The organism is Terasakiella pusilla DSM 6293 (assembly GCF_000688235.1).
Lineage (GTDB): Bacteria > Pseudomonadota > Alphaproteobacteria > Rhodospirillales > Terasakiellaceae > Terasakiella > Terasakiella pusilla.
Genome location: NZ_JHYO01000032.1, coordinates 1 through 41210, shown reverse-complemented (window position 1 = coordinate 41210; position 41210 = coordinate 1). Strand labels below are relative to the sequence as shown.

The following is a 41210-nucleotide window of genomic DNA, read 5'->3' as shown; positions in this document are numbered from 1 at the left end:
GGGTCACCTTGGGAAAATGGCTATAACGAAAGCTTTAACGGCAAGCTTCGCAATGAACTTTTAAACGGAGAAATATTCTATACCTTGCAGGAGGCAAAGGTTCTGATTGAACGCTGGCGGCAGTTTTACAATGAAGTTCGTCCGCACAGTTCACTGGGCTACAAGCCTCCGGCACCAAAAACACTCTTGCCTCGTCCTGATGTTCTGACTTACGCTACGCTCCAGTCGCCACATCAGGACGACAATAATAGCCAGAAACTAACATAGCGGTTGGACCACCAAAGTGGGGCACGTCACATTTGCACGCCAAATAAAATCAATCTATCTGACTTTTTTACAAAGCATCATATCGCTCATACAGGATCAGGTGACGCGACCCTTGAATATGACTCTAACAAAGGCAAAGCCAAAACGATTTTGTTGGAGAATGGCATAGCCACGGCTAAATTCTTTTTAACGCAGCCTGATGGCATAAAGAGTGAGACGCAACTACCTTTGCCACTCCCCCTATTTGTTAAACCCTTAAATGCCGCCAACGGAAATGGGGTGGATGAGAACTCCATTGTTCATGATTGGCCCAGCTATACTCAAAAGGTTGAAGAATTATTCAATCAATATGGAGGAAGTTCAATTGTTGAAGAAATTCTGCCCGGAAGAGAATTCACTGTCGCTGTACTCGAAGACCTTAGTACAAACACCCGACACGCATATCCTGTAGAGATTATTGCACAGAAAAACTCAAAGGGAGATCGAGTTCTGGGTGCCTTTGAGAAATCAAGCAACCAAGAACGTGTTTTGGCTGTTGAAAACTCTGTTTCGGACTCTGTATCGGAACTGGCAAAGAAAGTGTTTTCAATTCTAAAAGTAAAAGACTTTGGTCGCATTGATGTAAAAATGGACGCAAAAGGCATCCCGCATTTTATTGAGGCTAACCTTGTCCCCGGCCTGACGCCTTCATCCAGTTATTTTCCGCGTTGCTGTAACATGGATGGGGCCATGCCATATGAAGCATTAATTCTAAACATCATTGATTTTGCTCTGAAACGTAGCAGACAACATACTTGTATTGAACAGAGCAGAATAAGCTCTCCTCTTACCGATTTAAAAGCAGCTGTTTAACTTTAAATTTGCAATCTAGATTGGATTGACACTTGTCCCCAGTAGAAGTTCCCCTTCCTCAAGCTGAATGGCTAAAAACGGTTGGTTCTGCAATGTTCGCAACAAACGATGTATTCTCTATCGCTGAATGCGATCAAATTATCCAGTTTTCTAAAAATGATATGCAAGATATGGGATTGATAAATAACCAAAATGTAAGTGATGTTCGCCAAAGTAGTGTTCATTGGATTGATGAGGAAAAAGATGGTGATTGGGTTTTACGCAAAATAATGCGTGAGGTGTCTGATATTAATAATAACCATTTCAATTTTAACCTGACTGACTTTTCTGAGTTGATCCAAATCGCAAATTATCAAGAGATAACGGGCGGGCATTATGATTGGCATACGGATTTAGGTGGCTCAGCAATCGCATCAAGAAGAAAACTCACATTGGTCATACAGCTCTCTGACCCTGATGATTATGAGGGAGGGGTGCTTGAAGTGAATATTGGTGGGAACATTCATAAAGCCTCCCTAAGGCAGGGCTCTGCTGTTATATTTCCTTCATTTATTTTGCATCGAGTTTCACCTGTTACAAAAGGAAACAGGTATTCACTTGCTTGCTGGATACATGGACCAACTTTTAGGTGATCAATGAATTATAGTGCAGATGTTTTCGCGTAGAAATTCAGTAATCACATGAGTTTGTTGTGGGTCAAACTCAGCCGAACTGCAGTCGCTTGTGAGCAGGTCTGAACTATGCCAAAAAGGAGTTGTTCAAATACATAAATGGATTTTATAACGCAAAGAAACGCCATTCATATCTGAATGGCCTCAGCCCCATCAAGTATGAAAAACGGGCTGGCTGAATGAGTGAGACACTCCACTTTTTCCGTACAGGTCTAAACAATAACGGGTCAACTAAAAAGCTATACGCTCTGGCAGCAAAACTTGACAAAAGTAACTACAATAGGCCCAATCTCAACAAACTAAATATTGGTCCTGACTTTATGACTCTTCGGCTTTTGTACATTGCTCCTTTCTTTCCCCCTTTGGCGCGGGCGGCTTCCTACACTTCGATTAAATTCGTCCGTGGTCTGGCCAATCTGGGATGTCAAATAGATGTGCTCAGCGACCTGTGGCCCAGCGCACCCAAAGACCCGGCGACCTTAGACTTCATCCCAAAGAATGTCAGGGTATTTCGAGACTTTAGCTCTAGAGGCAAAGGCGTGAATATCACCCAATCAACACGCCTAAAAGCCTCGCCTTCCTCCCCCACAAAAAAGGCAAGCGTCGAATGGCTGCCCATGGGGGAAATGGGCTTTTTCATGGGACACGGCGCGCGCGCTGCCCAAAATCTTGCAAAAAAGACCCCCTATGATGCCATCATTGCCCAAGCCTCACCGGTTGCCTCGCTTGAATCTGCACGACGGGTTGCAAAAAAGACAGGGCTCCCTTTGTTTGGTCTCCTTGATGACCCATGGGGTCCCTGTGACTTGCGCGCAGGACGTCGCCCCTGGCACACTCGCTTGATTGAAGGATGGTTTGAACGCCGTTTTTTACAACAAGCCAGCCACTGCTTCCTTGTTACAGAAACGACATGTAATGACTACCGGATAGCTTTTCCACAATTGCCTGCTGATTTTTTCAGCTATATCCATTGTGGGATCGACGCGGCCTTACTGGGGGACATGGGAGTGGGAACCGCCACGCTAAATCCTAATGGACCTTTCACCATCTTATTCCTTGGGACATTTTCTAACTTCGTCCGTCCACAGCATTTCTTTGCACTCCTCAAAGAGTTGGCAAAACGGGGCTGGACGCCTGATAAAATCCGCTTTTCACCAACCACTCAGCTAGATCAAGATAGTTTGAAGGAAGCAAAAGCCCACGGAATTACCGATTATATTGTCCCCATACCACCCGTTCCTCATAATCAGGTTGCAGCACTAATGTCGCAGGCCGACCTCTTGGCCCTTTCGGTCATGACGCCCCAGCGCATCGCGGCAAAGACATATGACTATCTTGCCGTAGACCGTCCCATTCTAGCCCTATCCAAGCATCACCCTGAACTTCAGCGCCTTTTATCTGAGACAGGGGCTGGACAGCTTTTTCATCCTGAAGAAGGGGGAAAATCTGCGGACTATGTGGAGAGTCTTCTCACCGGCTCACGGCCTCCAACCACCCACCGCTCCTCTGTAGCGCTTGAGGCACTGGAGATAGCGACCAGCGCGCAAACAATGCTTTATCAGATAAACAAGACCCTTCAAAATTCTTGTTAAGTAACTTTGCTAGTCTTCCAACAACTCCCCAAACAAGAAAAACAGCATTTCTATTTACTTTGAGGAAGAACATTTTATGGAGTGTGTTGTTTTAGATATTTTTTAGTGATACGTTTTTTTTCTAACATATTGATTTATAATTGCTCTGCGAAAGGGGGGGGGTATTGTGTCTCGAACGAAGGCCCTAAAAATCATAGATGACTTTATGGAGAAGTTTAGGGCTGTTCAATGCAATCCGGATCGAACACTTGCTCAAGAAATCACAATTGTCATCAAGACCTTTGAACGGCCTGTCTGTGTTGCATGGTCACTCACATCCATAAGAAGCTATTTCCCAACGATCAAAGTCTTAGTATGTGATGATAGTCAGCATCCGCTTTATGAAGATGGGCACGAACCCCTTCCGGGTGTAGTCTGGCTCGTTAAACCTTTTGAAGACGGGCACACCGCCGGGGCAGGACGGAACTTTCTGATCGACCGAGTGGAAACTGACTTTTATTTCCTCACCGATGATGATGTTCAATTTACGGCCAAAAGTGAATTGGCAGGTATGCTAAAATTCCTCAAAGACTATGATTACGATCTGGTTGGCGGCACGCAATCGTCGTGGGATTATGGCACTGCGACCTTTGAACTTGAGGACGATATTTTAATTGAAAAACATTATGCTCATCATGGCCTTATTGCCCCAGGCTTTGTTAAATGTGACCGTGTTGCCAATGCCTTTCTTGCCCGTCATAAAACAGTTTCTGACGTGCGTTGGGAAGAAGCAATCAATAAAAACACCCATGCGGATTTCTTTTATCGCGCAAGCCGTGCGGGGTTAAAAATTGCCCAAATGGGCCGTTTTTCCATGACGCATAAAAGGCGTTGTGAAGGATGTGAAAGTTTACGTGAATTTGTGTTTGGCCTCTGGGATGGGCACTTCAACAAACGCTATCGTATTGCCCAGTATGGAGGTGGCGTTAATGAAGAAGAAGCGCACAAAAAACATAAAGAAATTTATCAAAAAGTCATTTTGGAGAAAAACGCAATCTCTCGTATAGAAGATGACAGAAGCTTGACCAGATTCATAAACCTTTGCCTTACCATTGGGCATCCTTTTATGAACTTTAAATCTAAAATGAGAAAAGTTGTGTAAGCTTGTTTCTCAAGTACTGGACAATAAGCCTCAGACGGAGCCGGAACAAATAAATGAAGCCAACGGTTTATATAGGAATGACAGCAGATATTGTTCATCACGGACATATCAATGTTATCGAGAAAGGGCGCGAATTTGGCGATGTGGTCATTGGCTTATTAACCGATGGTGCTGCAACCCAGTTTAAGCAGTTGCCGTATCTTATGTATGAACAACGTAAGCGAATTATTGAAAATATTTCCGGTGTGACACAGGTCGTTGAACAAAATGAATGGGATTACGCCCCGAATTTGCGCAAGTACAAACCCGATTTTATGATTCACGGGGATGACTGGTGCGAAGGTGTTCAAAAAAAATTCCGGGACAATGCCTTTGAAGCGATGGCCGAATGGGGGGGAACTATTATTGAAATTCCTTATACCAAAGGCATCCTATCCCAACGATATAGCCAACAAGAAAACAGACTTGCTGCAACACCAGATGTAAGACGCAGCAGCCTGAAAAGACTGATTGCCACAGGTAAACTAATTAGAACCATCGAAGTTCATAGCCCCTTAAGCGGCTGTCTCGTAGACCAGTTAAAGATCCAAGATGAAAATGGGGTGCATCAATTTGATGCCATGTGGTCTTCCAGCCTGACAGATTCAACCGTGCGCGGTAAGCCCGATATCGAGATTGTCGATCTCAGCGCGCGAATTTCCAGTATTGATTCTTTGTTTGATGTGACAAGCAAACCCCTTATTTATGATGGCGATACTGGCGGTCGGCTTGAACATTTTGGCTATAATGTGCGTACACTTGAACGTTTGGGTGTTTCTGCAATTATTATTGAAGATAAAACAGGCAATAAAAGAAATTCCCTTTACGGAACGGATGTCGTGCAAACACAAGAAGAATGCGAAGCCTTCTGCGATAAAATCCGTGCCGGTGTGCTTGCCAGAACAACAAAAGATTTTATGATCATCGCGCGTATTGAAAGCTTGATTCTGGAAGCTGGCATGCAAGATGCCCTTGAAAGAGCGTTTGCCTATGTCGACGCGGGCGCTGATGGGATTATGATCCATAGCCGGGCAAAAACCGTGGGTGAAATTGCCACCTTCTGTCAAAAATTCAGGGCAGAAAATGAAAATACGCCCTTAATTGTCGTGCCGACAAGTTACAGCGATGTTTATGAAAAAGACCTTCACTCTTATGGTGTTAACCTCGTTATTTACGCCAATCACTTACTGCGCGCTTCTTATCCAGCGATGGAAAAAGTCGCCCGGTCTATTCTTGAACATGGTCGTGCGCGCGAAGCAGATGAATTTTGTATGAGCATCAAAGACATCCTGAAACTCATCCCCGGAGGCGAAGGGTGATTGATACTCTAGGCTTTATTAATTTTTTAAAGGATCATGGCGTTGATTTTTATTGCGGGGTACCAGACTCATTATTATCCCCTGTGTCTGCGGCACTTGAAACTATGTCAGCGCAAAAAGCTCTATCCCATTATGTGTGTGCCAATGAAGGTAATGCGATCGGCCTAGCTTGTGGGCATTATCTGGGAAGTCAGACAATTCCTTGCGTTTACATGCAAAATTCAGGTCTCGGAAACGCCGTAAACCCACTGGTTTCATTGGCCGCACCTGAGGTTTATGGCATTCCCCTGCTGATGATCATAGGATGGCGCGGTGAAGGTAAAGATGAACCCCAACATGTGATGCAAGGCCGTATCAACGAAGGATTGCTCAACGTTTTGGAGATCCCTTACAAAATATTGGATCAAGATTGCCAAGATTGGTCCGTGATGATTGCCGATTTACTTTCTATCGCTAAAGAACATGAAAAACCAGTTGCTCTGTTGGTGCGCTCAAACACTTTTTCATCATACAAATGTGCACAAACCAGTGAACACAAGCCATACATGAGCCGAGAAAGAGCGATTGAGCTTGTGATAAGTTCTGTATCAGGGGAGGAAACCCTTGTGGCAACAACAGGCAAGACAAGCCGCGAACTTTATGAACTGCGTAAGTCACGTAACGAGAGTGGGGCTTCTGACTTTTTAACAGTCGGATCCATGGGGCATGCCTCACAAATCGCGGCTGGAATAGCCATAAATCACTCTCGAAAAAATGTGCTCTGTCTTGATGGTGATGGGGCGTGCTTAATGCATATGGGGGGCTTGTTAGTAACAGCACCCCTCTCAAATTTCAAACATATTTTGCTTAATAACGGCGTTCATGATTCCGTGGGTGGACAGCAAACCGTTGCAGGTTCTTTCGATCTAGGCCCTATTGCAAAAGCTTGCGGCTATAAAAATGTGCAACAGGTTGCAAGCGAAGAAGAGCTTTTAAAAGCCATGGAGAATTATAAAAACGTTGAAGGAAGTGTGTTTTTGGAAATTATGATTAAACCCGGTTCACGTACTGATTTGGGACGCCCCAAAGAAAGCCCTCAAATAAATAAAAAGCGTTTTATGATGCAACTCTCAAATTCACAAAGCGAAGGATAATCAACATGCGTATCATGGTTGATATGTCTGCAACCTTGTTGCATTACGGCCATATCCGGTTGCTTAAACAGGCCAAGAAAATTGGACATGTTGTAGTCGGATTAACGCGAGATGAAGAGATTCTCTCCAAAAAAGGCTATAAGCCGGAAATGGCTTATGAATATCGAAAAGAACTGTTGGAAGCCCTGTCAGATGTTGATGAAGTCGTGGAAACCCCGTGGTTAATCAGTGAGGACGTTTTGGATCAATATAACATCGACTTATTGTTACATGGCGACGACAACTGTAATGAAATCTCGCCGGATCGGTTGAAAGTAGTTTCACGCACCCAAAGGATCTCCAGTATGGACCTTCGCCATGGTGCTTTGAACAGTCTCGTTTCCATTGCAAATAAAAAGAAATTGCTTACCCCGGGGCCAGGCCGTTTACTCGGTGCCAATCTTGAAGGTTTGATGCCCTGTTTTGGACGCGGAGATGACTCTTACGATGTGGTTGAAGATCGCGTTCTAGGCCATTTAAAAGAAATGACAGGTCATTCCCATATTGCACGTATGCAAGGTTCTGCCAGCCTTGCAATCGAAGTTGCTATCACGAACTTTGTGTATGGAAAGTGCCTAGTGATTGACAGCGGCTACTATTCCCAAAGAATGGTCCAGATGGCACAGGCGCTCGCTCAAACCGACTTGATTGGGGTGGTCGAGGTTGTTTCACTACAAGAATTAGATGCTGTATCGGGTTCTTATGACTGGATCTTAAGCACCTATACGGAAACCGCCTCTGCCTTAAAAAATGATGTGTTAGCTTTTAGCAAACTTGCAAAACAGGTTGGAGCACGTTTTCTTTTGGATGCGACAGGCAGTATTGGACTGGAAGATCATCATAATGTCGCAGATGTGGTTTGCTATAGTTCCTGTAAAGGCCTGTTAGGGCTAACGGGCGCTGCTTTCGTTGCTTTTAACGAATTTCCAAAAAATGAAGTTTCATCATTTAGTTTGTCCCTTCATACCTATTTAGAGAAAAAATGTACGGGCCCGTATCACGCGATTTCGTCCCTTGATCATGTTCTTCACAACCATGACAAAGTAAGGCAATCGATCATTGAAGCTAAAAACAACATGATGGACCGTCTTAAAGATCGTGTCGTGCGCCCGATGGTGGACCAACCTGTTTTATGTACCTTAGTAGAGGGCAAGGTTATCTCTAAAGAAAATGATGTTGTTCTTTATCAACCTCGTGATGTGGCCGCAGGGACTTCCGTGATTTGTCATCTTGGTGAGGCTGACATCACTGGTCAGCCGACCAATGACATTTGGGATAAAATTATAATTGAATAGATCAAACCACAAACACAATAACTTGCCAGTTATTGTAAAATTTGATTGTATGATGTGTTATGGCGGGCTAATCCGTTGGTGAGAATAAAGAATTTGAGGGGCAAACATGTTTTTCTCTAAAGGGCGGGTCCCAGCAGGCCTTCTTCTGCTATTTCTATTTGTAGCATCTATCGCGCACGCCCAAAGCAATGAAAAACCGGACATTGGTGCCCTAGGAACATTAATGCCTGAAAGTGGTTTGATCCGGCTGACAGGGGCAAGTGGGATAACGATTTCCAAATTATTTGTCCATCAAGGCGACCAAGTTAAACAAGGGGCACCTGTAGCCCAGCTGAGTAATTATGATTTGCTGGAAGCGGAATTAAAGTCTCTGCAGCTTGAATATCAAATTTTCCTGACCACACATGAACATAATACCAAAATACTTGAACTTGATACGGCAAATGCCCGCCTCAAATTAAGCCGCGCCAACACGGCATTAAAAAAATATCTAGCTTTAAGCAAGAATGCACAGGTGAATTCTGTACGAGATCAACGCTATAACGATGTGGCAGATGCAAAGCATATTCTTAGAACAAAAGAAACAGAACTGCTCAAGGAAAAACAAAGTTTCGATCTAGATAAAAAGAAAATGGAACTTCAGATCGAAAAAGCCGAAATCAATCTAAGAAGTGCCGATATTCGCGCCCCACTATCAGGTGTGGTGCTGGATGTGCCAGGCCGTGTCGGGGCGGCAAGTTCTTTCGGCATCGCTGTTATCGCAGATGTTTCTAAAATGATGGTAAAAAGCGAAGTTTATGAAGGGGACTTAGGCTCGGTTAAACTTGGACAGACTGCGTCCGTTTCAGGAAAGGCCCTCAGCGAGAAATACACAGGTAAAGTGGTCCGCGTTGGGCGTGAAATTGATGTCGCGCGTAAAGTGGCTATTGTCTGGATTGAACTTGATAACAACGAGGAAGCAAGCAAGTTTATCGGTATGGAAGTCAATGTCAGCATTAAGCAGTGAAGACAGGGCAGACATTGATTCATGCAAACCGTGTTTAAAATAGCCTGGGGAAATACATTTCAAAATATGAAGCGCACGCTGACAGCATTGGGCGGTATTTCCTTTTCTATTTTGCTGATCTTTCTGCAGCTCGGTTTTTTAAATGGGGCCAAAAAAGAAGTAACCCTTCTGTTTGACTATTTCGATTTTGATCTGGCCCTTTCTAGTGACCGTTATCAGTTTATGGCGACGGCCCCACCTTTTGATCGTATCCGCATTATTCAAGCAAGAGTCGATGAAGCGATTGGCGACAGCTTTTTATTAAATGTAAGAAGTGGACGCTGGGTTGATGAAGAAACCGAACTAGAATCATCCCTTCTCATCATTGGCATGGACAGTAAAGAAGAATTCATTAAAAACCCTGACTTTATCACTGGGCTTGAAAGTATCACAAACGGGCAGTCTATCTTTCTAGATCGCTTTTCCCACGCCGATTTCGGCCCCCTTGAAGTTGGACGACAAGGTTATGTAAATGGCACTCAAGTTAATGTGACATCGCTTTTCGATCTCGGTCTTTTCTTTTTTGCAGAAGGCTCTGTGGCCACGTCAAATGGCAACTTCGTCAACCTGTCCGGACGCACAGCTGATGATGTCACGCTTGGATTTTTAAAAGTAAAAGAAGGCTTTGATCATAACGAAACCGTCGACAGGATGCGTACACTTTTACCCGATGATGTCTTAATCGTGACCCGTGAAGAATTTTACGAGCGCGAACAGGACTATTTCATCGAAGTCAAACCAATCGGGATTATGTTTCGATCAGCTGTCTTTATTGCTTTTGCTGTGGGACTTGTCATTCTATTCCAAGTGCTTTCAACAGAGCTTAGTAACCGTCTTGATGAATTTGCGACCATGAAAGCAATGGGGTTTAGCGTGCCGTTTATTTACGGGATCGGCATCATGCAAAATCTCATCATTACCTTTATGAGCTTTTTCCCGGCCTGGATCATCTGCGTTTTGCTGTTCAAATTGATCTACGGACTGAGCAAGCTCCCCATGGAAATGACCTTCTCTCTTTTTGCAACTGTGTTGGGTTTAACCCTGTTGATGAGCATCACCGCAGGTGTACTGGCACTGCGTAAAGTTAAAAATGCTGATCCTGCGGAGTTGTTTTAATGAAGAAGGGAGCCGTTCATATTGGTTTAAGCATGCTTTTACATGATAAAAAGCGGCTCTTTCTGTCTATTTGCGGCATCGGTTTTGCCGTCATCATTATGTTCATGCAGCTTGGTTTCTTTAATGGCATCAATGACAGTCAGGCCAATATCGCACGGTTGATGAACGCGGACCTTGTGCTGATCCATAGCAAACGCACACATTTAAATAAATGGAACCGTTTTGCCCCCATCCATGTGCAACAGGTGCTTTCAACCCCCGGGGTCAGTGAAGCTATTCCCATCTACAAAGATGGGGTCGGGTTAAAAAACCCTGATACCAAACAGGTAAAACGGACCATTATGTATGCCTTCCCCCCTGATAGCCGCCCTTTCCGCTTAAAGGGGATGGACCCTGAAATGTGGGATTTGCTGAAAGTACAAGGCAATTGCTTTTATGATGTGCGTTCACGTGAAATTTTCGGTGAATTTAAAGTCGGCGATAGCCTGACGGTGGACGATCGCCCCATGCGCCTTGCTGGATTTGTCGAAGTCGGGCCGAACATCATTAATGATGGTACCCTATTCTGTGGGGAAGGAAGCTGGCGACAACCCGGTTCCTTCTTAATTATGGCGCTGTTTCGTTTTCAGGATAATGTGGATCATGAAGCCGTTACGGAAAAAATAAAAGCTAATCTGGATGATGACCTTGTTATCATGACGCCTCAGGAACTGGCACAGCGTGAGATTATGTACACGGTTATCAATGCCCCGATTGGTGCCATCTTCGGGGTTGGTTTGATTGTCAGCCTTTTTATCGGGACAGTGATCTGTTATCAGATTTTGTTTAATGAGATCACGGATAACCTCGCACAATATGCCACATTAAAAGCCATGGGGTTCAGCAGTCGTTTTCTCTATGGTGTTATTCTGGAAGAAGCCTCTTTGTTGGCTGTGTTAGGCTTCATACCCGGTTTTCTGATTTCTACGCTCATATATCAAATTACGTCAGATGCAACACGATTGATTATGGATTTCAACGTTTATAGAGTTTCCTTTATCTTTTTTCTGACGTTGATTATGTGTCTGGTTGCTGGCTTTTTGGCCATGCGTAAAGTACTGACCGTCGACCCTGCCGATCTCTATTAATGGAAGTGATAGACAATGGAACTTGATAGATTAAGTATTGATAACGAAGGGCTTATCCCGTCAATCAAGTCGGTGGATGTTGAATATTCATTCGGTAAGGGCGAAAGTGAAAAGCAGGTTCTCTTTGATAATAACCTCACGATTTATCCCGGTGAAATCGTGATTATGACCGGCCCGTCCGGTTCAGGGAAGACAACACTACTGACTCTTATTGGAGCGTTACGCAGTATGCAAAAAGGGAGCATCCAGTTTTTGGGACGCGAACTTTTAAATTTATCAGATAACGGCAAACATGACTTGCGAAAAGAAATAGGCTTCATTTTCCAACATCACAATCTGTTTGAATCCTTAAGTGCGCTTGATACCCTTAAAGTCGCCATGCAACTACAAATCCCCAAACCATCGCCCGAACAAGCTGAAAAAGAAGCCACAGAACTTTTGCAAAGATTGGGGCTTGGTGAAAGAATGACCTATAAACCAAGTCGACTTTCCGGAGGACAAAAGCAACGCGTTGCAATTGCCAGAGCCTTAATCAATCATCCCAAACTGATTTTGGCAGATGAACCCACAGCTGCCCTTGATCAGGAGTCAGGGCAGATGGTCATTGAACTTTTTAAGGAACGTGCGCAAGAAGAAAAAGCAACGGTATTGATTGTTACCCACGATAACCGAATTTTGGATGCGGCAGACCGGATTGTGAATATGGTTGATGGACATATCCACAGCAATATTTTGATTAAAGAACATCTGCGTATTTGTGAATATCTCAACCACTGTCATGTTTTTAAAGACGTGAAAGCCAGTATCCTGAATAATGTTGCCCACCAGTTAAAACGCAAAAGCTATAAACCTGGTGAGATCATCATCAAACAAGGCGATCATGGGGAGCATTTTTATCTAATCGATACGGGTCGTGCCGTCGCTTCGCTTGAAAAAAACGGTATCAGTCAAGAGGTTGCCGTTCTGGGGGGAGGGCAATCCTTTGGAGAACTTGCCTTGTTGAATGACGAGCCCCGCGCGGCAACTATTACCGCGCAATCCGATGTAGAAGCGTATCTTTTGAACAAAAACGATTTCTTATCCGTTATTGAAAACCCACCCGCTTTGGGTGATGAAATCCGAAATATTTATATGCAGGCAGGGTAAAGACATTGAGCAGTGCCAAACCATATTCTGTCAAAGCGATAAAAGCTTCCTTTGGCGAAGAAAAGATTCAGGATGAAAAACATAATCAGTGGATCAATTATGTTTTTATTCGCCCCGTTTCTTTTCACCTTGCCGCCTTGTTACTAAATCTAAATCGAACATCTAACCAGATCGGCGTCTTTTCATTAATAATTTGCTTGTTTTTACCCTTCATTGCACTTCTACCCTTTGTCTGGGCTTTTATTTTCCTGTCTGTACTCACCTTTATTCTTTATCTGCTGGATGATGTAGATGGTGATATGGCAAGAGCCAGCAATCAGGTGAGCCTTAAAGGCCATTACCTTGATTTCATCACAGATGTTTTTTTCCGGTTTTCCCTTTATCTGACAGTGGCGCTTATCTTCTACAATACGACAGAAGGCAGTGAAGGCATCTCTGAAATGATATTTTGTCTCGCCGGAGCGTGGCTTACAACGGCAGCACGGCTGTCGCGGGTTTATGCAAAATCGTTGCAAAAAGCAGATCGCGAGGTTTATAGCCGTACGGAAAAAAAAGTATATGGTCTCATGGACTATGTCTTTTTTGTTGTCAGTAGTCTCGACCATATTTATCCGCTGTTTTTCCTACTGGTTGGTTTTTTGGGTTATGGTGACATTCTGGTCGGCTGGATTTTTATCTATGCCTTGATCGATTTTATTTTTACCCAGATCAGTATTGCAAAGGGCCTTTCATGAAAATTGCTATTGTATGTCCCTATGATATTGAACGCGCCGGCGGGGTGCAGGTCCATATTCTTGATCTCGCAAATAGTCTTCGAAAACGCGGGCATAACGTTTGGGTCATCGCACCGAAAACAAATAATGCAGAAAGCTGTTTGGAAGGCATCGCCCTTTTCGGCAAAAGCACATCTTTTGTTTTCAATGAAACCCAGATTGATGCCTCCCTCGTTTGGGGAAAAGAAAAGAAAAGACTGAAACAGTGGTTGGCAGACCAACAGTTTGATGTCATCCATTTCCACACCATCTGGGATCCCTTTCTGTCCTTTCAAATATTGTCTATGTGTAAAAATACGGCACGGGTGGCGACTTTCCATGATACACCACCTGAAACTTTAAGCGGTAATCTAACCCGCAAGGTTTTTTACAGACTCAGCCAGTTGCTCTATCGCTGGCTTGATGGCGTGAGCGCCGTTTCTGTCTCCCCTGCTGCCCATTTATACAAAAGCCCAACCCACCCGATCCGCTTGATGCCACCTAGTATTAACTATTCAAGTTTTTTGAAAGTTAAACGCAACCTTGATCCATCAGGACCACAGACGATTTTTTTTGTAAGCCGACTGGATCCACGCAAAGGCGTTCTTACCCTTCTCAAAGCCTATGAAAAGATCAAAACTCAAGTAGGTAACATTCGTCTGGTCATCGCCGGTGATGGTGAAGACAAAAAGGCTTTGGAAAAGACGATTAAAGGGCGCAACATTCAAGACGTTCATGTCTTGGGCTATATCAATGAAGACGAAAAAATAGATTGGCTGGCAAAGTCCGATGTCTTTTGCTCCCCCGCTCATTACGGGGAAAGTTTCGGTATTGTGCTTGTGGAAGCAATGGCAACAGGTGTTCCCGTCATCGCAGCAGCCAATAGTGGCTATAAAACAATCCTTCATGAAAAAGTAGAGCATTGCCTTTTTACACCCACTGATGAAGATCAGTTGGCAGAGCGTTTGTTAACCCTGTTAGGTGATGAAAAACTTCGTACGGAGCTTTCTGTATGGGGAAGAGAGCAAGCTATAAAATACGATATTGAAAGCTGGGTTGGGAAATGGGAAGACGTTTATAAGGAAGCTATAAAAAGGCGTGGTAAAATAGTTTCTAAAAATAAATGATTTTTCTCTTTTAGACAGATTGCCCGACATTGTATGTTTACCCCCTTAATAGATATGGATTTGGATTTTTCTATGACTTTTGCCGACAAAACGATATCGCATCTGTTTTTGAGTGCTTCTTTATGTAGCGTGTTAGCAACATCAGGGGCCTATGCTGAAGATATTTCCATCGATGAAGCGATTAGCCGGACAATCAATCAGCATAGTGAAGTTGAAATCAAAAAATCAGAGGTGCGCGGCGCGCGTGCTGATGTACAAGCATCAGAAGGCGATTTTGATATTGGTCTCAGCGGGAGTGTGGGTGGTTCCAAAACCGATGAAGCTGTCATCAGCACCACAACCGGCGTTGAAAGTGAAAAGACCACCCGTTCACAAAGCTATGAAATGGGTTTGAGCAAAAAATTCGAAAGCAGTGTTGAAGTTGCCCTTTCCAACACCATCGCAACATCGCGTCTTGCACATAGCCCTGCCCGCACAATTGGGACAAGTGATTGGTCCTTGTCGATCACACTACCTTTATTACAAGGCGGTGGTTATGATGCGGTCACATCAACCAAAAGAGCAGCCCAGAGCACTTTTGAAGCCACGCGCTATGCCTCTGGACATGATATCTCCGAACAGGCCTACGCGGCAATTATTGCGTATTGGTCTTCTTTAGAAGCCAAAGAAAATTTCACCAACCTCCAAATCACTATGCAAAGAGCGAGCGATACCGCAAATACACTTGAAGAAAGACAGCTCGGCGGTGAACTTGCAGGAGTCGAATATCAACGTTCACTTGCAGAATTACGCTTGCGAGAAGTCGACCTTGAATCTGGACGCCAAGCCAAATATGAAAGTCAGGAAAGCCTCGCGCTGGCAATGGGTAACCGTGAAGATCAGGAATTGCCAGAAGTGGTCGGCACTTTTCCCCTTCCGGCTGACATGGCAACCTTAGATAAATTAGATGCAAATAAGCTTCTATCTCTCGCTCTGCTGCGCCGTCTTGATATAAAAGCCCAGGAAAAACTTATTGAGGCTGCACAGATATCTTTAAATAAATCCAAAGATGATACCTTGCCCTCGTTAGATTTGGGGATGAGTGGAGGCTATACCTCGGCTATTCCCGGTTTTGACAGTGGAAAAACAAGCAACCTTTACGAACATAAAGAACGCAATGGTCCCGATTATTCGATGTCCCTAACCCTTAGCTATCCGCTGGGCAATAATGCGGCGAATGGGGCGATGTATGGCGAGATGGAAAATCTTAATCAGAAAGAAATTACGCTCATACAGCTGAAACGGTCCATCCGGAATGAAATCAATGTCACTATCGATAAGTTAAAATCCGCTGTCAGAAGTTATGAGCTATCTGCCCAGTCACTCGCACTTATGGAAGAAGTGGCTATCGAGACAAAACGGAAATTGAATTTCGGCGAAGCCAGCATGACAGACATGATCAGTGTCGAAGACCGACTGACAGAAGGCCGCCTAAGCATGATCAAAGCCCAAAGTGATTATGCACAGGCTTTGGCCGAGTTACGTTTTGTCACAGGTACTATGACAACTGATAAGGATGAAAATCTTATCATCAACGCTGAACAAATCCAATCCTTGCCGCTTGCTGAGCTAAGCACAGTTGATGGCTAAGCAAATGGGGCATGTGATTATTAGCGGGGGCAGCAGTGGCATTGGTTTGGCGATTGCCGAACTGGTGGTTCTTCAGGGTCATCATGTCACACTGTTAGCAAGACAGGAAAACCACCTAAAAGCAGCCCAAGCCCTGTTACAGAAGAAGGCTGTCAGCGAAAGCCAGCAGATTTCATATTTTACTTGCGACGTGTCGCAACAAGGAGCTGTAGAAAAAGCCGTTGCCCAAGCGGTTGAAAACGCCGGTCCACCATCATGTTTATATTTATCCGCCGGCATTGTAGAGCCCGGTCATTTCATGGATTTAACCATTGAGCAATTCAAACGCACTATGGATGTAAATTACATGGGGTCTGTTCATGTGATTAAGTCCGCTTTACCTTACATGGTGAAACAGGCTGAAGGATCAATCACACTCATTTCCTCAGCGGCCGGACTAATCGGGGTCTGGGGGTACGGGGCATATAGCCCGACTAAGTTTGCCTTACATGGTTTGGCAGAAGTCTTACGCGCAGAAATGAAGCCCAAGGGGGTCAGTGTCAGTATTGCTTTTCCCCCGGATACAGACACGCCACAATATCATGGTGAAAAAGATATTCGACCACAGGAAACAACTGTTATTGCAGGTACAGCTGATCTTTGGACTGCGCAAGATGTGGCAAAGGTGATCGTCTCAAAATCACAAAAGAAACGTTTTTTGATTACGCCCGGACTAATGATTACTGCGTTGAGCTATTTGAGAAGTCTAATTTTTCCTGTCCTAAGTTTCTGGTTTGATCAGCTTGTAAAACGAAAATGTCCCTAGAAAGTCTTACGCCACAAGAATTATTATTGGGGATTGGGGCAAGTTTATTTTGCGTCGGTGCTATTGTTCTTTTTGTGCTCAAATTTTTTCAAGCACTTTCTGATCAATATGATGAAATTCGCCGCTTGTTCTCTGTGCAAGCCGCCATTGTTGCCTTGGTGATGGCACCTGCTTTTTTAGGTGGATATTGGTATGGCCTGTTTCTTTCCATTTTATTGGGCCGAGGCTTATTTGAACTGATTGAAATCAATCGTTCAAGCAAGGACCCTTTTGTAAAAAAACTTCCACTCACCTATGGGCTCGCAGGCGTGGTTCTTATTTCTTTATATACACTGCCTCTTTCTTGGCACCCATTTGTCTGGGCAATTTGTCTTGCCCTTGTCGTAGGCTTTGCCTCTGCGGCATGTAAAGCCCCGCTTATCATGGGGCTTGTTGCTTTTTTTGTTAGTATCGAAGCGCTTTTGTTACTAGGTATACGCGATGACCGCTTCCTTCTGGTCGGGCTTGTTTATATTCTGCTGGAAACCAGTGATAGTTTTGCCTATTTGTTTGGTCGTAGTTTTGGCACACACAAGGTGTTCCCTAAACTGAGCGCAGGCAAAACGTTAGAAGGCTATCTTGGCGGGCTTGCAAGTGCGTTTCTTGCTGCATTCTTATTAAATAAATTCGTTTACCAGATGGACTGGTTTCCTTTTATTGCCTTGTCAGCCTGTATTCTGTTTTCGGGCATTGCTGGGGATCTTTTGGTATCGGCCTATAAAAGAAATTTGGGACGTAAAGACTTTGCCCCCGTGACTGTTTTGCATGGGGGTATTCTTGATATTTATGATGCGTTTTTAGTGGGTTCTATCGTCTTGTTACTGGTGGACTTCATCCAAAACCACACCCCCTAGATCAAGTTTGATAAGGTGGTCGCAGACATCGAAGAAAAGATCGTCATGGGTCACACAAATGACAGTTTTTCCCATTTCTTTCAGCTCAGGCAATAGCTCTTTATAAAAGAAAACTCTGAACTCAGGGTCTTGGTCGGCCGCAAACTCATCAAAGATAATATAAGGCCGGTTCTCTAGCAGCAAGGTTGTCAGTGCAAGTCGCTTCTTCTGCCCTGTTGACAGAGCAACCGTTGAATATTGGTTTCCTTCAAGGGACGTTTTGTCCATGAGTTTAAAACGTTCAAGATAGGCCTTAGCCTTTTCCTGATCGGGATTCTTTAAACCAAAAAGCGTTCTAAAAAGATGAAAGTCGGAATAAATAGCGGAAAAGTTCTGACGATATGTAAAGATATCTTCAGCAGAAAGAGGATGAGAGTCGATCAGGATCTCCCCCTCACTTGGCACATAAAGACCCGATAAAACTTTTAGAAGCGTCGTTTTACCAGACCCGTTCCCGCCGACAATAAAGACGGTATCGCCTTTTTGTATTTGCAGACTAAGGGGACCAAGATGAAAGCTTTCCCCATATTTTTCAGATCGGTAGCTCATTTTAATATTTTTAAGCTCAATACATTTGGGGATTTTGGGCTCTTCGCTGACAAGGTTCTGGATTTCAGAAAATTCATCCAACCTATGAGACAGGTTCTTGATTTTCGACAGAGCGACGCCGCCTCTTGTAATAGACCCAATTGAATCCACCACTTCTTCGATCGGCTTTAGGCTAAAAAGCAAGGCCGTCAGGATCTGGAAGTGTAGCGTTGTATTATCAGCAATCATCCCCTGAGGTAGAAAAATCGCTAAACCAAGAATAATAAACAGGCTAATTTGTGAAACCAGAAAGCTAATAAAAAAGAATAATTCTGACTTTGTGTAATGAAAACGGAATTTTTCTGAAATGGCGAACTGTTTTGAAAACAGATCATCACTTTTATTTTTATTAAGCTTTAATTCTTTTAGCCCGTATAGTTCGTCGTTAAGCGTTTCAAAAAACTGGGCTTCGCCATCGCGCGCGACAGTTTGGCTAATACGCGCTTTTTTGTGCTGAAAAAGGTAGGCTGCGACACCACATAGCAACCCGCATAGAAGAAGGGCAAACCCAAGACCAGACAGCCATGCAATGTAGAGAACGCAAAAAACTAAAACAATCGCTGCCTGAAATGTTTTGATTAAGCGCAAGGCTGTTTTGGCAAGCTGGTCAATGTCAGCAGTGAAATGCGCATAAATTTCACCCTTTTTATATTGCTCAATATACTGGATTTTGCCTTTTAAAAATTTACGACTGAGCTCGATACGCAAGTCATGCATCATATAGCCGATTGCTTCAGTGGTTTTGTAGATAGAAAAATAAACACCACTTAAATAAATGAGGAACAGTAAAACAAACAGGCCCAGTTCTCCCCATAAGGCCTCACCATTCCCCTGACTTTCAACCGCATAATTCACAACACCTAACAACATGCCATGTGCAAGAGATGCAAGGGTGGACATCACGATGATGACACCCCATGATTTTTTTGCACGGCCTAGATAAAAGAGGGCAAGTTCTTTAATCATCAAGCTTCTTTTCCAGTATTTTCTTTGCTCTGAAAAATCTTTGAAAGGCCGTGAAATATGTCAGTGCCCCCATCAGAGTAAGCAGGCCTGTCATATACGAAAACGGCCAGCTTTCCGGAAGGGTGATAAAGGCAGACAGAAAGAGGCCTGCACAAAGAACAAGGACACGCTCAAGACGTTCCATCAGATCGGGCCAGTTATCATTTTCAATGGGCCGTTCAACAGCCGTTCGGGCTTTCGTGTAACTGACCATGAGCGAGCCTGTGATTACAAAAAACGCCGCTTCCCAACAATCATGTGTATAAGCCAAGGCGGCGTAGACAGCAATTTCCTGATATCGATCTACAATCGCATCCATATAACCGCCAAATGATGTGCAGCTGTCACTCATGCGCGCAACGGCCCCATCTAATGAATCGAAAGCAAAAATAACCAAGATGACTAAAGCAAAACCGGCGGTGTTATTCCAGAAAGGATAAAGCGCGCTGGCAATCACCATAAACAGAAAGCCGCAAAAGGTGACGGTATTTGCGGAAACACCTGTTGTCACCAGACTTTTCGCCAGAAAATTCCAGATTTTATCGATGGAGGATTTAAAATTGCCATCAATCATAGGCAGTCAACTTTCGTTTCATTTGGAGTAATTGACCCCGGTTTTCCCATAAAAGCATCAGGCTATAGCTAAAGCTCAGCGTTGCCAGCAGATGTTCACACATCACATAGAAAATTTGCGTTGTATAAAAATCTGCAAAATGACCGCTCTTACGAAAAATGAAAAAATATAATAACATCAAAGATAAAGCACTGACAACGAGCGCACAAATACGCCTGATTTTATAGGAAACATGCGGTCTTTGCTGGCACAGCTTGCGCCATGGCCCCAAGAAATAGCTTTCACTAACAAAACTCAAGGCCCCAAAAGTAAAGGTGCCGATAGAAAACAAAATATGAAGATATTCATTCGTTTCCAGACTGATTGCCGACATCATAATGACCGACATGCCTTGGCCCAGCCCCAAAAAGAAGGTGAGGTAATTCCATTTGTAAAAAGGAACAGCCGGCTTACCGAGACTTTTCAGACAAAAATGATTGAAAAAATATGTGTAAGTCCAACAAACAAGAATACAAATACCGCTTAACCCCATAATCACGCTGAAATAGCTGGAAGCTGGTTCAAAGGCAGCTGTTTTGCTGATGGTAGGAACAGTTCTTTCGTACCAGTCAGAATGGTCTAGGTTAAAGACAAGACGTGCCACAAGGATCGAAAGCATGCCAAAAACAAAAACACCAATGTAAGAAACATCGATGAGAAATGAATTTATAAATAATCGGCGAAACTGATTTTGCGCTCTTTCCTGTTTCAGGGTCATTTATACCATCCCCTGACCTGTTTATAAGCTTTCTTAAAGCGGATAAAACGCTTTTGATGGCAATCGGCTTGTGCGTGGTTGGGATGAAAGGTCGTTGTCGCCTCTTTCAAAGCACAGGCCTGATCTAAGTCAGAATACCAGCCCAGTGCCGAAGCCGCACAACAATAGCCTCCCCTTGTACCCGCCCATTGGGGGTTATGAGAACGAATGAAACTCGTTTGAAAAACATCTGCCAAGGTCTGCATCAAGAGATCACTTTGGGCCAGACCACCGACAACGGGGATATCGGTTGGTTGATTATTCTTTGCCATTTTAAAGAGATATCCTGTTGCCCAAAATTGATTATAAACAATGGCTTCTATAACAGCGCGTGCCATATCAGCTTTTGTGGTTGTCGGCCCAATATTTAGAAAACCACCACGAATATTGCTGTCATCAACAGGAGCGCGTTCACCGTTTAACCAAGGCATAAACATAACCCCATTCGCCCCTGGCGAGCTTTGTTCTGCAAGGCTGAAAAAAGCCCTCACACTGGAACCGTCCGTCAAAAATGACGTCATCGTTTCAAGAATATTTCCCGCATTCTCCTGCGCCGCAATCAAAAGCGACCTGTTTGAAAAGGCCGAGCAAATGGAACCGATATAAGTAAAAGGGGAGACTTTCGGGGATGGGATATGTGCAGCAGCCCAATTGCTTGTCCCAAAATATAAATGGGGTTTTCCATTCAATGTAGCACCGGATCCAAGGGCCGTTGATGTGATATCCCCAAGGCCTATGGCAACTGATGTGCCAGCTTGTAAATCAAGATGTTTGGCCGCATCAACAGAAAGCCCGCCTTCAATGAGTGTTGTTGGCTCGACAATATCGGGTAGTTTCGTTCTCTCAAAACCATTACGACGGATAAGATAATCCGACCATTTCCGGGTTTTGAAATTTACAAGCCATGTAAAAAAAGCACTATCGGGCGAAGTTTTTGCCTGATGGGTGCATTTGAAAAGCAAAAAATCCTTGGCATCAAGACAGTATCTGGTTTTCATCCAAATATCAGGTCGCTTTTCTTTAATCCAAAGATATTTTGAAAAAGGATCTTTACCCGAAAGGTTCGGTGCCCCCCGACAAATATACAGCCATTCAAGAACAGCCCTTAGGCCATAACCAAATAAATTGAAAATTCCACGAACTTTTTGTTTAACGAGGTCTTCACTGCGTGTATCCAGCCAGCTTATCGCAGAGGTAAGCGGCGTCCCATCTTCGTCAATAGCAATTGTCGAGCACATCTGTGTTGTAAAAACGAGTGCACTAATCTGATCGTTCTGAAGCTTGTTCTTTGCTTTTAAGGCTTTTACGAGCGTTTGCGCCAAGGCCCACCATTGTTCGGGGTCCTGTTCTGCCCAGCCCGCTTGTGGGTAATGAATGGAGAGAGATTGCATTTCTTTGGCGACGAGTGATCCCTTTTGGTCATACAGCGCAGCTTTGAAAGAAGATGTGCCCAAATCAAAGCTGATAATAAAACGCCCATAAGGAGACATATGAAAAACACCAATAAACGAAATGAGGGTTGATTAAGTTAGCAATTTCACTAGCTTAATAACAGTTAATTTTGCAGCGCAGAAGGATATTCAGGTCGTGGAAGTCGTTTACACGTGGGTAGATGATACCTTTGCAGGATATAAAGATCTTTTAAATCAGTTCAGTGAAACAAAACATGATTTAAACCCCAATAGAACACGTAACAATATTGATATCCTCAAATACAGTCTTCGTTCGCTTGAAAAATATGCCCCATGGGTCAGCAAGGTTACTTTGATCACCATGCGCCCACAAATACCGGACTGGATCGAACCTGATTGTCATGATCTGAATATTCTGCATCATGACCAGTTTATTGATGCGCAATACTTGCCAACTTTCAGTTCCTTTTCAATCATATCGCATTTTCATAAACTTGCCGATCTGCCCAACAGGTTTATTTACCTTGAAGACGATATGGTGTTAGGCCGTCCTGTCCGGGATGATATTTTTTATACGCAGGATAATAAAATCAATGTTTGGCTTGAAGCAAACTTAAGTCCAGATAAAAAAAGACGCTTTGCCGAAAAAGACTCCCCATGGAACAGGGCGTTGAGTTATTGCAATTTCTTACTTGATGAAACCTATTTGCCCGAAAGGCGCAAGATGCTAAGGCATTCACCGCTTCTGATAGACCGGGAATTATGGGCAAAGATGGTGGCACAATGGCCTGCGGCGTTTGAGCTGACAATGAAAAGCAAGTTCCGCTCAACAGGTAATGTCGCCCCTGAATTTTTATATCGTTATTTCTTGCTGAAAGAGGGCCATGCCCATGCATGTACACCCAAGAAATCAGGCCAGATTAATGATTATTGGGGCTTGGAGAACAATTGCTTTTTCAACAAATTAGGTCTAATGCTGGTTAAAAGACGCTCAAGACCCTTTATAACTTTAAATGATAACTTCGGGGACAACCCACGAAAACAGGTTGTTGACGATGTTCGTCACTTTCTTGAACAAACATATCCCGACCCCAGTCGTTTTGAAAGTGCTGTTTAACGACTATTTATCCTTTAATGAAGATATCAAGCATATCAAAGGCTTGATAATCTTCAATCTGCACAGGTGGTGTTTTCATGTAAAGCGCACTTGGGGCTATTAACGCCCCTCCGATTTTGCGATCCAGTGCAAGTTTGGCGCAACGAATAGCATCTATTACGACGCCTGCACTGTTCGGTGAATCTTGTACAGATAAGCGCATCTCCAGTTCAAGTGGCGCCCCGCCAAAGCCTTCGCCTTCCAATCTGATAAAGGCGACTTTGTTATCTTTTTGCCAAGGCACATAATCGCTTGGCCCGATATGAATATTTTCTGCGTCAAGAGGTGTATCAAGTTGTGACTGAACGGAATTGGTTTTGGATTTCTTTTTAGATTTCAAACGATCTTGGGCAAGCATGTTCAGAAAGTCCGTATTACCGCCGGTGTTTAACTGATAGGTGCGTTTGATTTTAATGCCGCGTTTTGAAAAGAGCTTAGCAAGTACCCGATGTGTAATGGTCGCGCCAAGCTGACTTTTAATATCATCACCGATAATAGGAATGCCGCGTTCTTCAAACTTGTTCGCCCATTCATTTTGAGAGGCAATAAAAACAGGCACGCAATTGATAAAGGCAACACCCGCTTTTAAAGCAGCATCAGCGTATGTTTTAACCGCTTCTTCAGACCCAACGGGCAGATAGCAAACAAGAACATCGGCCTTAGACTCTTTTAGAACCTGCACAACATCCACAGCTTCTGCGTTTGCGACACGGAAGGCTTCGTTTTCATTATAGTCATTCATGTGAGGTGCAAACCCATCCAGCACAGGGCCCATTTGCACCATGGCATCTGCCCCTTGAACGTCTTCACAGATCACGCGTGTACAGTTGGGTTCTGCAAAAATGGCTTCAGCTATAGGTCGCCCCACTTTTCGAACATCTATATCAAAAGCCGCAACAAAGGTTATGTCCTGTGGCCTGTATGTCCCTATATTTTCAAGCATAATACCATCATAGCTGGCCTCAAGGCTGGCACCATAATAGGAAACCCCCTGCACCAATGAACTCGCACAATTGCCAACCCCTGCGATGGCGACTTTAATGGGTGTGGTTGTTTTTTCATTGTTAATCACAGTTGTTATCCTTGATTTAAAACAGCTTTTTATAAAGCTTTGCAATGATGTCGGCACTTTGCGATAGCTGTTCTTTTGTGTGTTCAGCCGTTACAAAAAACCTTAAGCGAGCTTCATTCTCTGCCACAGCAGGATAGAAAAAAGCTTGTGTATTTATATCATTGTCCAAAAGTGCATTAGACAATTTGATCGTTTTCAGTGAATTGCCGACAACAACAGGGACAATATTATATCCTTCAGACAGGCCTGTATTTAACCCGTTCTGAACCAAGCGATCATAAAAATATCGCCCATTTTCTTTTACCTTGGTAGCCCTTTGTGGTTCATCTTTCAAAAGCTGAATCGACTTAAGAGCAGCTGCTGCATTGGCAGGTGTAATGCCAACGCTATAGACAAAGCCGGGTGTGGTGTAGCGCAAATATTCAATTACGTCTGCCTTACCGGCAATCGCACCGCCGCAACTTGCGAAGCTTTTTGAAAGGGTTGCCATCCAGAAATCCACATCTTTTGGATTAATCCCTGCGTGTTCACCTATTCCTTTGCCCGTTACACCTAAAACCCCTAAAGAATGAGCCTCATCAACAAACAAGAAGCAATCATGGCGTTTTTTAAGCTCGATAATCCGGGCCAGATCAGGCAAATCACCATCAACCGAATAAATGCCTTCAATCAGGATCAGGCATTGGCGAAAATCTTTTCTGTTTTCTATCAGTATATTTTCAAGAACGCCCAGATCGTTATGGGGAAAAGCCAATCTTTTTGCCCCCGAACACATGGCCCCGTCAATAGCACTTCGATGCATCAGGGCATCATGGATAATAAGGTCATCTTTACCAACAATATGACTGATTACGGTTTGGTTAGTCGAATAACCGCCCACCATCACAAGGGCATCTTCAACGCCAAAAAGATCCGCAATTTCTTTTTCAAGCTCGCTATGAAGGGGTCTTTGACCGGAAGCAATGCGACTTGCACTTACAGACGTGCCCATGGTCTTGATGGCCTCAATCGCAGCATCTTGGACACGTTGATCACTGGCAAACCCCAAATAGTCATAACCGGAAAAATTGATAACTTCTTGTCCTTCACGCAACAGGATAGGCTTCATCATGCCTTCAAAAGACCTGTAAATCGGGCTTTCCTGACGAATTAACTTTAACTTGGCGAAGGACTTTTTCAGATCGGCAATGCCTTCTTTAAGGCTCATATTGCGTGAGGATGCCACAGATCCATCCACCACATCCGATTTCTCTGTGACGCTTATTTTATTTTTCTTGGCAAGCAATTTAGCAAGAAGTTTGCGTTTTTCTGAGGTGTCCATATTTAAACCGTTTGGTCGTTTTCAGCGTTTTCATTTAAGAGCGTTTCCAACATGGCGTCCACATCTTCATCACTTAAATTATCAAGTTCGTCTGTATCATCCGTCACGGCTGCGCCTTTTTCTTGGACGGCATTGAAAATGGTTTCTGACAGGCTTTCAATGCTTTGTTGCATGTCAACCATGTCAGGGGGGAGAATGGAAGGAAAACCCGCATCAAGTGCGATTTGAAGTTCAACCACCATAAGGGAGTCCAGCCCCGCATCAGAAAGGGTCTGATCTGTTCTGAATTTATCGACCGAGCGCCTTAAGACTTTTGATAATTCCGCAATCAGGAACCTATTGATCAATTCAGTTGCCTCTGGCTTGGCAAGCGTACGAATTTGTTCCAAAATCGGCATATTTTCATCAATATCCTCATCCGAACTGACAAGGATAAAGGCAGGTTCCCGGGAAGATATCGTGGCATTTTTGTTCCATTTTTTCCAATCGACATCAAAAATACCAATATTTGAAGATGCAAATTGTAAAAGGTTTTCAATGGCCGACAGGGCTTTGTTGATCTGAATTGGATGAATGCCGCGCGCACTTAAAATGCGTTCAATTCCTTGATTGGATGCAACCATACCAACATCATCTAATGCCCCAAGCGCAATGCTGCTGCCTGCTAAGCCTTGTTGTCGACGATAAGTGGCCAAGGCATCAAGATAGCTATTGGCGCCCGCATAATTTGCTTGAGAGGGATTGCCAAGGGTTGCGCTAATTGATGAAAACATCACATAAAAATCAAGATCCTGTGTCAGGCTATATTTATGTAGATAATAAGCCCCCATTGCTTTGGCATGATAAGACGTTTGGAAAGTTTCTTCATTCTGTTGTTCAAGGGGGGCATCAGCCAGAACCGCAGCCGCATGGAAAATTCCCCGCAAGGCAAACGGCCAGTGTTCGTCCATCAGGTCCTGAACTACCTGTTCATTGCCAATGTCACAGGCTTTTTCAATCAACTGGCAGCCTTTTTCTTTCGCTTTCAGGCGCAGGGCCTCAAGAGCTTCGCCATCACGGATCGTGCGTCCGCACATAATGACCGCACCCGCCCCAGCGCTAATGAGCCAATCGACAAGTTTAAAGCCTAGCCCGCCAAAAGCGCCTGTCACAAGATACGTCGCTTGTTTTAAGAGTTGTTTTTTATAGGCAATCGGAGGATTAACGGTTAAAGGCGTGTCTGTCATATCAATAACACGCTTGCCGATATGATGACCACCTGCCAGTTCCCTGAACACATCTTTAATGTCGTTCGCGCTGAAAACTTCTATACCATCGGGCCGATAAACTTTTTGGACAATCTGGTCGATCACCTCATTCATGATTTCATAGGCTAAGGATTTTTTGACCTTGATGATATTATCAAAATCAAAGGCAATGAAAGAAAGATTGCGTTCAAATTCACCTAACGGCATAGGCTGATTGGCACCGATATCAGCTTTGCCAATCTCGATATGGCGGCCAAATGGCGCAAGCAGTCGAATGCTGGCATGAAGTAGCTCACCGGGCAGGAAGTTTAAAACAACATCAATGCCTTCCCCATTTGTGGCATCCATGATTTGTTGTTCAAAATCAAGGGTGCGTGAATTGAAGACTTTATCAATACCCAGTGTTTTAAGGTGCTGGACTTTTTCCTCACTGCCGGCAGTCGCGTAAATTTCAGCCCCTAAAAAACGCGCAACCTGAATGGCGGCATGGCCCACCCCGCCACTGGCAGAATGAATAAGCACTTTTTCGCCTTTTCGAAGGCGCGCAGCATCTTTCAAACAGTAATGGGCAGTTGCAAAAGCAATTATGATGGTCGAACGTTCGCGCGCACTAATGGGGAGATGGGAGACTTTTAAAATAATGGCATCATCAGGGGAGAAAGTTGTATAGCGCTTAAAGGCACCATCCTTGGGACTAATGATAACTTCTTCACCAATGGACCAGGAAGCCTCTTTACCTGTACGGGTAATGACCCCATGCGCTTCTAAACCCAAGCTATCCCCGGAATAAGAATTTTCCAGCGTTTGTGCCTTTAGGCGTCCATATACTTTTAAGACATCTTTGAAATTAAGCGCCACACTGTCAATCTTGACTTCAACTTCATCCCCAACAGGAACACGACGAACCTGCATATGGTAATTCAACCCATCAAGGCCGCCTTGACGTTCCGGGACAAGTTCAAAGCCATGTTCATCATTATAGGGAACGGCTTGTTGAATGTGGTTATTGCTAAGATCTACTTGTTGCAGAACATGGCGCCAGATTTTCCCATCCCGGATCGCAACCTCTTCACCATCGTTCAAACTGGTTATAATTTGCGAAAAATTGGCCGGAATTTCCTCATCCAGATCAAGGCAGGCTATTTCTATATGAGGGCATTCGCGGCGAATAGTCCGTGCAATTCCCCAAAGGTCCCCATGTGCGGGATTACATATATCCGTATTGTTTACAGCCCAGACATTTTGTGTACATACAATCAGTTTGTGAGGTTCTTGTGGTGACAGCGTAGAACAAAATTCTGTCAGTTGGAGGCCTTGCTCGATATTGGGGAGGATCTCATTTTCCGTTAAAGAGGGTGCGAGCCATAGAATTGTTCTGGCATTATCATCCACCAACTTCAAAAATGACGCGACCTTACTTGTGCGTTCTGTCTCAGCCCCTACGAGCTTGATCGCTGCTGGAATATTGTCTGATATAAAGCTATCTGCTTCATTCCAGACCATCTGGTAATGTTCAACTATTTTGCCTTTGACCCCTGCAATTTTTTGCGCTTTTACGCCTTTTAAAAAGGCAAGGGGGACACGGTTCCTGTCACAAATCAGAATGTCAGCCTGAATGAAAAATTCAGAACAGCTTGTTTCTTTCGCATAAGCATAAATTTCAGATCCGATTTTATGTTGAAAAAAACTGATCCGATCAATTGAAACTGGCAGAGCGGTGTTTTTTTTATCCGGTGCGAACAGCGCGAGAAGCTGTAACACTCCATCTAATAAGGATGGTTGAACATGAACATTTTCAAGACAAAGGTCTTTTTCGGGGCTACGAAGTACAGCTTCCACAAAACCTTCTGCTTTATAGGCGCTTTCAATCACTTGAAAAGCTTCATCATAATGAAGACCTGCCTCAGCCAACAAAGGATAGAGTTCCGTTCCCGCAATCTGTTCTTTTTCTGCCTCGGAAATATATTTTTCCATTTGCACAGAGGCGGCATGAAGAGGTTTTGACAGGACCGTTGCAGTCGCATAGCGTGACCAATTTCCGTCTGCCTCATAAGTTCGAGCATAAAAAATGAGCGTGTTGCCCTCTTGCTCAATCCTGACCTGAAGTGTCCCTTCTGCAGGAAGGTTCAGCATTTTTTCAAAGCTGATGCTGCCTATGGTCACATGATCCATATCGACTTTATCTTTGATCGCCTGCAAAAAGGCTTCAACATAGCCTGCAGCAGGAAAAACAGACTTTTGCTGGATTTTATGATCTGCCAGAATACCAAGGGTTCGCATTGATAGTTCGCGCTCCCACACAGGTTCCGGACTGAATTGGAGGTTCCCGCATAAAGGATGGCTAACACGGCCCGCCCTGAATTCTTTTGAAATCTTACTTTCATTCCAATGATACTGGCGTTTCCATGAATAAAGGGGAAGTTTATGGTGTTGCGGGCTTTGTCTTGTGGTTTCAATGGATATGCCATTGCACCAGAACCTTGCTAAAGATTGCAATAGAGATTGGTGTTCATCTTGTTGACGCACAAGGCTTGAAACAACACATAAATCTTTTGTTCCAAAATCGGCACCAACTTGTTGAATGGCCCCTGACAAAACAGGGTTGGGGCCAATTTCAATGAAATGGCGATACCCTTCTTTCAAGGCAGCTCTCAACGCTTTATCAAATAACACAGGCTGCCTGACATTTTGCCACCAGTATTTTTCAACATGGATTTCACTGCTCACCGCTTTTCCTGTCACCGTGGAAAAGAGTGGCAGCGCAGGTTTAACGGGTTGCAATCCTTCAAGTGCCGACAGAAGTTCTTTTTCTAAGCCATCCATTTGATGACTATGATAAGCAATCTCCCCATAGATTAACTTGCCGAAGATGCCATTCTCTTTAAGTTCTTCAGCAATGCTTTCCAGACTTTCAATATCCCCGGCAAGCGCAACAGAATGAGGACTGTTTATAGCGCCAATAGAGACATGATTTTCATAAAGAGAAGCGATCTGTTGAGCCATTTCCAGATCAAGTCCGGTTGCCATCATCCGGCCTTGTCCGGCTTTGGTCTGTTGCAGCCGACTTCGATGGAAGGCCAGCTTAGCAGCCTCATCCAGCGTAATCGCACCACTTCTTAAACAGGCATTGATCTCGCCCACACTATGACCGATGATTGCCGCCGGATTTAACCCCCATGAAGATAAAAGTTCACTTAATCCATGCTGTAAAATGAAATTGGCTGGTTGTGCGATCTCGTTTTTATGAATAAGGCTATCGGCTTCTGGTTTAAGCATTTCCTCAAGAATGGACCAACCGCTATGTCGCACAAAAGCATCATCAGCATTGTGGACTGCTTTTTTGAACACGGGCATTGTTTCATAAAGCATCCGCCCCATGGCCCACCATTGGGGACCCATGCCTGTGTAGATAAACACGCACCCTTTTTCAGCCTTCCCGACAAAGCCTTCTTCAATCAGCTGTGAAGGCTCTCCCCCTTCGCTAAAGGTTTTTAAAATGCTTAACGCCTCTTGGCGCGACGGGGCAACAAAAGCCATGCGCTGATCCAGTGTCTCTCTGGTATCAAGAAGCATATGACTAAATTGGGAAAGACTGATTTCAGGATTTTCTTCTAGGAATAAAGAAAGCTCTGCCGCTTTGTTCAACAAACTCTCACGGTCATTGGCCGATAGGCAAACCAGCGAAGGAATATTGTCATTGTCGTCAGTGCCTTGATCGGAGACCGTATCGTTATATTCAGCTAAAACAGCATGTCCGTTTGTCCCGCCGTAACCAAACGCGTTGATGCAAGCAAGAGCCTGCCCCTGCGCATCGGGAAGAGGTGCACATCGGGTCGTGACTTCAAAACTCCCGCCTTTCATATCGAGTGCAGGGTTTAAACGGTTAAAGTTCGACTGCGGCGGAACTTGTTTCTTCTTCAACACCAATGCAGCTTTAATAATACCTGCGATGCCCGCCCCGCCTTCCTGATGACCGATATTTCCTTTGATCGAAGAAATATATCGTTTTGCTTCATCCTGTCGAGGGCCAAGGGCGCCTGCCAATGCAGAGACTTCGGTTGGATCACCCAGCGCTGTTCCCGTCCCATGGGCTTCGACAAAAACTACATCCTCTGTATTTAAGTGTGAGTCTTTGATCACTTTCTCAATGAGTGTTTGTTGGGCTTGTCCATTGGGGGCTGCAATGCCCGTTGTTTTACCATCTTGATTAACCGATATTCCTTTTATAACGGCATAGATACTGTCTTTATCCTTTATGGCATCACTCAGTCGTTTAACAAATATAGCGCCTGCCCCTTCGCCACGAGCATAGCCATCAGCTGTGGCATCAAAGGCTTTTGAGCGACTATGAGGTGACAGAAAGCCACCTGCGCTCATAACGCAGCTGTTCACGGGCAATAAAAGTGAATTGACACCGGCAATAAGCGCACCATCCGTATTGTGCGCCCATAAATCCTGACAGGCATAATTAAGTGCAACCATTGAAGCCGAACAGGCGGTATCAATCGTTAAAGAAGGGCCTTTTAAATTATAGAAATACGACAATCGATTTGACAGCATCGTATAGGTTGAGCTCGTCGCACTGAATTGATTTATTTGGCTTAGGTTCGCAAACTGATTACGCAGCATTTGGCTATCGGTGGTGAAGGCACCGACATAAACACCTATGTTTTGCCCCGATAATTTTTGAGGCGGGATTTGTGCATCTTCAAGACATTCCCATGTAATTTCATGGAGCATGCGTTGTTGCGGATCAACAAAATCAGCTTCTCTTGCGGGGAAATTAAAAAATTCAGCGTCAAATTCAAACACAAAACTGTCATCAAGAAAGGCTGCTTCCTGAGTATACATTTTAGCCTTAATTTCTTTGCTCGTATCGCTAAAACGCTCGCTATTCCACCTTGATTTTGGAATAGGCTTAAAACCATCCTTACCTCTTGCAAGCAAAAACCATAATTCTTCAGGAGAATTTGCATCTCCCGGATAACGACACCCTATCCCCACTATAGCAAGGTCTTCTTTTGTTTGCTTGATATTGTTATTGTTTTTTATTTGCAGCGCCATTTTACATAAGGTCTTTAATATTGGGACTTAAACTGTAGAGTTACCGATCTGTTAAACGAGGTCAAGACTTCCTTTTTTCTTATACTCTTGTTTTATAAGTTTATTTTCCCCAAATTAAAAACCCTTCCAGTTTGCAATTGTGGGATAAGGTTTTCTGTTTTGTGTCTAATCATAAATTCACTATTCCTCAAAAACTGCAGATTGATTGATTAAGTACCCACGATCTCACGAGCATAGGCATCGTCTATACGTTCAATATCGTCTTCACCAATATAATCACCGGTTTGAACCTCTATAAGGTAAAGATCTGATTCCATTCTATTTTCTAAACGATGCACAGTGTTAGGCGGAATAAAAAGAGATTCGTTTTCACGCACAATAAATGTTTCATCGCCTTTGGTGACATGCCCTACACCTTTTACAATAATCCAATGTTCTGCACGATGACGGTGACGTTGTAAACTTAGCTTAGCACCCGATGATACGACAATTTTCTTTACGAGGAAATTGCCCCCCTTTTCCAGAACTTTATAGTGCCCCCAAAAGCGATAGCTCTGTGCACTCTCCACAGCTTGTGAACGGTTTTGCTGTTTTACTTCCTCTAAAAGAAGGGGAATATTCTGAGATTTATCACGTGGGCAGACAAGTATGGCATCAGACGTAGAAACCACAATCATGCTTTCAAGTCCAAGAGTTGTGACTAGTTGATTGTCAGACCAGATAAAAGAGTTTTGACAATCGCGCGCAATGACATCACCCGTGATGGCGTTTTTATGGCCTTGTTTACATGCGATCTCCGTTAGCGTGTCAAACGAGCCTAAATCTTGCCAGTCACCTTTAAAACTGACAACGCACGCTTTATCCGTCTTTTCCATAACAGCGTAATCGATTGATACATGGGAGCAGGATCTAAAAGATTCTTTTCCAATACGCATAAAATCAATATCAAAGCTGGCTTTATCAAAAGCCTCCCGGCAGTTTACAGTAACTGTTGGTTGATGGACTTCCATTTCATCAATCAACACCTGTGCTTTAAACATAAACATGCCGCTATTCCACAAGAACCCCTTTTTAACCAGTTGTTTTGCCGTGTTCTGGTCGGGTTTTTCAATGAATGTCTTAAGATGAAATGCGCTTTCTGTATTTTCTAAAACTTCCCCTTTTTCAATGTAGCCATACCCTGTGTATGCCTGAGTCGGCGTAATGCCAAACGAGACAAGCTTGTCGGCACAAGCAGCATCACGAGCTTGTGCAATAACATCATGAAATGCATCATTTGGTTCAATGAAATGATCAGAAGGTAAAACCAGAAGAAGGCTGTCGGGGTCATGAGAGAGAGCATATAAAGCCGCAATTGTCAGAGCAGGAGCAGTATTACGACCCTCAGGTTCGAGAATAATTTTTTCAGGCTGATAAGATTGTTTCCGACAACTCTCTGCGACCATGAAACGATGTTCTTCATTACATATAATGAGGCCCGGTTCGTAATCCGGACCTTGGATGCGCTGAATGGTTTGTTCAATAAGACTATTCTTGTTGAACAAGGACAAAAATTGTTTTGGATAATCTTGACGAGACAGTGGCCACAGTCGCGTTCCTGATCCGCCAGACAAAATAACAGGTGTGATTCTTTTCATTTTAATCTCTGTCTAACGTGAAAAGGCCTTTCTCAACAAAGAGTATACAAATTGTGTAACTCACTGAGAAATAATAGAAAATTAAATACACTTTCTTACTCACGGTAAGTTCATACAATATTAATGATGGATCTTGATGGGGTCAAAGGTATTCTAAGATCAGGACTCATTGATTGAGGCAAAAGATCACAGATGTAGCTATCCATGGGTATCGACCCTGCCTTCGTTACCACTCACCACGCCTTACGCCTCTTCGTCATCGTTTTTGTGACACCTTTGCTTATTAAGTTTGTATTTATTAAATGAAATCTCTAAAGGTTGCTTTGGGTCAACAACGGTCCAATAGACCCGCTTTAGACGCTTGTCCGCTCTACCCTCGACAACAGAAATGTATTCGCCCTGAATATCCGTGGTTCTTAATTCTCCCCATAGCTGAGGCTGTTGAAAAACTCGTTCAGTGGATAGCGTGAAATTTTCGCTATTTTAATTTTGCAACGGGCCAATTGTTTTATTTGGTGCATATGCCGCTATTTGCGGCTCCTGGACGATGTTTCGTCAGTTTTGATTAGCCCCTTCGTATTTAGAATGCATTACATGGCTCAGTGGGCAAGTATTTTTTGTTAATTAACGTGTTTCAGAGTTTTTCAACAGCCTCAGCCAATAGCAGCCATCTGAGATGATTGACAGCTAGAGCTACAATAATCTGATTGCTCTTAGAGACGTTACGATCTACAGTTTTGATACAAAACCTTCAATGGACAAGTATTGAATTAATAATGTCAAAATCCTTCCCATGGAAACTATTTGTAACTTTGTTGGCGACAGGTCTAGGGATTGTCTCAATTGCAATTCTGATCCTTTACAACACTACTATTGCCACTGAAACTGAAAAACTCAAGGCAATGGCGCAAAGTCATGCAAGGTTACTTGATGCGGTTGCCCCGTATGACACTATATACAATCGGGCTTTCTCATTTGGTGAGAGTATTTTCGAACGCATAGTTAAAATTGCCAATAATGTTGAAGGCGAAGACAAGCAGTTAATTCTCTTTAGCATTATTGACTCGCATCTGGACCGCCACAAGGATTCTCCTCTAGGGGAGGAACTTGGAAAAGCTACGGGGTTTGATCTTGTAACTTGGCACAAGAAGGGGTTATTTGGGGTGCCTCCGAAATACAAGCCTCGACAAAAATTAGATTGATATTAAGTACGGATTTGAGACCTAACATCGATGTCTGCCATTTTCACATTACCCGCCTGCAAGGTACGGCGCATTTCTTGAAAAATAGGCTTGGTTTTATCTGCATCTTCCAAGGTCAAAACCAATGAAAACGACAGTCCTCCAGTTGGGAAATCAGCTTCGGCACGTAATGTGCTTTCAACCTCTATCAACCACTCAGAGCTTTCCCCGGCTCCATCCTCTGGCGTGTTATAGTCATACCTTTTCACTGGCCACCATTTTAAGCCATGTTTGATCAAGTCCTTTTCATACGCAGGCTGACCTGATGTCTTTGGTAAAAATACTTGCTGAGATCGTGTCGCATAAGAAGGGGAACCATCCTTAAGTGTTCCACCAGTTCTCTGTCGTAATCGAGAATCTACGTTTATACGTACAAACTCAGCACCAAATTGCTTATCCAAAGGAGCATGATAAACTAAAGTAATGCGAGCTTTCCCGTGACAGGCACCTGTTGCAGCATCGACCAAGCTTTGAGGCCAAGAAAAAGGAAAGCTAAGAATACGTCTACGGGTTCCGCTCTGGATTAACTTCCCCTCAAATACGAGCGATATGGCGAAATCGTCCGTTCGAAGCATTTGGTTTGCAGGCATTGGCATGCCAAACCCCACAAACTGACGAGCTAGCTCTCTAATTCTTGGACTTGATATACTTTCAGGCCAATATGAATTATGCACCATCAATGCCCGAAGAGTTTGCGCAGATTGTTTTTGATTGGTTAGCAAATCAAGTGTTGCTAAAGTCTTCGCAACTAATGGGGTAGAAAAACTCGTACCTGCGCTTTCATACATAGCCCCATCAACGTGAATAGATTTTAACCCTGACAAACCATCAGGACCGTACCCTTCACTTCCACCATAATGTGCGAGGTCAGGTTTCTGCCCAACCTTTAAACCCGGTCCTCTACGTGTATATGTTGTAGGTGTTCCATGTCTATGAGGGCCGCAACCATCAGGGTTTATCGCACCTACCGATATCGCCCTTGCACTTTCAGATGGTTGGTTAATTGTATCAGGCTCTGTTCTTTCTGCAAAATACGTCAAGATATCTTTAATCTTTTTGGGCCACGGAGCCCTTGCTTGGTCGCCTGGTAAATTCCCTACAGAATTAACAATAATAATATCATGCCTATCTGCAATTTCATCCAATCTTGCCGCGAAAGGGCTATATTGATGGCTCTCTACAGGTGCGGTAACATTAATACTCAAATTGAATACCCTGACGCCGTGCTGAATCTTTGCCTCTTCAACAGCAGCTTCAATTTCATCAATGAAACCATCAAAGTGGGTAGGGTAATAATCGTTGAAATTCTCTTCTGGGAACAAAGGGATATCATAAATATAACATCCATCAGCTTCTGGACACGTCCCATTCCCATTTAAATTTTGTCCATCAGTTAGTAACCCTGCGATGAAAGTACCATGTGACCTTTCGTATGCTTCTTCCTCTAAGAAATCATGACGTTCGATTACCCATTCTTCCAATTGGTCAGACACACCATCATCAATTACACCAACGAGAGGATAGTCAAAAGCGGGGTCTGGCACAGACAATGCCGGGAAGGTTGCAGCTTGGGGCGAGCCTGATGCACCTTCAGATTTGATTATATGAGGAGGTAAAAGTATACGCTTTACCAGCGGGTGTGCAGCTAAACTTTTAAGAAAAAGAACATGATGCTTTGGAGTGAAATCCATTTCTTCTTCAAAAACCTTTAACGCACGTTCCTCATCCCCCCTCTTACCACCAATCAAATACCCTGAATGAGTACCCTTAATAAGTCGAGCATCGATAATCAAAGAAGAGCCAAAAGGCTTCAACGTTCTGCCAATAGCCCCCACAGGCAGTTGTTCAAAGAGCTCAAAAAGACTTTGAACCAAACTACCCAATTCATTTTTTACACTTTGTTTTTCAATTTTCGGTACAGTGTGAAGTTCGATAAAATAACCACCGACACACCTCTTGTCAGCCAACCAAGACAAAGCCATATCTACACTGAAACTTCTTTTGTCGCTCTCAGTTAATTCATCAATAGACAGCAGGCTTCCTACATCAGATTTTTGACTTGAAGGTTTAAATTTTTTAGGCTCAATTTCATTCGTATATTCTTCAGCCTTATCCACCTCATTTGCCAACCTTCCCACAGTTGATGAAGTGACCAGATAGAAGAGCTCTCCTAAACCAGCAGCACCAACACACGGGTATTCAGCAATTTTAAAAAGAGCTTTAGTTGGGCGATGAGATTTAGCCAAAGCTTCTTCTCTAAGCTTTGCTCTTACAATCGTTGCAGAACCATACTTGGATTGCTTAAGGGTTGTATATACATTGCTCAATTGAGACAATATTTTAGATTTATGAAGTTTGAACTCTTCATCGTGATTTGCAAAAAAATCCTTCTTTGAACCGCCAGTTCGAAGTGGAGGAACGACTACATAGTCTTTGCTATTCAATACAATTTGAACCGGATTATTCTGCATTCACATTTCCCCTGTTACTTACTTCCTGACACCCAACGGCTAATTGTACCTTGATCTTTTTGAAGAAGTTCGCCAATTTCCTTCTGTGTAAATTTCACGTCTTCACTATTTATGAGATTATTAGCAACCACACTTCTATCTAATAAGAGCACGTTTGTACGTTTGCCACAATCTAAACCGGCATTTCTTGTTGAAAATGCCTCTATTGCAGACCATAGAACTTTGGGTGAATTATCACCATCACTTAACGCCACATGCCTTTTCACAGCATCCGACATTGTTTTAATGTCAGCTCCTGAAAAACCATCACTTAGCCAAATCATAAACTTCTTAAAGACATCTGAGGCTTCTACAGGCGACAAGAACTGCTCTACAAGTGTTTGCCTTTCAGAAATATGAGGAGGAGGTAATTCCAATCGGGTCTCAAATCTTCTCCAGACCGCAGTGTCGAGTAATTCGGGATGATTTGTAATTGCAATAGTGAGCCCATGCTCTGCCCTTGCATCTAAGTTTTGAAGAAGAGTATTCACTACACGTTTGATTTCTCCAACTTCATGTGGGTCATCTCGTAATTTCGCAATTGCATCGAATTCATCCAACAGAAGGACACAGTCATACCTGTTTGCGAACTCAAAAATATTTGCAAGATTTCTTGCAGTAGTACCCAAAAATGAACTGATCAATCCATCAATTCTCGCGACTACCAAAGGCAAACCAAGTTTTTCAGCAATATGATATGCCGATAATGTTTTCCCTGTACCTGGAGGTCCAAAAATCAAACACGATGTTGAAGGAGCCAAACCTAATTTTACAAGCTCGTCAGTCTTTTGCCATTCATTAATCATAGTCTCCACTGCATTATGTATTGCACCATGAAGAACTGGTGGCCCCGACTGTGGAGTGGGTTCCATAATTATGTCTGCTAATGCCGCGCTCGTTTCCCGGTCATGCGGAGGGATTGTCACACTAGACAACTTCTCCTTCTTTCTCTTCGCCTTCGACAGTTCTACCTTGCTTGGAACCAGCTCTGCTTCTTTCTCTGCTGAATTTAATAATTTTTCTAGCGTGATAGCCTGTTTTTCATCACCGCCTTTAGTCAGCCTATCTCGCAGTCGTTCCACTTGTTTTCTGAACTTGTCGTTATTACCCGCCAAACCTATCCGGCAAAGCGATTGAATAACTGCAAAATGTTCCATAATGTCTCCCTAATGCAATGCGCAATGCATTTAATGCAATATATACATAAAATATGCATTATCAATATATAAATATGCGCAAAATCAACAATGAAATGCACAAAAAACAGATGCGCCCCCACACAGAGGCGCATCTAAATTTTATAAAGAGATGGGGGTTTAGGCTATTTCCAGTCCTTTCACAACCCTCTGGACTGTTCCTACGCCCACATCAAGCTCAGAGGCTATCTTTCTGATGCCCTTTGCCTTGGCTCTCTTCTTTCGCCGATGATCTGGTCTGTTTTTGTGATCGGATTTGGGGCAGGCGTTAGTTTCCACCGTTTATTTCAAGGATATGTACATGATGGGTCAATCTGTCAAAGAGGGTCGCAGTAGCGCTTATCATTGTGGCGATTTTTGTTTTGTATTTGCAATAATTCTATATGTTTAGGATCTTTCCTGCAGCTCTTGCCGTCCAAGAATTTAGGGCGTCATCTTCGTTTTTGATTTTATTGTCCGGATGACCGAGATAAGTGGAAACCTGTGTGCTTTCTGAGTTGAACTTTCGTTTCCAACTCATTGCGTTAAGTCCTTCATCCTGATAACGGCTCATAAGCTCATCAAGAATTTCTAGATAGGTTGAATTTTTATCATCCTCGCGAAAGAAAAGTGTGGAAAGGCTTTCTTTAGTCGTTAATTCTATTTCAAGCACTTGGACCGTTGTAGTCTCATCACGTTGAATTATGCCATGGCAATATTGTCTTGGGTGACCGTTGATCAAATGCAAACTACGACAACTCATTTTGGGGACATCACCTAGCTGCATATTGATATGCCATCCATAATCTTTTTCAAGTTTTTGAAGCATATCTTGAAAGAATGCTAGCTTCTCAGGAGCGTCAATCAAATCCGGAGGGTCTAGATTGTCAATGTCTGCTCTTGGTATTTTCCCAGTTTCACTCACCTCATTTAAGCTCGCTTGTTCTTCGACAGGTTGTTCTTCAATCTCATCCAATTCGGGTTTAGTTCCGGCAGGCAAACCTCTTAAATGTCTTGGGCTTCTTTTTAAGTCTGGCTCAACGTCAAAGTTTAATCCGCTATTTCCAATTTTTAACAAAAATCTTTTTTTGCGAGGGTTTGGTCTAAGGTCAGGCAGGATTTCTTTAATATCAACGTTTAGATCCTGAGGCTGTTTTTTATTTTTATTGCTTTCTATATCTTCTTCTTCATTCTGTAAAATAATGTCATCATCCGGATGTGAGAAATAAATTGTATTCAAATCTGGCGAAGTGATGCCAGAAATTGATCTAATCTCTCTTATGAAGACATGGTGTTTTTCGAGCTCTTTACCTGTGAACCCTGCATAAGAAATCTCACAGTTATTTAAGTTTGGTGGAGAGAAATCGAATGACCATCTTTCTGCTCCATCAATATCTATTCTACTGCGGTTCAATTGAGTGAAAATTGAGGAAAAACTCTGTTCAGCTTCAGGAATAAAAAATAGCCATGTGAAAAATTTCCTGAACTGAAGGCTGTTTAAATACCGAACGGGGATGGCAGATGATAATTTAATTTCACCAGTCCAGTCCTCATCTATAGCCTTACCTAATTGCCAAATGTTGCCATGGTATACTGCAGCGCGTGTTACCTCAGAGGATTGGAAAAACAACATTCGGGCAAGTTCGCTAAGGGGTATCCAATAGATTCTGTTCCCTTCTTCCAGACGATATATAAAGCCATTGTCAAATTGTTCAGAAAAATCGGCAGCTCGTTGGAGTGAATCTGGTAGGTTGCTGTAATGAAGTTTTTGCCATTTTGATTGATTTGGAAGCTTAAGTATTCCGGTCCACCCTTTTGCTTCATTCTCCGATATGGTTCTGGGGAACAGATTTCCAAGTATTAGGGTTGGCAATAGGTCAATTGGCAATGCCTTTCGGAAATACCCTAGGTGTTTACTATAGAAATAACAGACAACGCGCCAATTATTACCAGGCCTTCTATACCAATCACCGAGGAGCATGAGTTTTGAGCCCTTCGGGATCCCGCGGATGCCAATTTCATCCAGTTCGCTCATAAATTTTCATTATTTCCTTTATATATCAGTTCTTGAATTTTCTTTTCTATCTTTGGTGTAATTAGTTCTTTTCGAATGTTTGCAATCCTTAACAAACGCCACCGTTTCACTTTTTCGCGCCCCCTTAGGGCCGCTTGATATGCCAATTGCAAGCGGAAGAGCCGATAGCTTTCTGCCGTTTCAGCGTGTAAATCTAACCATTTTTTGGTAATTGGTAAATCTTTAAGGTGTTTTTGTATTGAGTTTGCTCTTGGTAGTGGCGTAGCCCCCAAAAAGTGATCCACACGAAATGTTAGTTTTTCTGGCTTATTCAAATCCATGGATAAGGAGAAAAGACATGGGAAAACTGA

33 protein-coding genes are annotated in these 41210 nt (G+C 43.4%); 21 read left to right on the top strand and 12 right to left on the bottom strand.

Features of this window, described 5'->3' with window-relative positions; all coding sequences use genetic code 11:
* From Q397_RS24785 to Q397_RS24440, 18 genes are all read left to right on the top strand, one after another.
* Positions 1–267, top strand: a 267-nt coding sequence (locus Q397_RS24785) for an integrase core domain-containing protein (protein ID WP_240475098.1), incomplete at its 5' end; no start/stop codon positions are given.
* Positions 268–270: 3 nt separating this feature from the next.
* The gene (locus Q397_RS23165; protein WP_051610247.1) at positions 271–1119 is read left to right on the top strand and encodes a D-alanine--D-alanine ligase family protein; all 849 of its coding nucleotides are present in this window, start codon (positions 271–273) and stop codon (positions 1117–1119) included.
* A 32-nt stretch (positions 1120–1151) separates the two neighbouring features.
* Entirely contained in the window at positions 1152–1751 is a 600-nt protein-coding gene (locus Q397_RS0117180; RefSeq protein WP_156950765.1) for a 2OG-Fe(II) oxygenase, read from the top strand.
* Positions 1752–1852: 101 nt separating this feature from the next.
* Positions 1853–1969 (top strand): IS3 family transposase, encoded by a 117-nt coding sequence (locus Q397_RS25595; protein WP_420864645.1) that lies wholly within the window; start codon positions 1853–1855, stop codon positions 1967–1969.
* Positions 1970–3382: a glycosyltransferase family protein gene (locus tag Q397_RS0117175; RefSeq protein ID WP_028880467.1), complete on the top strand. Its 1413-nt coding sequence runs from the start codon at positions 1970–1972 to the stop codon at positions 3380–3382.
* Between the two features lie 166 nt (positions 3383–3548).
* The gene (locus tag Q397_RS0117170; RefSeq protein WP_156950764.1) at positions 3549–4523 is read left to right on the top strand and encodes a glycosyltransferase; all 975 of its coding nucleotides are present in this window, start codon (positions 3549–3551) and stop codon (positions 4521–4523) included.
* Between the two features lie 77 nt (positions 4524–4600).
* Positions 4601–5881 (top strand): phosphoenolpyruvate mutase, encoded by a 1281-nt coding sequence (gene aepX, locus Q397_RS0117165; protein WP_205618856.1) that lies wholly within the window; start codon positions 4601–4603, stop codon positions 5879–5881.
* On the top strand, positions 5878–7014 hold the full coding sequence (aepY, locus tag Q397_RS0117160; protein ID WP_028880464.1) for a phosphonopyruvate decarboxylase: 1137 nt from the start codon (positions 5878–5880) through the stop codon (positions 7012–7014). The genes aepX and aepY overlap by 4 nt, the downstream gene beginning before the upstream one ends.
* A 5-nt stretch (positions 7015–7019) precedes the next feature.
* Positions 7020–8348 (top strand): adenylyltransferase/cytidyltransferase family protein, encoded by a 1329-nt coding sequence (locus Q397_RS0117150; protein ID WP_084149105.1) that lies wholly within the window; start codon positions 7020–7022, stop codon positions 8346–8348.
* Positions 8349–8454: 106 nt separating this feature from the next.
* Complete coding sequence (locus tag Q397_RS0117145; RefSeq protein WP_028880462.1) at positions 8455–9354, top strand: efflux RND transporter periplasmic adaptor subunit; 900 nt, start codon at positions 8455–8457, stop codon at positions 9352–9354.
* Between the two features lie 21 nt (positions 9355–9375).
* Entirely contained in the window at positions 9376–10509 is a 1134-nt protein-coding gene (locus tag Q397_RS0117140; RefSeq protein ID WP_028880461.1) for an ABC transporter permease, read from the top strand.
* Positions 10509–11636 (top strand): FtsX-like permease family protein, encoded by a 1128-nt coding sequence (locus Q397_RS0117135; RefSeq protein WP_028880460.1) that lies wholly within the window; start codon positions 10509–10511, stop codon positions 11634–11636. Before Q397_RS0117140 ends, Q397_RS0117135 begins: the two co-directional genes overlap by 1 nt.
* 15 nt (positions 11637–11651) lie before the next feature.
* Complete coding sequence (locus tag Q397_RS24780) at positions 11652–12782, top strand: ATP-binding cassette domain-containing protein (protein WP_084149104.1); 1131 nt, start codon at positions 11652–11654, stop codon at positions 12780–12782.
* Positions 12783–12787: 5 nt separating this feature from the next.
* The gene (locus Q397_RS0117125) at positions 12788–13516 is read left to right on the top strand and encodes a CDP-alcohol phosphatidyltransferase family protein (protein ID WP_028880459.1); all 729 of its coding nucleotides are present in this window, start codon (positions 12788–12790) and stop codon (positions 13514–13516) included.
* Complete coding sequence (locus Q397_RS0117120; RefSeq protein WP_028880458.1) at positions 13513–14661, top strand: glycosyltransferase family 4 protein; 1149 nt, start codon at positions 13513–13515, stop codon at positions 14659–14661. The genes Q397_RS0117125 and Q397_RS0117120 overlap by 4 nt, the downstream gene beginning before the upstream one ends.
* A 72-nt stretch (positions 14662–14733) precedes the next feature.
* Positions 14734–16290 (top strand): TolC family protein, encoded by a 1557-nt coding sequence (locus Q397_RS0117115; protein WP_169738011.1) that lies wholly within the window; start codon positions 14734–14736, stop codon positions 16288–16290.
* Complete coding sequence (locus tag Q397_RS0117110; protein WP_028880456.1) at positions 16283–17095, top strand: SDR family oxidoreductase; 813 nt, start codon at positions 16283–16285, stop codon at positions 17093–17095. Before Q397_RS0117115 ends, Q397_RS0117110 begins: the two co-directional genes overlap by 8 nt.
* On the top strand, positions 17086–17988 hold the full coding sequence (locus Q397_RS24440) for a phosphatidate cytidylyltransferase (RefSeq protein WP_084149102.1): 903 nt from the start codon (positions 17086–17088) through the stop codon (positions 17986–17988). The genes Q397_RS0117110 and Q397_RS24440 overlap by 10 nt, the downstream gene beginning before the upstream one ends.
* Here Q397_RS24440 and Q397_RS0117100 read toward each other — a convergent pair.
* From Q397_RS0117100 to Q397_RS0117085, 4 genes are read right to left on the bottom strand one after another with little or no spacing between them, the layout of a single operon-like run.
* A complete protein-coding gene (locus Q397_RS0117100; protein ID WP_028880455.1) occupies positions 17953–19581 on the bottom strand; it encodes a cyclic peptide export ABC transporter in 1629 nt (542 codons plus the stop codon). The genes Q397_RS24440 and Q397_RS0117100 overlap by 36 nt on opposite strands.
* Positions 19574–20194 (bottom strand): CDP-alcohol phosphatidyltransferase family protein, encoded by a 621-nt coding sequence (locus tag Q397_RS0117095; protein ID WP_028880454.1) that lies wholly within the window; start codon positions 20192–20194, stop codon positions 19574–19576. Before Q397_RS0117095 ends, Q397_RS0117100 begins: the two co-directional genes overlap by 8 nt.
* A complete protein-coding gene (locus tag Q397_RS0117090; RefSeq protein WP_028880453.1) occupies positions 20187–20951 on the bottom strand; it encodes a Frag1/DRAM/Sfk1 family protein in 765 nt (254 codons plus the stop codon). The genes Q397_RS0117095 and Q397_RS0117090 overlap by 8 nt, the downstream gene beginning before the upstream one ends.
* Positions 20948–22480, bottom strand: a complete 1533-nt coding sequence (locus Q397_RS0117085; RefSeq protein WP_028880452.1) for a xylulokinase — start codon at positions 22478–22480, stop codon at positions 20948–20950. Before Q397_RS0117085 ends, Q397_RS0117090 begins: the two co-directional genes overlap by 4 nt.
* A gap of 97 nt (positions 22481–22577) precedes the next feature.
* Between Q397_RS0117085 and Q397_RS0117080 the strand changes: the two genes are divergently transcribed.
* A complete protein-coding gene (locus tag Q397_RS0117080) occupies positions 22578–23519 on the top strand; it encodes a stealth conserved region 3 domain-containing protein (protein ID WP_028880451.1) in 942 nt (313 codons plus the stop codon).
* Positions 23520–23526: 7 nt separating this feature from the next.
* On the opposite strand, the gene Q397_RS0117075 is transcribed toward Q397_RS0117080, so the two are convergent.
* From Q397_RS0117075 to Q397_RS0117060, 4 genes are all read right to left on the bottom strand, one after another.
* Positions 23527–24630, bottom strand: coding sequence for an inositol-3-phosphate synthase (locus Q397_RS0117075; RefSeq protein WP_028880450.1), 1104 nt, complete (start codon positions 24628–24630; stop codon positions 23527–23529).
* Between the two features lie 16 nt (positions 24631–24646).
* A complete protein-coding gene (locus tag Q397_RS0117070) occupies positions 24647–25915 on the bottom strand; it encodes an aminotransferase class I/II-fold pyridoxal phosphate-dependent enzyme (RefSeq protein WP_169738010.1) in 1269 nt (422 codons plus the stop codon).
* Positions 25916–25953: 38 nt separating this feature from the next.
* Complete coding sequence (locus Q397_RS0117065; protein WP_084149101.1) at positions 25954–32262, bottom strand: type I polyketide synthase; 6309 nt, start codon at positions 32260–32262, stop codon at positions 25954–25956.
* A 209-nt stretch (positions 32263–32471) separates the two neighbouring features.
* Positions 32472–33899, bottom strand: coding sequence for a mannose-1-phosphate guanylyltransferase/mannose-6-phosphate isomerase (locus Q397_RS0117060; protein ID WP_038014538.1), 1428 nt, complete (start codon positions 33897–33899; stop codon positions 32472–32474).
* Between the two features lie 204 nt (positions 33900–34103).
* On the opposite strand from Q397_RS0117060, the gene Q397_RS25590 reads away from it, so the two are divergent.
* Together Q397_RS25590 and Q397_RS0117055 are read left to right on the top strand one after the other, a co-directional pair.
* Positions 34104–34205 (top strand): AbrB family transcriptional regulator, encoded by a 102-nt coding sequence (locus Q397_RS25590; protein ID WP_156950763.1) that lies wholly within the window; start codon positions 34104–34106, stop codon positions 34203–34205.
* A 470-nt stretch (positions 34206–34675) separates the two neighbouring features.
* Positions 34676–35101, top strand: coding sequence for a hypothetical protein (locus tag Q397_RS0117055; RefSeq protein ID WP_028880446.1), 426 nt, complete (start codon positions 34676–34678; stop codon positions 35099–35101).
* A gap of 2 nt (positions 35102–35103) precedes the next feature.
* Here Q397_RS0117055 and Q397_RS0117050 read toward each other — a convergent pair whose 3' ends face one another.
* The 4 genes from Q397_RS0117050 to Q397_RS0117035 form a co-directional block, all read right to left on the bottom strand.
* On the bottom strand, positions 35104–37611 hold the full coding sequence (locus tag Q397_RS0117050; protein WP_028880445.1) for a S8 family peptidase: 2508 nt from the start codon (positions 37609–37611) through the stop codon (positions 35104–35106).
* A 14-nt stretch (positions 37612–37625) separates the two neighbouring features.
* Positions 37626–38807, bottom strand: coding sequence for an AAA family ATPase (locus Q397_RS0117045; protein ID WP_028880444.1), 1182 nt, complete (start codon positions 38805–38807; stop codon positions 37626–37628).
* A gap of 418 nt (positions 38808–39225) precedes the next feature.
* A complete protein-coding gene (locus tag Q397_RS0117040; protein WP_028880443.1) occupies positions 39226–40860 on the bottom strand; it encodes a hypothetical protein in 1635 nt (544 codons plus the stop codon).
* A partial coding sequence (locus tag Q397_RS0117035; RefSeq protein ID WP_205618855.1) for a hypothetical protein occupies positions 40857–41210 on the bottom strand: 354 nt, incomplete at its 5' end. The genes Q397_RS0117040 and Q397_RS0117035, both read right to left, overlap by 4 nt.

Excerpts from the sequence above, each read along its gene's own strand:
- Q397_RS0117090 (WP_028880453.1), bottom strand. The coding sequence starts at position 20,951 with ATGACCCTGAAACAGGAAAGAGCGCAAAATCAGTTTCGCCGATTATTT.
- Q397_RS24780 (WP_084149104.1), top strand. The coding sequence starts at position 11,652 with ATGGAACTTGATAGATTAAGTATTGATAACGAAGGGCTTATCCCGTCA.
- Q397_RS0117050 (WP_028880445.1), bottom strand. The coding sequence starts at position 37,611 with ATGCAGAATAATCCGGTTCAAATTGTATTGAATAGCAAAGACTATGTA.
- Q397_RS24440 (WP_084149102.1), top strand. The coding sequence starts at position 17,086 with ATGTCCCTAGAAAGTCTTACGCCACAAGAATTATTATTGGGGATTGGG.
- Q397_RS0117135 (WP_028880460.1), top strand. The coding sequence starts at position 10,509 with ATGAAGAAGGGAGCCGTTCATATTGGTTTAAGCATGCTTTTACATGAT.
- Q397_RS0117150 (WP_084149105.1), top strand. The coding sequence starts at position 7,020 with ATGCGTATCATGGTTGATATGTCTGCAACCTTGTTGCATTACGGCCAT.
- Q397_RS0117085 (WP_028880452.1), bottom strand. The coding sequence starts at position 22,480 with ATGTCTCCTTATGGGCGTTTTATTATCAGCTTTGATTTGGGCACATCT.
- Q397_RS0117095 (WP_028880454.1), bottom strand. The coding sequence starts at position 20,194 with ATGATTGATGGCAATTTTAAATCCTCCATCGATAAAATCTGGAATTTT.
- Q397_RS0117060 (WP_038014538.1), bottom strand. The coding sequence starts at position 33,899 with ATGAAAAGAATCACACCTGTTATTTTGTCTGGCGGATCAGGAACGCGA.
- Q397_RS0117175 (WP_028880467.1), top strand. The coding sequence starts at position 1,970 with ATGAGTGAGACACTCCACTTTTTCCGTACAGGTCTAAACAATAACGGG.
- Q397_RS0117100 (WP_028880455.1), bottom strand. The coding sequence starts at position 19,581 with ATGATTAAAGAACTTGCCCTCTTTTATCTAGGCCGTGCAAAAAAATCA.
- Q397_RS0117120 (WP_028880458.1), top strand. The coding sequence starts at position 13,513 with ATGAAAATTGCTATTGTATGTCCCTATGATATTGAACGCGCCGGCGGG.
- Q397_RS0117115 (WP_169738011.1), top strand. The coding sequence starts at position 14,734 with ATGACTTTTGCCGACAAAACGATATCGCATCTGTTTTTGAGTGCTTCT.
- Q397_RS0117145 (WP_028880462.1), top strand. The coding sequence starts at position 8,455 with ATGTTTTTCTCTAAAGGGCGGGTCCCAGCAGGCCTTCTTCTGCTATTT.
- Q397_RS0117045 (WP_028880444.1), bottom strand. The coding sequence starts at position 38,807 with ATGGAACATTTTGCAGTTATTCAATCGCTTTGCCGGATAGGTTTGGCG.
- Q397_RS0117140 (WP_028880461.1), top strand. The coding sequence starts at position 9,376 with ATGCAAACCGTGTTTAAAATAGCCTGGGGAAATACATTTCAAAATATG.
- aepX (WP_205618856.1), top strand. The coding sequence starts at position 4,601 with ATGACAGCAGATATTGTTCATCACGGACATATCAATGTTATCGAGAAA.
- Q397_RS0117065 (WP_084149101.1), bottom strand. The coding sequence starts at position 32,262 with ATGGCGCTGCAAATAAAAAACAATAACAATATCAAGCAAACAAAAGAA.
- Q397_RS0117055 (WP_028880446.1), top strand. The coding sequence starts at position 34,676 with ATGTCAAAATCCTTCCCATGGAAACTATTTGTAACTTTGTTGGCGACA.
- Q397_RS0117110 (WP_028880456.1), top strand. The coding sequence starts at position 16,283 with ATGGCTAAGCAAATGGGGCATGTGATTATTAGCGGGGGCAGCAGTGGC.
- Q397_RS0117040 (WP_028880443.1), bottom strand. The coding sequence starts at position 40,860 with ATGAGCGAACTGGATGAAATTGGCATCCGCGGGATCCCGAAGGGCTCA.
- Q397_RS25590 (WP_156950763.1), top strand. The coding sequence starts at position 34,104 with ATGGGTATCGACCCTGCCTTCGTTACCACTCACCACGCCTTACGCCTC.